At 61.4% G+C, this 56,727-nt stretch carries 53 protein-coding genes and 4 pseudogenes (1 of these 57 only partly in view); 34 read left to right on the plus strand and 23 right to left on the minus strand.

All coding sequences use genetic code 11. The annotated features are described in order from the left end of the window. The 5 genes and pseudogenes from EOC83_RS33405 to EOC83_RS30200 form a co-directional block, all read left to right on the plus strand. Window positions 1-149, plus strand: a pseudogene (locus EOC83_RS33405) (cytochrome oxidase); the annotation flags it as partial. Next, entirely contained in the window at window positions 146-2,434 is a 2,289-nt protein-coding gene (locus EOC83_RS30185) for a cation-translocating P-type ATPase (protein ID WP_063170486.1), read from the plus strand. The pseudogene EOC83_RS33405 and the gene EOC83_RS30185, both read left to right, overlap by 4 nt. Next, the gene (gene ccoS / locus EOC83_RS30190) at window positions 2,431-2,586 is read left to right on the plus strand and encodes a cbb3-type cytochrome oxidase assembly protein CcoS (RefSeq protein WP_013524995.1); all 156 of its coding nucleotides are present in this window, start codon (window positions 2,431-2,433) and stop codon (window positions 2,584-2,586) included. The genes EOC83_RS30185 and ccoS overlap by 4 nt, the downstream gene beginning before the upstream one ends. A gap of 183 nt (window positions 2,587-2,769) precedes the next feature. Next, window positions 2,770-3,876: a copper-containing nitrite reductase gene (gene nirK, locus EOC83_RS30195; RefSeq protein ID WP_013524994.1), complete on the plus strand. Its 1,107-nt coding sequence runs from the start codon at window positions 2,770-2,772 to the stop codon at window positions 3,874-3,876. A 52-nt stretch (window positions 3,877-3,928) separates the two neighbouring features. Beyond that, window positions 3,929-4,798, plus strand: a complete 870-nt coding sequence (locus EOC83_RS30200) for an SUMF1/EgtB/PvdO family nonheme iron enzyme (RefSeq protein WP_013524993.1) — start codon at window positions 3,929-3,931, stop codon at window positions 4,796-4,798. Between the two features lie 35 nt (window positions 4,799-4,833). Here EOC83_RS30200 and EOC83_RS30205 read toward each other — a convergent pair whose 3' ends face one another. The 3 genes and pseudogenes from EOC83_RS30205 to EOC83_RS30215 form a co-directional block, all read right to left on the minus strand. After that, on the minus strand, window positions 4,834-5,352 hold the full coding sequence (locus EOC83_RS30205; protein ID WP_063170487.1) for a cytochrome b: 519 nt from the start codon (window positions 5,350-5,352) through the stop codon (window positions 4,834-4,836). A gap of 251 nt (window positions 5,353-5,603) precedes the next feature. After that, window positions 5,604-6,778 (minus strand): annotated as a pseudogene (locus EOC83_RS30210) (NnrS family protein). 102 nt (window positions 6,779-6,880) lie between these two features. After that, window positions 6,881-7,318, minus strand: a complete 438-nt coding sequence (locus EOC83_RS30215) for a pseudoazurin (protein WP_063170488.1) — start codon at window positions 7,316-7,318, stop codon at window positions 6,881-6,883. A gap of 150 nt (window positions 7,319-7,468) precedes the next feature. Here EOC83_RS30215 and EOC83_RS30220 point away from each other — a divergent pair, with 150 nt between their 5' ends. Further along, window positions 7,469-8,170, plus strand: a complete 702-nt coding sequence (locus tag EOC83_RS30220) for a Crp/Fnr family transcriptional regulator (RefSeq protein WP_024505309.1) — start codon at window positions 7,469-7,471, stop codon at window positions 8,168-8,170. A gap of 2 nt (window positions 8,171-8,172) precedes the next feature. On the opposite strand, the gene EOC83_RS30225 is transcribed toward EOC83_RS30220, so the two are convergent. After that, window positions 8,173-8,388 (minus strand): DUF1858 domain-containing protein, encoded by a 216-nt coding sequence (locus tag EOC83_RS30225; RefSeq protein ID WP_013525381.1) that lies wholly within the window; start codon window positions 8,386-8,388, stop codon window positions 8,173-8,175. Window positions 8,389-8,536: 148 nt separating this feature from the next. Between EOC83_RS30225 and EOC83_RS30230 the strand changes: the two genes are divergently transcribed. After that, window positions 8,537-9,235, plus strand: coding sequence for a CBS domain-containing protein (locus EOC83_RS30230; RefSeq protein WP_063170489.1), 699 nt, complete (start codon window positions 8,537-8,539; stop codon window positions 9,233-9,235). 57 nt (window positions 9,236-9,292) lie between these two features. Here EOC83_RS30230 and EOC83_RS30235 read toward each other — a convergent pair whose 3' ends face one another. Then, window positions 9,293-9,562 carry a DUF6455 family protein gene (locus tag EOC83_RS30235; protein ID WP_063170490.1) on the minus strand — a complete coding sequence of 90 codons (270 nt, stop codon included), beginning with the start codon at window positions 9,560-9,562 and terminating at the stop codon, window positions 9,293-9,295. 159 nt (window positions 9,563-9,721) lie between these two features. Next, complete coding sequence (locus EOC83_RS30240) at window positions 9,722-10,534, minus strand: universal stress protein (protein ID WP_024505310.1); 813 nt, start codon at window positions 10,532-10,534, stop codon at window positions 9,722-9,724. A gap of 185 nt (window positions 10,535-10,719) precedes the next feature. On the opposite strand from EOC83_RS30240, the gene EOC83_RS30245 reads away from it, so the two are divergent. Both EOC83_RS30245 and fixJ read left to right on the plus strand, forming a co-directional pair. Beyond that, entirely contained in the window at window positions 10,720-12,276 is a 1,557-nt protein-coding gene (locus EOC83_RS30245) for a PAS domain S-box protein (RefSeq protein WP_013525377.1), read from the plus strand. Beyond that, entirely contained in the window at window positions 12,263-12,877 is a 615-nt protein-coding gene (gene fixJ, locus EOC83_RS30250; protein WP_013525376.1) for a response regulator FixJ, read from the plus strand. Before EOC83_RS30245 ends, fixJ begins: the two co-directional genes overlap by 14 nt. Here the strand turns inward: fixJ and EOC83_RS30255 are convergent. Continuing rightward, a complete protein-coding gene (locus tag EOC83_RS30255) occupies window positions 12,874-13,083 on the minus strand; it encodes a hypothetical protein (RefSeq protein WP_013525375.1) in 210 nt (69 codons plus the stop codon). The genes fixJ and EOC83_RS30255 overlap by 4 nt on opposite strands. Before the next feature lie 185 nt (window positions 13,084-13,268). On the opposite strand from EOC83_RS30255, the gene EOC83_RS30260 reads away from it, so the two are divergent. The 12 genes and pseudogenes from EOC83_RS30260 to EOC83_RS30320 all read left to right on the plus strand — a co-directional run bounded on the left by EOC83_RS30260 (window position 13,269) and on the right by EOC83_RS30320 (window position 24,743). Beyond that, entirely contained in the window at window positions 13,269-13,715 is a 447-nt protein-coding gene (locus EOC83_RS30260; RefSeq protein ID WP_013525374.1) for a pyridoxamine 5'-phosphate oxidase family protein, read from the plus strand. Window positions 13,716-13,853: 138 nt separating this feature from the next. After that, window positions 13,854-14,501, plus strand: coding sequence for a helix-turn-helix domain-containing protein (locus tag EOC83_RS30265; RefSeq protein WP_063170491.1), 648 nt, complete (start codon window positions 13,854-13,856; stop codon window positions 14,499-14,501). 155 nt (window positions 14,502-14,656) lie between these two features. Then, window positions 14,657-14,958, plus strand: a pseudogene (locus EOC83_RS30270) (hypothetical protein); the annotation flags it as partial. Between the two features lie 171 nt (window positions 14,959-15,129). Beyond that, window positions 15,130-15,381, plus strand: a complete 252-nt coding sequence (locus EOC83_RS30275; RefSeq protein ID WP_024505312.1) for a type II toxin-antitoxin system prevent-host-death family antitoxin — start codon at window positions 15,130-15,132, stop codon at window positions 15,379-15,381. Window positions 15,382-15,392: 11 nt separating this feature from the next. Beyond that, window positions 15,393-15,827 (plus strand): type II toxin-antitoxin system VapC family toxin, encoded by a 435-nt coding sequence (locus EOC83_RS30280; protein ID WP_338101684.1) that lies wholly within the window; start codon window positions 15,393-15,395, stop codon window positions 15,825-15,827. Window positions 15,828-16,342: 515 nt separating this feature from the next. Further along, entirely contained in the window at window positions 16,343-17,980 is a 1,638-nt protein-coding gene (locus EOC83_RS30290) for a methyl-accepting chemotaxis protein (protein WP_063170492.1), read from the plus strand. A 23-nt stretch (window positions 17,981-18,003) separates the two neighbouring features. Further along, window positions 18,004-18,471, plus strand: coding sequence for a chemotaxis protein CheW (locus EOC83_RS30295; RefSeq protein WP_063170493.1), 468 nt, complete (start codon window positions 18,004-18,006; stop codon window positions 18,469-18,471). Continuing rightward, a complete protein-coding gene (locus tag EOC83_RS30300) occupies window positions 18,468-19,709 on the plus strand; it encodes a protein-glutamate O-methyltransferase CheR (RefSeq protein WP_063170494.1) in 1,242 nt (413 codons plus the stop codon). Before EOC83_RS30295 ends, EOC83_RS30300 begins: the two co-directional genes overlap by 4 nt. Next, complete coding sequence (locus EOC83_RS30305; RefSeq protein WP_063170495.1) at window positions 19,709-20,413, plus strand: chemotaxis protein CheW; 705 nt, start codon at window positions 19,709-19,711, stop codon at window positions 20,411-20,413. Before EOC83_RS30300 ends, EOC83_RS30305 begins: the two co-directional genes overlap by 1 nt. Next, window positions 20,410-22,683: a hybrid sensor histidine kinase/response regulator gene (locus EOC83_RS30310; RefSeq protein WP_063170496.1), complete on the plus strand. Its 2,274-nt coding sequence runs from the start codon at window positions 20,410-20,412 to the stop codon at window positions 22,681-22,683. The genes EOC83_RS30305 and EOC83_RS30310 overlap by 4 nt, the downstream gene beginning before the upstream one ends. 22 nt (window positions 22,684-22,705) lie before the next feature. Continuing rightward, window positions 22,706-23,725, plus strand: a complete 1,020-nt coding sequence (locus EOC83_RS30315; protein WP_063170497.1) for a chemotaxis response regulator protein-glutamate methylesterase — start codon at window positions 22,706-22,708, stop codon at window positions 23,723-23,725. A 13-nt stretch (window positions 23,726-23,738) separates the two neighbouring features. After that, window positions 23,739-24,743, plus strand: a complete 1,005-nt coding sequence (locus tag EOC83_RS30320) for a PleD family two-component system response regulator (protein WP_063170498.1) — start codon at window positions 23,739-23,741, stop codon at window positions 24,741-24,743. A gap of 285 nt (window positions 24,744-25,028) precedes the next feature. Here EOC83_RS30320 and EOC83_RS30325 read toward each other — a convergent pair whose 3' ends face one another. After that, window positions 25,029-26,060, minus strand: a complete 1,032-nt coding sequence (locus tag EOC83_RS30325) for a helix-turn-helix domain-containing protein (protein WP_063170499.1) — start codon at window positions 26,058-26,060, stop codon at window positions 25,029-25,031. Window positions 26,061-26,146: 86 nt separating this feature from the next. Here EOC83_RS30325 and EOC83_RS30330 point away from each other — a divergent pair, with 86 nt between their 5' ends. Together EOC83_RS30330 and EOC83_RS33410 are read left to right on the plus strand one after the other, a co-directional pair. Continuing rightward, the gene (locus EOC83_RS30330; protein ID WP_063170500.1) at window positions 26,147-27,553 is read left to right on the plus strand and encodes an FAD-binding oxidoreductase; all 1,407 of its coding nucleotides are present in this window, start codon (window positions 26,147-26,149) and stop codon (window positions 27,551-27,553) included. Window positions 27,554-27,901: 348 nt separating this feature from the next. Then, on the plus strand, window positions 27,902-28,117 hold the full coding sequence (locus EOC83_RS33410) for a hypothetical protein (protein WP_342030149.1): 216 nt from the start codon (window positions 27,902-27,904) through the stop codon (window positions 28,115-28,117). A 153-nt stretch (window positions 28,118-28,270) separates the two neighbouring features. Here EOC83_RS33410 and EOC83_RS33075 read toward each other — a convergent pair whose 3' ends face one another. After that, the gene (locus tag EOC83_RS33075) at window positions 28,271-28,528 is read right to left on the minus strand and encodes a hypothetical protein (RefSeq protein ID WP_063170502.1); all 258 of its coding nucleotides are present in this window, start codon (window positions 28,526-28,528) and stop codon (window positions 28,271-28,273) included. Window positions 28,529-28,650: 122 nt separating this feature from the next. Here EOC83_RS33075 and EOC83_RS30345 point away from each other — a divergent pair, with 122 nt between their 5' ends. After that, a complete protein-coding gene (locus EOC83_RS30345) occupies window positions 28,651-30,150 on the plus strand; it encodes a winged helix-turn-helix domain-containing tetratricopeptide repeat protein (protein WP_063170503.1) in 1,500 nt (499 codons plus the stop codon). A gap of 738 nt (window positions 30,151-30,888) precedes the next feature. Here EOC83_RS30345 and EOC83_RS30350 read toward each other — a convergent pair. Continuing rightward, window positions 30,889-31,287, minus strand: a complete 399-nt coding sequence (locus EOC83_RS30350) for a M24 family metallopeptidase (protein WP_063170504.1) — start codon at window positions 31,285-31,287, stop codon at window positions 30,889-30,891. A 186-nt stretch (window positions 31,288-31,473) separates the two neighbouring features. Between EOC83_RS30350 and asnB the strand changes: the two genes are divergently transcribed. From asnB to nadE, 4 genes are read left to right on the plus strand one after another with little or no spacing between them, the layout of a single operon-like run. Then, the gene (gene asnB / locus EOC83_RS30355; protein WP_063170505.1) at window positions 31,474-33,411 is read left to right on the plus strand and encodes an asparagine synthase (glutamine-hydrolyzing); all 1,938 of its coding nucleotides are present in this window, start codon (window positions 31,474-31,476) and stop codon (window positions 33,409-33,411) included. Between the two features lie 23 nt (window positions 33,412-33,434). Beyond that, window positions 33,435-33,701, plus strand: a complete 267-nt coding sequence (locus EOC83_RS30360; RefSeq protein ID WP_013525356.1) for an acyl carrier protein — start codon at window positions 33,435-33,437, stop codon at window positions 33,699-33,701. A gap of 26 nt (window positions 33,702-33,727) precedes the next feature. Beyond that, the gene (locus EOC83_RS30365; protein WP_063170506.1) at window positions 33,728-35,272 is read left to right on the plus strand and encodes a class I adenylate-forming enzyme family protein; all 1,545 of its coding nucleotides are present in this window, start codon (window positions 33,728-33,730) and stop codon (window positions 35,270-35,272) included. Further along, complete coding sequence (gene nadE / locus EOC83_RS30370) at window positions 35,269-36,276, plus strand: NAD(+) synthase (RefSeq protein WP_013525354.1); 1,008 nt, start codon at window positions 35,269-35,271, stop codon at window positions 36,274-36,276. Before EOC83_RS30365 ends, nadE begins: the two co-directional genes overlap by 4 nt. 48 nt (window positions 36,277-36,324) lie before the next feature. Here the strand turns inward: nadE and EOC83_RS30375 are convergent, their stop codons facing one another. After that, window positions 36,325-37,440 (minus strand): hypothetical protein, encoded by a 1,116-nt coding sequence (locus EOC83_RS30375; RefSeq protein WP_013525353.1) that lies wholly within the window; start codon window positions 37,438-37,440, stop codon window positions 36,325-36,327. Continuing rightward, window positions 37,437-38,162 carry a HemK/PrmC family methyltransferase gene (locus EOC83_RS30380; protein WP_013525352.1) on the minus strand — a complete coding sequence of 242 codons (726 nt, stop codon included), beginning with the start codon at window positions 38,160-38,162 and terminating at the stop codon, window positions 37,437-37,439. Before EOC83_RS30380 ends, EOC83_RS30375 begins: the two co-directional genes overlap by 4 nt. Before the next feature lie 393 nt (window positions 38,163-38,555). On the opposite strand from EOC83_RS30380, the pseudogene EOC83_RS30385 reads away from it, so the two are divergent. Next, window positions 38,556-38,860 (plus strand): annotated as a pseudogene (locus tag EOC83_RS30385) (nucleotidyltransferase); the annotation flags it as partial. A 202-nt stretch (window positions 38,861-39,062) separates the two neighbouring features. Further along, window positions 39,063-39,347, plus strand: a complete 285-nt coding sequence (locus tag EOC83_RS30390; protein WP_063170508.1) for an Hpt domain-containing protein — start codon at window positions 39,063-39,065, stop codon at window positions 39,345-39,347. 15 nt (window positions 39,348-39,362) lie between these two features. On the opposite strand, the gene EOC83_RS30395 is transcribed toward EOC83_RS30390, so the two are convergent. The 9 genes from EOC83_RS30395 to EOC83_RS30430 form a co-directional block, all read right to left on the minus strand. After that, a complete protein-coding gene (locus EOC83_RS30395) occupies window positions 39,363-40,787 on the minus strand; it encodes a glycosyltransferase family 2 protein (protein ID WP_082826733.1) in 1,425 nt (474 codons plus the stop codon). Then, window positions 40,787-41,770, minus strand: a complete 984-nt coding sequence (locus EOC83_RS33690) for a HEAT repeat domain-containing protein (protein ID WP_244514452.1) — start codon at window positions 41,768-41,770, stop codon at window positions 40,787-40,789. The genes EOC83_RS30395 and EOC83_RS33690 overlap by 1 nt, the downstream gene beginning before the upstream one ends. A 56-nt stretch (window positions 41,771-41,826) precedes the next feature. Then, complete coding sequence (locus tag EOC83_RS30405; protein ID WP_063170510.1) at window positions 41,827-43,569, minus strand: YaiO family outer membrane beta-barrel protein; 1,743 nt, start codon at window positions 43,567-43,569, stop codon at window positions 41,827-41,829. Continuing rightward, on the minus strand, window positions 43,569-43,961 hold the full coding sequence (locus EOC83_RS30410) for a response regulator (RefSeq protein ID WP_013525347.1): 393 nt from the start codon (window positions 43,959-43,961) through the stop codon (window positions 43,569-43,571). Before EOC83_RS30410 ends, EOC83_RS30405 begins: the two co-directional genes overlap by 1 nt. Before the next feature lie 263 nt (window positions 43,962-44,224). Then, window positions 44,225-44,602 carry a response regulator gene (locus tag EOC83_RS30415; RefSeq protein WP_082826795.1) on the minus strand — a complete coding sequence of 126 codons (378 nt, stop codon included), beginning with the start codon at window positions 44,600-44,602 and terminating at the stop codon, window positions 44,225-44,227. A gap of 5 nt (window positions 44,603-44,607) precedes the next feature. Further along, complete coding sequence (locus EOC83_RS30420) at window positions 44,608-47,043, minus strand: ATP-binding protein (protein WP_063170512.1); 2,436 nt, start codon at window positions 47,041-47,043, stop codon at window positions 44,608-44,610. Window positions 47,044-47,512: 469 nt separating this feature from the next. Then, window positions 47,513-47,650, minus strand: coding sequence for a hypothetical protein (locus EOC83_RS32935; RefSeq protein WP_164752043.1), 138 nt, complete (start codon window positions 47,648-47,650; stop codon window positions 47,513-47,515). A gap of 219 nt (window positions 47,651-47,869) precedes the next feature. Beyond that, window positions 47,870-48,541 (minus strand): hypothetical protein, encoded by a 672-nt coding sequence (locus EOC83_RS30425; protein ID WP_063170513.1) that lies wholly within the window; start codon window positions 48,539-48,541, stop codon window positions 47,870-47,872. Window positions 48,542-48,551: 10 nt separating this feature from the next. Next, complete coding sequence (locus EOC83_RS30430; protein WP_063170514.1) at window positions 48,552-49,904, minus strand: YadA-like family protein; 1,353 nt, start codon at window positions 49,902-49,904, stop codon at window positions 48,552-48,554. 295 nt (window positions 49,905-50,199) lie between these two features. Between EOC83_RS30430 and EOC83_RS30435 the strand changes: the two genes are divergently transcribed. The 4 genes from EOC83_RS30435 (at window position 50,200) to EOC83_RS33425 (ending at window position 53,284) form a co-directional block, all read left to right on the plus strand. Continuing rightward, complete coding sequence (locus EOC83_RS30435; RefSeq protein WP_063170515.1) at window positions 50,200-51,342, plus strand: helix-turn-helix transcriptional regulator; 1,143 nt, start codon at window positions 50,200-50,202, stop codon at window positions 51,340-51,342. A gap of 74 nt (window positions 51,343-51,416) precedes the next feature. Continuing rightward, entirely contained in the window at window positions 51,417-52,526 is a 1,110-nt protein-coding gene (locus EOC83_RS30440) for a helix-turn-helix transcriptional regulator (RefSeq protein ID WP_244507013.1), read from the plus strand. Window positions 52,527-52,657: 131 nt separating this feature from the next. Then, window positions 52,658-52,936, plus strand: coding sequence for a hypothetical protein (locus EOC83_RS33420; RefSeq protein ID WP_244514454.1), 279 nt, complete (start codon window positions 52,658-52,660; stop codon window positions 52,934-52,936). Between the two features lie 6 nt (window positions 52,937-52,942). Next, a complete protein-coding gene (locus EOC83_RS33425; RefSeq protein WP_244514456.1) occupies window positions 52,943-53,284 on the plus strand; it encodes a hypothetical protein in 342 nt (113 codons plus the stop codon). A gap of 249 nt (window positions 53,285-53,533) precedes the next feature. Here EOC83_RS33425 and EOC83_RS30450 read toward each other — a convergent pair whose 3' ends face one another. Continuing rightward, a complete protein-coding gene (locus EOC83_RS30450; protein WP_063170516.1) occupies window positions 53,534-54,580 on the minus strand; it encodes a hypothetical protein in 1,047 nt (348 codons plus the stop codon). Window positions 54,581-54,654: 74 nt separating this feature from the next. Then, window positions 54,655-56,727 carry part of the coding region annotated (locus EOC83_RS30455; protein WP_127326018.1) for an autotransporter domain-containing protein on the minus strand (this coding region is incomplete at its 5' end). The annotated region continues 1,013 nt past the right edge of the window, so 2,073 of the 3,086 annotated nt are shown.

Raw genomic sequence — 56,727 nt, forward strand, 5'->3', positions numbered from 1 at the left:
TCCTCGCGCCCGCCTCGGACCAGGAATTCGCAGCCCAGCACATGCCGAAGGACGGCGTCTGGATTGTGGAAGTCGACGCCGACGCCGGTCTGGAAAAGCCGTATCGCGACGTCCGCAGGATCATGATTTCCAATGGAGCGCTGCAATGAGTTGTTGTGCACCGGGCGCCGAAATGGCGCTTGATCTGGTCAACACCGGATCGGTCCTGCCGTCCAGCCAGGAGATAAGGCTGGCGAGCCGATCGCTCGGCGATGATCTCCGCCAGACCGATCTTTCAGTCCCCACGGTTCATTGCGCGGCCTGCATCGAGGCGATCGAGACGGCATTGGGAATGCTCGATCAAGTGGAGAGCACTCGGGTCAACCTGTCGACGAAGCGGGTCGCGGTCCGCTGGCGTGGAAACCAGGTGCCACCGTTCGTCGCCGCGCTGGGACGGCTAGGCTACGAGGCGCATCTGTTCGACCCCGAGGTCGACAACAAGGACAAAACGCTTTCGGAGCTGATCCGCGCCGTTGCTGTCGCCGGCTTTGCGGCGGGCAACATCATGCTGCTTTCAGTGTCGGTCTGGTCTGGCGCCGAAGGCGCAACGCGGGACCTGTTTCATTGGCTCTCGGCGCTGATCGCGATCCCGGCACTTGCCTTCGCGGGCGGCATCTTCTTCCGCTCGGCCTGGAACGCGCTGCGTCACGGCCGCATGAACATGGACGTGCCGATCGCGGTCGGGGTGTCCCTCGCCTACGCCATGAGCCTCTACGAGACGATCAACCATGGCGACCACGCCTATTTCGATGCGTCGGTGTCGCTGCTGTTCTTCCTGTTGATCGGCCGCACGTTGGATCACGTGATGCGCGAACGTGCCCGGACCGCCGTGAAAGGCCTGTCCCAGTTGGCCGTACGTGGCGCCATGGTGCTGCGCGGCGACGGCGCACGCGACTATCTGCCGGTTGGCGAGATCGAACCCGGCATGCTGCTGTTGATCGCAGCCGGTGAAAGGATACCCGTTGACGGCAAGGTCTCTCGAGGGACGTCGGACCTGGACTGTTCGCTTGTCTCGGGCGAGAGCACGCCCCGAAGCGTAGCGCCAGGCGAAGCCGTACAGGCTGGAGTCCTCAACCTGACCGGCCCGCTGACGATTGAGGCGACAGCCGCCGCGAAAGATTCGTTTCTGGCGGAAATGGTTCGGCTCATGGAAGCCGCTGAGGGCGGTCGCGCGCATTATCGCCGGATCGCCGATCGCGTTTCAGCGCTCTATGCTCCGGTGGTTCATCTCACCGCCTTCGTGACTTTCCTTGGCTGGATGGCGGCGACGGGCGACTGGCACCGGGCGACAACCATCGCCATTGCCGTTCTGATCATCACCTGCCCGTGCGCGCTCGGCCTCGCCGTGCCGATCGTGCAGGTGGTCGCCGCGCGGCGCCTGTTCGAGAACGGCATCATGGTCAAGGACGGTTCGGCCATGGAGCGCCTGGCGACGATTGATACAGCAGTGTTCGACAAGACCGGGACCCTCACGCTCGGCCAGCCCCGGCTGGTCAATGCGGGCTCGATGGATCCGGGCATGCTGGCAGTCGCGGGAGACATGGCCGCGCATTCCCGCCATCCGTTTTCAAGGGCCATAGCCGGCTTTGCCGCTCCTGGCGCGCGGCACAAATTCGATACCGTGACCGAGCATCCAGGGTTTGGCATCGAAGCCACCGACGCCGGAAGCACTTGGCGGCTAGGTCGACGCGGATGGGCTGGATGGAAGGCCCGGACCGGTGGTGAAGGCAAACATGGCTATGGCGGAACGGTGCTGACAAAAGACGGGCTCATTGTCGCGACCTTCAATTTCGAGGATGCGCTGCGCGCCGACGCCGGCTTGGCGATCAAGCGATTGAGCGACGCCGGGGTGTCGGTGCAGATGCTGTCGGGCGATACTGCGGGTGCCTGCGGTGAAGCCGCCGAGATGCTGGGTATCGAGGACTTCGTTCCGTGCCTGTTGCCATCCGGCAAGGTCGAGCGCATCGAGACCCTGGCGAAAGACGGACACAAGGTTCTGATGGTTGGTGACGGCCTCAACGACACGCCTGCACTGAGCGCGGCGCATGTCTCGATCGCACCGGCCACCGCCGCCGACATTGGCCGCAATGCGGCCGACTTCGTATTCCTGCGCGAAAGCCTTCTGGCTGTGCCTCTCGCGCTGGATGTCTCGCGCAAGGCGGGACACCTGATCCGCCAGAACATCGCGATTGCGATCGTCTACAATGCCGTCGCCGTGCCGATCGCCATCCTGGGCCACGTCACGCCTCTTATCGCAGCGATCGCCATGTCCGCTTCATCGCTGCTCGTGATCGGAAATGCGCTGCGTCTGCAGAGTTCCAGGCCAAGTTCGCCGGTGAAAAATGTTCGGCGCGACAGGCGTTCCGATATCACCAAATTGGCCCAATCCTCATGACAACCCTTGCCTACCTCATACCTGTGGCCCTCTTTCTTGGCGCGCTTGGCCTGGGGGGGTTCCTGTGGGCTTTGAAGAGTGGCCAGTACGAAGATCTCGACGGCGCCGCCGAGCGGATCCTTATCGATCGGGAAGACAAGATCGGCAGATAGCGAAGTGCTGGCAAAATAACCGGACCACGACCGTCTCCACCTTGACTATGACGCGCCAGATCGGTGTCCGAGAATCTTAGGTCTCCAAAATGAACTCCACCAATTTGCGCCAGCGCAAAGAAACGCTGCGTCAGGTCAGCTAGGTTCTGCTCATCCGCAACGGTTGAGAGATAGGAGACTGACATGATCACGCGACGTGAAGCTCTGTTCGGGGCAGCGATCGGCGCTGCCGCCGTGGCAGCACTACCTGCATTTTCGGCACCTGTGACAAAGGCGGACATTCGAGGGCTCGCCCGCGAAAAGATCAAGCTCGTGGCACCGCCGTTCGTCCATCCGCACGATCAGGTCGCCAAGGGTGGACCCAAGATCGTCGAGTTCACCATCACGATCGAGGAAAAGCCTCTTGTCATCGACGCCGACGGCACGACGCTCAATGCGATGACCTACAACGGCTCGATCCCCGGCCCGCTGATGGTCGTTCATCAGGACGACTATCTCGAGCTGACGCTCATCAATCCCGACACCAACTCACTCGCCCACAACATCGACTTCCACGCCGCGACGGGCGCTCTGGGTGGTGGCGGTCTCACGCTGATCAATCCCGGCGAACAGGTGACCTTGCGCTTCAAGGCGACGCGGACGGGAACGTTCGTCTACCACTGCGCACCTGGTGGCGCGATGATCCCTTGGCATGTCGTCTCCGGCATGAGCGGCGCAATCATGGTGTTGCCGCGCGATGGGCTCAGGAACGACAAGGGCGAGCCGGCCAGATACGACAAGATCTTCTACATCGGCGAGAACGACTTCTATATTCCGCGCGACGAGAAGGGCAATTTCAAGAGCTACGAATCTGCCGGCGACGGTTACGATGACATCGTCAAGGTCATGCGCGGGCTGATCCCGACGCATGTCTTGTTCAACGGCAAGGTAGGTTCCCTGACCGGCGACAACGCCATGAAGGCGAAAGTCGGCGAGACCGTGTTGATCGTCCATTCACAGGCCAACCGCGATACCCGGCCGCATCTGATAGGCGGTCACGGCGACTATGTCTGGGAACAGGGCAAATTCGCCAACCCGCCGGCCAAGGACCTGGAAACCTGGTTCATCCGTGGCGGCTCGGCGGGCTCGGCGCTGTATACGTTCCTGCAGCCAGGTGTCTACGCCTACGTGAATCACAATCTGATTGAGGCCGTGGAACTCGGAGCGACCGCTCACTTCATGGTCGAAGGCGAGTGGGATGCCGACCTGATGACGCAGGTCGAGGCGCCCAAACCCATAGCCACCAACTGACGGCACTCGAAAATGCCCGGACGGCGCCGCTGTCCGGGCAAGGACAAAAGCCATGTCTCTTTTCATCCTGAAGGTCCTGCCGGTCGCCCTGGCCGCCGCTGCTGTTCCGGTAGGGCTCTCGCTAGAGGCGGTCTTTGGAGATCGACAATCCCACCCCATCGCTATGACGGTTGTCTTGCTTTCCGGTTCGATCATCTATCCGACTCCGGGCGAGTTCCTGAAAGAGGGACGCCCGCAAGGCAACCCCCGCCTCGAGCGGCAACTCGACAGACCTCTCGAAATCATGGCCTACCAGGTCGGCGCGGCCGACTATGCGGACTGCGTGTCGGCTGGCGGCTGTCAGCCAGCTCAGGAGACGCGCGCGATCCCAAGCAAAGCTCCCGTCACCGGAGTAAGCTATCTCGATGCGAATGCCTACGCCCGGTGGTATTCGGAAGTGACCGGCGACCAATGGCGACTGCCATCCGACGAAGAGTGGGCCTTTGCCGCTGCTGAGCGGTTCGCAGGCGAATTCGAGGGTGTCGAAAACGACGCCACCAACCCCGCCAGACGATGGCTCACCAGCTACAAGGCCGAGGTGGACCTCAATCGCAAACCGGACCCGATGCCCAAGAGCCGTGGCTCGTTTGGTTTCAATTCCCTGGGCCTTGCCGACTTTTCTGGCAACGTCTGGGAGTGGACTTCGACCTGCTATGTCCGCACCACGTTGGCTGCGGATGGAAGCGGTGTTGCGAGTTCGGTCGACAATTGCGGTGTCCACGTCCTTGAAGGGCTTCACAGAGCCTACATGTCGAACTTCGTCAGTGACGGAAAAAGCGGAGGCTGTGCCGTCGGTACGCCTCCCGACAATCTGGGATTCAGGCTGGTGCGAGACCGCTCTGGCTGGGCGAGCGATCTGCTCTCTCACCTGAGAATAATCTGACCGTCAGCGCCGTCGGATCTTAGTATCGGCGGCGGCTACAAACGTGACGGACCCGCTTGTCGACCGGGCGACAGCATCCGCTTCAGTGTGCCATCGCGAAGCCAGTACTGGTGGAACAGTGCCGCCACGGCATGGACCGAAATCAGGACGACAAACACTGGCTTGTTGAGGGAATGGATGTCGCCCCATGGGTCGCCAATGTAGAAAGCGAGCAGTCCCACAATGGGCGTTAAAAGCAAGAGCAGATAGAAAAGGCCGTGTGAACCACGTGCGGCGATCCGCATCCAGCCAGGTCCGCTTTCTGCAGGCTCAGGCGCACCGGAAACTACACGCATTAGCAACCGGATCAGCACGAGTGCCAGGGTCGAAATTCCTATCCAGTAATGGGCAGAGCCCAATGCCTGATCGCCTGACGAGACGGCGGCTCCATCTTCGGCAGCATCGACCACGGTTGTCATGCTCTCGCCAAAGAACAGTTGGAATAACACCAGCGCAGCTATGATCCAATGAAGCGCAATCTGGGAAGTTGAGTAGCCAATTCTGGTTTCCGTCATTTGATTTTCCTGACGTTTAACAGCTGCGTGATCGCGATACTGAATAGCCAGGGAACATCGACATAATTTGGCTCGAATCCTCCCGGAATTGTGGCTGCAACCTTACGCATTTGTAAGGCGATGGGGACGTCGAACAGCCGTCCGCGGCCCTCGCCTCGTGGAGGCACCGGCCACGTCCCTCGTCCGGATTATAGTTTTAGCCTCACAGTGTCTGAGCTTGTGGGGCAGCGTCACATCATCCCCTCAGATCGCTACTTGGCCTTCGGCGTCGTCAAGGCCACGCCGTAGGCTAGGAGAAAGCCAGCAAAGGCCAGAACCCATGCAACGCCGGCGACATTGACGATCGCGTCCTTAGGGAGAAAAACCGCAAGGATTCGTGACAAGGCAGCGATCAGGATCGCCGCGAAGACAACAATGGTTTGCAGTCCGGCCCGTAGTTGCCGGCCGGTATGGCCAAGCGTGGCGCGGGCCATCACTGCGACCGTCATTGACCCGACGGCGCCGACGCCGAACGCATGCAGCCCGGCAGCGACCGGTACGATTGCGGGCAAAAGGATCGACGCCGAAACCAACGCAAAACCGACGGGCACGAAAGCATATGCAAGGTGGAGATGAGCACGAGCGGATCCCGCAATGTCCGTTCGCCAGCCCAGCGCGACAGACGCCACACCTGGCAGATTGCAGCGACGGCCATAAGCATTCCTGAGACGCGGTTGTGGGGGGCGAACGTCCACGCTCCCAGCGCGATAGCTGAGATGGCTATCGATGCGATGTCAAAACGGCCGAACGGTGCAGGCAGCTTGCCAGGATTTTCCCGGGCGAGCCAGTTGCGTGTGAAGCTCGGAATGATACGCCCACCGATCAGCGAGATGAGTACGATCCCCGCAGCCATACCGAGCCTGCGGCTGATGTCGGATGTGCCTTGAAGGTGCGCCTCGAAATGGAACATGCCGTTGGCGCACGCCATCACGACAAGCGGCAGCAGCACCTTGAGGTTGCGCCAGTTGCGTCCGGCGATGATTTCGCGGGCGGCGGCGGCAGCCACCACAAACAGAAATGAGCCATCGATCACCGCGGCTGCTTGCCAGCCGATGTCGGTCGAGAAGTAGACAGCGGCGCGCCCGGCAAGCCACAGGACGACCAGCGCCAGCAGTGGCAAGCCTTGTACGGGCAGCCGGCCAGTTCAATTGGGGATGGCGGTCAGCAGGAACCCGGTAACGATCGCCGGCAGATAGCCGAACAGCATCTCGTGAATGTGCCAGTCGACGGCAACGAACGCACTGTGGGCATCGAGTTCGCCGGCATATATCGGCAGCCAAAGCAGAATGGAGAGCGCGGCATACAGCGACCCGAGGAAGAAGAAGGGCCTGAATCCGTAGGAAAGAAATGCGGGTCCTGTGTAGGCCCGCAGGCGTGGAATCCCCATGATTTGCGTCTCCAAATGAACAGGGCCGGATGAACCGCCGCCCTCGGTCCGTCCGGCCCTCGCCTGCCCTCATGCGGCAGGCATGGCTGTATCGATTGCCGATCAGTTGACCGGAACCTGGGTGAACAGGTCGGCGAACACCGTCTTTGCCTTCCCGGGATGCTTGACCGCCTTGGCGGCATCGAGATTGACCGGCTTTCCGACAACGATCAGGGCGACCATGCCCATGCCGTAGTGAGGCGCGCATTTGACGCCGTAAACGCCCTCCTTTGTCAGCGTAACGGTGATTTCCTCGCTGGGCTTTCCCTTGAAGGGCTCGGCGCCGTCTGGAAGCATGCCTTTGATTGACTCGGCATCATGGCTCTTGTCGGTCGGCACGAACTTGACGGTGTCGCCAGGGGCTGCCTTGACGAAGGCCGGCTGGAAAACCATGGCGCCCTTTTCGCCCTTGTTGAGCATCTGCACCATATGCTCTTCGGCGCTTGCGCCGCCGGCGAGCGCCAGGGTAGAGACTGCGGCGGCGAGGATGGAGAGTTTCATCGATTTGTCCTTTGTTTCGTCTTCGCGGCATTGCGCCGTTCCATGCCATTTAGTCTGACGCGGCTGGGAACAATTTGCGCTGGCGCAAACTCAGGATAAGAAAGGTCTTCCGCACGACTGATGCGGAACCGTAGGGCCGTGAGGAATCGCTTGGCTGCGCTGGACCGATCGCTGATTTCGCGACTGCCGCTCTTCCAGGGTCTGACGCCCGACGAGCAGAGCGAGATCCTGCGGGATGCGCGGTCGTCTCGCTATGCCAAGGAGACTGCGATCTTCGAGCAGGAAGCCGAGGCTCATTCCTTCTTCGTGCTGATCGCCGGGCATATCCGTGTCGTTCGCACCACACCGGACGGACAACAGGTCATCGCCAGATACATCAGCGAAGGCGAGATTTTTGGCGTCGCCGCGGCACTTGGCCGAACGACCTACCCAGCCAGCGCAATTGCGGCGGTGGACTGCGTGGTGCTCGCCTGGCCAAACGCTCTGTGGCCGGACCTGGCGGGATGCTTCCCAGTGTTTGGGGCGGCCACATACAGGACGGTTGGAACCAGGCTGCAGGAGACGCAGACGCGGGTCGTGGAGATGTCCACCGAGCAGGTGGAGCAGCGGGTTGCGCATGCGCTTCTGCGACTGGCAAACCAGACCGGCCGAAAGACCGACAGCGGCATCGAAATCGATTTCCCGATTTCCAGGCAGGACATTGCCGAGATGACGGGAACGACGCTGCACACCGTCAGCCGCTTGCTCAGCAAGTGGGAAGACAATGGGATAATCGTCAGCGGACGCCAGAAGGTCACCGTGAAGGATGCGCATCGCCTTGTAGTTCTGGCCGAGAACCGGGACAAGCGCTGATCTCATTCTCTGCGGCGGACAGTCGCTTCCAGGTCGGCGATGAAACGGCTTTCATCGACGTGGTGTTCAAGGCACGCTTCAGCCACGGTATGGAATGTGCCGATCGGGCAGCCGACGCACAGCATCTTGTATCTCAGCACCACAGCCACCGTTGCCGGCCATTTCCTCATGATTTCGTCAACGACCATGTCGGGGTCAATCGAACTGGGTTGCTTCACGATGAAGTCTCCGCGATTTGCGAAGCCTCTTCATAAATCGCGTTCGGACCGCTCTCGTTGCGCTTTCGCAATCTGAAAATGATTCAGATCAAGACACGGCGCGCGCGACCTCGATAAGCAATGGGATAAAGTATCTGAGGAGGTTGGCATGCAAGCCAAAACCATAATGACCACAGCGGTCGTTGCAATTGATCCGTCTGCGTCGATCGCCGATGCAGCCGGATTGATGCTCTCCAGCAAGATCAGCGGGCTTCCCGTCATTCGCCGTGACGGCGCGCTGGTGGGCATTATCAGCGAGGGTGATCTCCTGCGCCGTGAAGAGCTGGGCACTCAGCGCAAGCGCCCACGCTGGCTGGAGTTTCTTGTCAGCCCGGGACGAGTTGCCGAAGAATATGTCCTCGCCAACGGACGGCGGATCGAAGAGGTGATGACCGACAGCGTCGTCACGGCATCCCCCAATGCATCGCTTGCCGAGGTCGTCGAGTTGATGACGCATCACCGCATCAAACGCGTCCCGATCGTCGACGGCGATAAAGTTGTCGGAATGATTGCCCGTTCCGATCTTCTTCGTGCGTTACTTGACATGCAGCCAGCCTCAACCCCGATGGCCATTGACAACGAACAGATACGCCAGAGCATCGTCGCGGAGCTTGCAGCGCAGAAATGGGCTCGAAATGAGCTGATCAATGTCACTGTCGACAAAGGGATCGTAAAACTGAACGGCGCCATCTTCGACGAGCGCGAGCGCCGGGCAGCAATCGTCGCGGCCGAAAATGCAGCCGGCGTTAAAGGCGTTGAGGACAATCTGTTTTGCGCCGAGCCGTTGTCCGTCATCCTGGTCTCGTAGCCAAGGGCTAGCACCACCATTTCCCGGGGCGAAATGTGTGCTTGGCCGCCCGACGTTCTAACGCTGTCCGGCCACATGTTGTAGCCGTGCGATCAGGTCGCGGTTGCGGCAATAGTCTGGCGGAGCATCGGCTTGCTCGTTTTGGTCGAGCCAAGTCGAGCATTCGTCCTGATGGCCGCAGGATCGGCAGCGGTTGACCGCACGATCGGTGACGGCTGCATGGTCCGCCACCACTTTCAACTGCCTGTCGACACCCAGCTTGCGTATCATGCGACCCATCAACGCGACCCTGGCGTCGACTGAAATCAGGTAGTAGAGAAAGCTCATCTTGGTCACTCCTGCCTTATGAGACTCATAGCCATGCAGGCAGCCGACGACTTGATCTCGATCAACCGACGGAGCCGTCGCCGGGCCAAGGCGGCGAAAGGGGTAGAGTGAAGTTCCTGGCCCCCCCGCCGCGTACTCGGCTGCTGGGGCGTCCACCCATCAATACGACATGAAGCGGTTGATGCCGCTTTCCTCAATCAGCGAGCGGGTTATCCCGCCGAACGCCCATTCCCGCAGACGGCTGTGCCCATAGGCACCCGAGACGATCAGGTCCGCATGGATCGACCGCGCAAAAGTCAGCAACCTGTCGCCGTCTGGGTCGCCGGCGATCAGCTCAGTTCCTGCCATGATGCCGTGATGTTCGAGAAAGACCGCGACGTCGGCAAGGCTGTCGCGGATACTCTTGTCGCGGTCGGTATCCATTGTGGCAATAACGACTTCGTTGGCCGTGGCCAGAAGGGGCAACGCATCTGCTATCGCCCGCCGCGCTTCCCTGGTGTCCTTCCAGGCAACAAGAACGGTTTTTGCCATGACAGGCTCGACATTGCTCGCGGCAACCAGGACTGGCCGCCCAATACCAAGTACCAGACTGCCGACGTCCACTGCACGGAAGACATTTCCCCCCTTCTCGCTGCCGGTGACAATAAGATCGGCGGATCGAGCCGAAATGCTCAGGAAACGGGTTGGGCTGCAAACAGCTTGGCCCCATTCGCTAAAGATCGATGCAGGAAGCAGCCTCTCGAACTCGGCGCGTAATTCGGCAAGCCGCTTTTCGATTTCGGTGTGCTGGATCTGCATGACCTCGCCTTCGTAGACCATACCGTCGCCGGTCGCGACCAAGGGCGGAACATCCGCAGCCGCCAGACCGATGAGACGGGCGCCAAACCGTTCCGCGAGCTCGATCCCCAGCTTTACAATAGGTGCGGGAGGCGCATCGATGGCGAGGTTGACGATGATCGACTTGTAAGACATTGCGGGCGCCTTTCGCTGAACGATGGAATGCGGGATGAATTGCATTCGACAGCGTCCAATGCCTTGATGCGCATCAAAGGCCGGCAACTGCATCTGCGTTCGAAAACCTCGGCTCGATCCGTTTTGCGTGTGCGGCGAGAAGTGATAGTTAGCCCCGGTAGCACCGTCGAACCCAGGAACTTCAGGTGATCAAAGACGAAGCACTCAGTTTGTCACCCGGCGGGACGACACTGAAATCATTGTTGTCTCAAATGTTCGATCAGGCACCAGGCTTTATAGCGCTGCTGCGCGAGCCAGGTCACATTTTCGAGCTGACCAATGCCGCCTACCAGCGATTGACTGGCCACAGGCAAGTGATTGGAAAGTCAGTGCGGGACGCCTTTCCCGAGCTCGAAGGGAATGGGTTTTTCGAACATCTGGACCATGTGTACATGACCGGCGAGCCCTACATTGGCCACGGGGTGAAGGTCGGCCTTCGCAACATAGCCGACGGCCCGGTCGAAGAGCGCATCCTTGATTTTGTTTATCAGCCAGTCAAGGCTGACGATGGCCGGATCACCGCGATCTTCATTGAAGGTACTGATGTCAGCGAACTCTCCTTTGCAAATGCAGCACTTCGGCTGCGTGAGGACCATTTGCGGTCGATCCTGGCAACAGTGCCGGACGCGATGGTCGTCATCGACGAGCAGGGTGGGATTCAATCCTTCAGCACCGCTGCCGAAACGCTGTTCGGCTACCAGTCAGGCGAAGTCATCGGTCAAAACGTGAAAATGCTGATGCCCTCGCCCTACCGCGACGAGCATGACGCCTATCTGCTTCGCTACCTGACGACGGGAGAGCGCCGGATCATCGGGCTCGGCCGCACCGTGACCGGGGCACGCAAGGATGGCACGACTTTCCCGATGGAGCTTTCCGTTGGCGAGATGCATCCGGGGACCGGACGTTTCTTTACCGGCTTCTGCCGCGACTTGACCGAACGCCACCGGGCAGAAGCAAGAATCCAGGAGCAGCAGCAGGAACTGCTGCACATGGCGCGGTTCACCGCACTCGGCGAGATGGCCTCAACGCTTGCTCATGAGATCAACCAGCCGCTCACCGCCATCACGAACTACCTCAAAGGCAGTCGTCGGCTGCTTGAGAAGAGCCGGGACGAGAATGCGCCCATGCTTCGGGATGCCGTGGAAAAGGCAGCTGAGCAGGCCTTGCGGGCGGGCGACGTCATCCGTCACCTGAGGGATTTTGTAGCGAGGGGCGAAAGCGAGCGCCAGGTCGAACGACTGCCAATGCTGATCGAGGAAGCCGCCTCCCTAGCCTTGGTTGGTGCAAGAGAGATAAATCTCCTCGTCAGCTACAAGCTTGATCCAGTCGCCGAACTGGTCTTAACCGACCGCATCCAGATTCAGCAGGTTTTGCTCAACCTGATGCGCAATGCGGTTGAGGCTATGCAGGACTCGCCGCGCCGCGAATTGAAAGTCACAACAATTGCCCGGGATGATGGGATGGCCGAGGTAAGCGTGATCGATACTGGCCCGGGTCTCGCGCCGGAAGTCTCGGCTCAACTCTTCCAGCCGTTTGTAACCACCAAGAAGCAAGGCATGGGTGTCGGTCTCTCCATTTGCCGCACCATCGTGGAATCGCACGGTGGTCACATATGGGCCGAGGCGATGCCGACTGGCGGGACCGCCTTCCGATTCACCTTGCGCATTGTGGAGAAGGAAGAGGTCACAAATGGCCGGCAGTGATCTGGTGCACGTGGTTGACGACGACATGGACGTGCGCAAGTCGCTCGGTTTTCTTCTGGCGACTGCAGATTTTGCAGTACGCCTGCACGAATCGGCCACGGCTTTTCTCTCGACGGCAAAGGGCGACCTCGACGGCTGCATCGTCACCGACGTGCGCATGCCGGGCATAGACGGCATCGAATTCCTGCGCCAACTGAGATCCGGCGGGCATACAATTCCAGTTATTGTCATGACGGGCCATGCCGATGTGGCGCTCGCCGTTCAGGCAATGAAGGAAGGCGCTTCCGATTTCATTGAAAAGCCGTTTGATGACGAGATGCTGATCGACGCGATCCGCTCCACGTTGGCCAACCGCAACCAGGCGAATGCAACGCATCCGCAATCCTCCGAAATCCACGGCCGCCTGGCCACACTTTCGGAGCGGGAGCGGCAGGTTCTGGACGGGCTCGTGTCGGGTCTGCCGAACAAGACGATCGCCTATGATCTGGGTATCAGTCCGCGCACTGTCGAGATTCATCGTGCCAATGTGATGAGCAAGATGGCCGCGGGCAGCCTGTCGCATCTCGTGCGCATGGCGTTGATCGTGGAATCCAAACACTAGCAAGCGTCCCCGAGAGACTTGCCGCCGTCTGTCGGCATTGCCTTCGGCTGCCAGTAGCGCCAATGGGTCGGGCGGATATCGACGCGCACGCCAGTCCCGGCGTGCTTCCAACCCTGCCGGCCTTTTATACAGGGAAATACGAGCGCATGTTCGCCCTCCTCGTCGAAGACGGCGAGTTCGAGTTCGCGACCAAACGGAGCGCTCATGATCGGCTTCCACATCTCCCCATGATCTGGGGAAGCGGCAAGCAGCGCCTTGATTTAAATCATTTACGAAATTGCCGCCTATGCCGCTGCGGACGAGCGGCAAGCTGCCTTGATTGCGATCAATGACAGCTCCGGCGGCTGGGCCAACAGTCTGTTGGACGACCAATAGACTCAGGAGATCACACATGCTGATCCGCACATTATCCGCCCTGGAATGCACGAAATTGCTGACCGCCAACCGTGTCGGTCATCTGGCATGCGCGAAGGGTGGGCAGCCCTACGTGGTGCCGGTGCACTATGCGCACGCCGACAATCATCTCTACGCGTTTTCCATGCCCGGCAAGAAGATCGACTGGATGCGTGCCAATCCCCTGGTGTCCGTCCAGGTGGGTGAACGCGGCCAGGGCCGAGGCTGGAGAAGCGTCGTCGTCGATGGCCGTTATGAGGAACTGCCGGACCGGATTGGCCACAAGCTCGAGCGTGACCATGCATGGGCGATGTTGAGCAAGCACGCCGCTTGGTGGGAGCCCGGCGCCCTCAAGCCACTTATGCCTGCGGTGTCGGACAGTGCACCCCACGTTTTCTTCCGTATCTTGATCCAGCAGGTGTCGGGCCGCGAAGCAAGTGAATAGCTTTCTTCACTGCGGCGACCAGCGCTGGACCGATTCAGGAGGAGCGGCTCTAGGTAGTTTCCCGTAGGGACATAACCGAATTTCGCGACCCGCGGATTCGCGCGATTGCTGTGTCACGGATAAAACGGGAAAACAGCCATGCACGCCTACACCTCCTTCAGAATTTCGCTGCCGTCACGGTCTGCCCAGCCCAACCTGCCGGAGGCTTTTGAGCCCGCACTGCTGCAACCACTCAGCTTCTATCCCGCAGGCGCGGAAATCTACGCCCAGGGCGAGAAGGCCGGAGGCTTCTACCAGGTGGAGTTCGGCGCCGTCCGCGTCTACCGCCTGCTTGCTGACGGCCGCCGGCAGATCAGTGCCTTTCATCTCGCCGGAGAGACATTCGGCTTCGAAGCCGACACGACGCACCATTTCTTTGCTGAAGCGGTCAATTCCACCGGTGTCCGCGTCTTCCGCCTCACAGCTGGAGCGGATATGTCCCATCAGTTGTTGCCTCTGGCGCTGAAGGGGTTGACCAGAGCGCAGGAACACCTGCTGGTCCTCGGTCGCCAGAGCGCCATCGAACGCGTCGCCGCGTTCCTGGTCGACCTGTCGGAGCGCCAGGGCGGATTGCGGCAGGTCGAACTTCCGATGTCGCGCATGGATATCGGCGATTATCTTGGCCTCACCATCGAGACGGTATCGCGGATCTTCACCCGGCTGAAGGACAAGGGCGTCATCCGCCTGCTCAGCCTGCGCAGCATCGAAATCGTCAGGCATGATGCGCTTCATGCGATGAGCGAATGAGCTGCGCTCCGACTCCTGGATGGTACAAGCACTTCAGACCATTTGACAGCGGGGCAACAAGAGCAAGATAGCAGCGCGGAGGACATCTGTTATGCCGCTGGAAGATTGAGGAAACAGCGGCAAGTCTATCGGCGTTCAGGCTTCGGGAGGAAGGCATGGACCGGCACATGGCCACATTGCGTGCAGACCGTGTTCAAGCATCGATCACGTCGGATGCCGCTGAAAAATCGGCGCTGGTCGATTCGTGGCGGCGCTCGGCCTCGTTGCACAGGCTGGTTCCTGCAGGCCGGAAATCACCCCGGCGGCTAACCGACATCGAATTGAGCGTCGCCGGGCAGAAGGTCGAGCCGCTGCTCGCTGCCGCCCAGTCCAGTCTTGACAGGCTCTATCTGCCGTCGGCGGTGTCGGCTGCTGCGTGTTGCTGGCTAATCGCGATTGTGTCGGGGTCGATCGCCGTACTTTCCAGATCAACGGGGAAGACGCGGTTTTCCGGATTAGACCTGATGTGAGATGTCAGCCTGCCAACTGGCGGCAGATCGAGCGCCGTAGGCGCACCGATCCGTCCTGACTGCTTGCCAAAACTCGCTCCATAATTTATATGACCACTTTAGTCACGGGAGCAATCATGATGAAAGAGATTCAGCTCAAAGACGTCAAGGCTACGTTCTCACATGTGGTCGACGAAGCGGTTGCGGGCACACCGACGGTCGTCACCCGTCACGGCAAAAGAGAGGCTGTCGTAATCAGCTATTCGGAGTACGAACGCCTTTCCCGTGTGCCGTCGCTGGGTTGGCTGCTCACAAACTCGCCCCTGGAGGAAGCTGACCTGCCAGCGCGAAGCCGAAAGCCCGCACGGGCTCTGCGCGATCCGGCGTTCTGACATTGTACCTTTTGGACACGAATGTCGTCAGTTTGCTTGCCCCTTCAAAACGCAGGACGCCCTCCGATGAGAAACTAGCGGCCTGGATAGTCGAGCGATCGTCCGACCTTTGGCTCTCCGTAATCACCTTGGCCGAGATCGAGGACGGCATCGCGAACGCCAAGCGAACCGGTGCCACCAAGAAGGCGGGCGCGCTCGCTGAATGGTGGGGAGAAATCCGTCACTACTACAGTAGCCGCATCCTCCCTCTTGACCTCGAAACGGCAACAATAACTGGGCAACTCATGACAGTCGCTCGGGCCGCTGGCATCTCACCAGGTTTCGAGGACATCGCTATTGCTGCAACAGGCATGCAACACGATCTGATCGTGCTCACGGACAACGAGAAGGATTTCAGGCCGCTCGGCATTCGGCATCAGAATCCGTTCATCGGGCTTCCAGAATAGGCGGACGGCGACCGATGGGCGCCTCCAGCATGACCATGCGATGACGTAGGCGGGGTTATGCGACGCTGGGCGAGTCTGATGGCGGTGCACCGGACTTCCTGGATCGACCAGCGGCCAGCGTATATTTGTGCCCCTTCAAGGTTCATAGGCCTTTGCCTATGGGCTGTCCAGGTTGTTTGCTTCAAAGGCCCAACGCTGACAGGGCCTTGGACGTGAGGTGAGAGCTTCATCGTCATTGAATACCTTTCTCATCGACGTCCAACGAGACGGTAACAATCAGTCATCCACCCACCTTGACGCGGGCGTGCCGCCCAGCGGATGTCGGGCTGATGTGCGCCGACGGAACACGTGTCCTCGACCGTCACTTCTGGCGAGCGGCATCGCCATCATTAGTGATGGAACGGAAAAGAAACCATTCAGCGTCAGACTACCGCTTTTCGACGCACCTTTTTCGAACACGTCGGAACGAGCGCTTGTCGCGCAGCCCACGATGCCCCCATTGGTGAATCGGATCCATGAAGAGTCTGACAATACGCCACCGCATCCTCGTCAGTTTCGCTGCCGTTCTGGTGGTCATGTCCGTGATCGCCGTCATCGCGTACGCCTGGTTTCTTCAGGCGGGGCAGGAGGCGACTGAGGTCGAGAAGGGCATCCTTCCAGACCTCTATCACAGCACCGCGATCATGATGGGCCAGATGACGGCCCATAGTCTGCTTCAGGAATATGCCCTTCAGGACAACCCATCGGATAGAAGCACGCTTGAAAGCGCGATCACGACCAATCGCGACCAAGTGCAGCGGTCGATGGGCGACTATGAAGCAACAATCGTCTCCGACATCGACAAGCAGAATTATGCAGTCGTCAAAGAACTCGCCAACCAATTTCGTCTGGCTGAAACTGCTTTGCTGGACACAAGCCGGGCTGCCTTGTCGAAAGGTGAAACTCCCAATGAAAGCCTGGCCATCAAGAACACCGTAGAGCCGATCTTTGTAAAGTTGCAGTCCGCTCTGCAGGCCATGGTTGAGGATCACAGAGGCGAGGCAAACAGCGCGACGCAGCGGATCAGCTCGATCGTTAGAACGGCCGAAGTCGGTTTGAGCGTTGGCTTGTTGATAGCCCTCGGACTAGCCCTTCTTTTGGGTTACCAGCTGTTTCGCGCCATTACAGGTCCGCTCACTCGTTTGGTCAACGCGGTTCAATTGATGCGGCAAGGCGACTTCAGCGAACGCCTCGATCTGAGGCGCCGAGACGAATTCAGCGTGCTTGCCGACGGCTTCAACGCAATGGCGGACGATCTCACAACCCTCATTGGTCAGGTTCAAAGGTCCAGCATACAGGTCGGCACATCGATAACTGAGATCGCCGCCACCTCCAAGCAACAGCAGGCAACTGCGACTGAAATCGCAGCGACCACAACAGAAATCCGCGCGACAGCCAAGGAGATCTCCGCCACGTCAAACGAGCTCGTCCGCACGATGAACGAGGTCTCGACAGTTGCCGAGCAAACTGCTGCCGTCGCCGGCGGAGGGCAAGCGGGGCTAACCCGTATGGAAGAAACCATGCAGCAGGTCATGGAAGCGGCCGGCGCGATCAATTCCAAACTCGCGATCCTGAGCGAGAAAGCCGGCAGCATCAATCAGGTGGTGACGACCATCACCAAAGTGGCCGATCAGACGAACCTTTTGTCGCTCAACGCTTCCATCGAGGCAGAGAAGGCCGGCCAATATGGCCGGGGCTTTGCAGTGGTGGCGACGGAAATCCGAAGGCTCGCGGACCAGACGGCTGTCTCCACATACGATATCGAGCAGATGGTCAAGGACATCCAGTCGGCAGTCGCGGCCGGGGTGATGGGCATGGACAAGTTTTCCGAACAGGTCCGCCGGGGTATGCAGGAAATCCAGCAGGTCGGCGGGCAACTCTTCGAGATCATTCAGCAGGTTCAGGGGCTGGTGCCACGTTTCGAAGTCGCCAATGAAGGCATGCAAGCGCAGGCGACCGGCGCGGGGCAGATCAGCGACACGCTAACGCAGCTGAGTGAGGCAGCTCAGCAAACAGTCGAATCCCTTCAGCAATCGACGCTCGCGATCGACGAGCTCAATCAAGTCTCAGGCGGCATGCGAAGTAGCATTTCGAGGTTCAAGCTGAGAGCGTAGCGAGCCGGCAGTAGGGGGTGACAATGCTATTTCTCGCCTTCAGCATGGGTCCGGATCGCTACTTGATCGATGTCCACCAAATTGAAGAGGTGCTGCCTCGTCTCGATGTGAAGGTCCTGCCGGGTGCGCCAACCGGTGTGGTGGGTCTGGTCAGCTACAACGGAATACCCATCCCGCTGATCGATGTTACTCTTCTTGCGCTTGGCCGGCCGTCGGAGCGCCTATTGAGCACCCGGATCGTTGTGACGCGCTATCACGCGCATGATGGCGAGCAGCGCCTGCTGGGACTGATCGCGGAACGGGTGACGGATACGCTTGAGCGAGACCCTGCCGACTTCGCGCCGTTCGGACTTGAACCAGGAACCCCGCCCTATCTTGGGCCGGTGGCTTCCGATGGTTCGGAGATCATTCAGTGGGTCAAAGTGGCATCGCTGCTTTCGGAAGAGATACGTACCGCATTGCTCCGCCAGGCCGCGACGGGTGATCAATGACCGGCGCAATTGAAAAGCTCCTGACGGAAACCATCGGACTGGACAGTGCCAGCGTTGGTCCGACAGTGGTCCGTCAGGCGGTCAGAGATCGGATGGCAGCATGCCGGATAACCAACGCTCAGACCTATAAGGAACACTTGACCGGTTCCTCGCAGGAGTTGCAGGAGTTGATCAATGCGGTGGTGATCCCGGAGACCTGGTTCTTTCGCGACCGAGAAGCGTTCACCATGCTGGCGCGGCATGCGCGCGTGCACAAGCGTGCTCAGCCGATTAAAGTCCTGAGCCTGCCATGTTCAACCGGCGAAGAGGCCTATTCGGTCGCCATGGCCATGTTCGATGCCAGCTTTGAGGCGCACGAGTTCAAGATCGATGGTGTGGACGTCAGCAGCCGCAATATCGCGACGGCTGAACGCGCGATCTATGGGCGCAATTCGTTTCGCGGCAGCCATCTCGAATTCAAGGATCGCTATTTCGAAGCGGCCGAGAGCGGGTTGCGTCCTACAGCTGCGGTGCTGAAACAGGTTCGGTTCAGGGTAGGAAACCTGTTCGGCTCTCGCGCGTCTTTCGGGCAAGAAGTCTATGACATCGTGCTTTTCCGCAATCTGCTGATCTATTTCAATCGAGAGCTGCAGGATCGCGCGTTGATCTGCCTGAAGGACCTACTGGCCAAAGACGGACTCCTCCTGGTCGGTCCGGCGGAAGCAGCTCTTCCAAGGTTGCATGGCTTTATTTCCGCTGAATGGCCATTGGCCTTTGCCTTCCTGAAATCGGAGCCCGTCAAGACCACGGCGCCGACAGTTTCGGCCGCCATCCCGGTGCCGACGCCAACCCCGAAGGTCAACAAGAGCAAGCCTCTTCTTCGGCCCCGACCGACAATTGGCAATGAAGCCCGTGGACAGGCGCCGGCCAAGCCGCTTGCAAAGGCCTCGGAAAGCCTCATCGCGGTTGAACGGATCGCCAATGCAGGACGGGTAAAGGAGGCACAGGAGGTCGCCCTGGCGCATCTCAAGGAATTTGGTCCTTCCGCGCAAATCTTCTACTTGCTGGGCCTCGTCCAGGATGCGGATGGCGCAGCACCCCAAGCCGCGCAAAGCTATCGCAAGGCGCTCTATCTCGCGCCAAATCATCGAGAAGCTCTCATCCATCTGGCTTTGCTGCTTCGCAAGCAAGGCGACCATAACGGCGCCGAGGCCCTGGCTGGCCGGCTAGGCCGGGTCCAGAAAAGGAGCGGCAGCTGATGGCGGCTTCGACAGGGATCGCTCAGCCGTTGGAGCAGATTGAAATCGACGACTGCTGGCGGCAAATAGGCGTACGGGGTGACAAGTCATGTCCGCTGCTGGAGCAGCATCTCCACTGCCGGAATTGCCCGACCTATAAGAAGATTGCACGACACCTCCTCGACCGTGCGGCTCCCTCGGTATATCGCGACGAATGGCCTGGTAACGCTGGTCGAGCAGGGATCGATCCGGCCGACGGCGAGGCGCTGCAGACGGCTGTTCTCTTCCGTTTGGGGGAAGAATGGCTGGCCCTTCCGGTCGGTATTTTTCATGAAGTGGCTGAATCTCGTCGCGTTCATTCACTTCCACATCGCAGAAACCGTGCACTGCTCGGTATTGCGAATGTCCGTGGTGAATTGCTCGTTTGCCTGTCCCTGGCTGAATTGCTCGGGATAGACGAGCGCAAGGAGGGGGAGCAAAGCACGCGAACCAAGGTATTTCGCCGCCTGGTTGTTGTGGGCGAGCGCGACAAGCGGGTTGCCTTTACGGTTGATGAGATCCACGGCTTACATCGCTATCGGGCACGCGACACTCTCGCTGTGCCACCCACGATCGACAAGGCGCTGTCTGCGGCTACTAATGCCGTTCTGCCCTGGCAGGGACGGGCCGTTGGTTGTCTCGACCCAGAACAACTGCTCACGATGCTGGCTCGGAGCATGGCATGACAGATGAGGACTTCAGCCAGGTTTCGATGCTCAGCCTCTTCCAGGCCGAACTGGAGACGCAGTCACAGGCACTAACGTCTGGGCTTCTGGCACTGGAACGCAATCCTGTCGCCGCCGATGCCCTGGAAGCATGCATGCGTGCCGCACATTCCCTGAAGGGAGCTGCCCGAATCATCGACCTGATGCCCGCGGTCAAAGTTGCAAATGCGATGGAAGATTGCCTGGTCGCCGCGCAACGTGGGCATCTGAGAGTGGGACGGGAGCATATAGATGCGCTCCTGCAAGGCTGTGACCTTTTGAAATTGATCGCATCAGGATCATCGAGCGAGCGCGCCAACTCAGAAATCGAAAGCTTTCTCGCGAAGTTTGAGGAATTGTCCCCCCCCGAGGCGAAGCCCGGGGCCCAAGATTTTGCAGTTGATTTCGCCACTCCTGATCATGCCCAGGATCAGCTGGCGACGACCTCTTCAGCGAATCTCCTCGTTGGGACGCCACCGCAAACCCACGGCAGCATTGGCTCTGATAGAATGGTTCGGGTGACGGCAGACAGCCTGAACCGATTGCTCGGGTTGGCTGGCGAGTCGCTGATGGAAGCTCGGCGGCTCAGGCCATTCGCTGACGGGCTACTGCGACTGAAGCGACTTCAATCGGACCTCGCAAGTGCGTTCGACAACCTTCACGCAGTGCTGCCGCCGGGTTCAAATGATGCGGCCGCAGTGGAGGCGCTGGCTGAAGCCCAGCGAAAGCTTCGGTTGAGCCAAGCGTTCCTGGCGGAGCGTCTCGATGAATTGGATTCAGTGGATCGCAAAGCGACCGATCTTGCCAACAGATTGTACGACGAAACGTTGGCGAGCCGGATGCGGCCTTTCGAGGACGGCGTGAGACACTACGCAAGAACGGTCCGCGACCTCGGTCGTACCCTTGGCAAGCGGGCGCGACTGGAGATCGTAGGCGGCTCGACCGGCATCGACCGCGATATCCTCGAGCAGCTCGATGCCCCCTTGGGGCATCTTTTGCGCAACGCTGTAGACCATGGGCTTGAACCGCCTGAGGAGCGCCTCGCGATGGGGAAACCCGAAGAGGGGCTGATCAGGCTCGAAGCGAGGCACAATGCCGGGCTGCTGCAGATAGCCGTGGTGGACGACGGCAGGGGGATCGAGATCTCGAAGCTGCGCGAGGCTGTCATCGCCCGACAGCTTGCGACCAGGGAAAGTGCTGACACACTCAGCGAAACCGAATTGCTCGCATTCCTGTTTCTGCCAGGCTTTTCGATGAAAGCGGGCCTTACCGACGTGTCCGGCCGTGGTGTGGGACTCGATGCGGTGCAGGCGATGACGAAGGAGGTCCGCGGAATCACGAGCGTTTCCTCGGAATTTGGTCGTGGAACCCGGTTTCAACTGCAGCTGCCGCTGACGTTGTCAGTCCTGCGCACACTACTCGTCGAAGTCGATGGGGAGCCCTATGCGTTTCCACTCGCCGCCATCTCCAAGACAATGAGATTGCAGCGGATGCAGATCAACCTGCTGCAGGGCCGACCGCATTTTCGCTTGAACGATCGACAGATCGGGCTGGTGACCGCGCGCGAAGTGCTGGATCGAGGAGAGTCCGGATCGGAACCGGACGAACTCTCGGTTGTCGTCGTGGATGCAGGTCGGGGCGATGCATACGGCCTGATCGTTGACCGTTTTCTCGGGGAACGCGAGCTGGTGATCAGACCTCTCGATCCACGGTTTGCCAAGATCAAGGACATCAGCGCAGCGGCCCTGATGGAAGACGGTTCGCCAGTTCTGATCTTCGACGTCGATGATCTGATCCGATCGGTGGAAAAACTTGCATCGTCTAGCGGATTTAGGGCTGTTGGGCGCGCTGCGGGCGGTCCCGAACCGAGCAGACGCAAGCGCGTGCTCGTGATTGACGATTCACTCACGGTCCGCGAACTCCAGCGCAAGATGTTGGGCAATCACGGTTATGATGTCGAAGTGGCGGTCGACGGGATGGACGGATGGAATGCCGTCCGGTCTGGTCCTTTTGATCTTGTCGTCACTGACATAGATATGCCGCGCATGGATGGCATCGAGTTGGTGAGCTTGATCAGAAAGGACGCCCATCTCAAGAACACACCCATAATGATCGTTTCATACAAGGATCGGGAAGAAGATCGCTCGCGCGGGCTTGACGCCGGTGCGGACTATTATCTGACCAAGAGTACCTTTCAGGACGAGGCGCTGATCCATGCGGTCGTGGACATGATTGGCGAGGCGACTGAATGAGATCGAAATTGGAAGCCAACGAATGAGAATCGGCGTAGTCAACGACATGCCGATGGCGGTTGAGCTTCTGCGCCGGCTGGTCTTGTCGACCGGCGAACATCAGGTCGCATGGGTCGCGACCAATGGGCGTGAGGCGGTCGAGGTCTGCAGACGTGATCTGCCGGATCTGATACTCATGGATCTAGCGATGCCAGAGATGGACGGCGTGGAAGCGACGCGCAGAATCATGGCGGAAACCCCGTGCTCAATCCTGCTGGTGACCGCCAGTATCGAAGCCAACCTCGTCGGTGTCTACGAAGCAATGGGTCATGGCGCGCTTGACGCGGTCGATATTCCGTCAGTAGGCATCGAAGGTAACGCGTCCTCGCAATCCGCACGGCTTCTAACGAACAAGATTGCGACGATCGGCAAGCTGATCGGTGATGCGCCGGCCAAGACAAAAAGGCGGATGTCACGTGACGCTGAGCCGACACCTCGACGCTTAATTGCAATCGGCGCCTCCGCGGGCGGGCCGGCCGCCGTTGCCGCCGTCCTGAGTGCGTTTCCCGTTGATTTTGACGGCGCGATCGTGCTCGTCCAGCATCTCGATGCTCAGTTCGTGCCGGGGCTTACTGATTGGCTGGGACAGCATACGCCTCTCCCGATCCGTCCGGCGCGGGAAAAGGATAGTCCTCAAGCGGGCACTGTTCTCGTAGCCAGTTCTGCGGATCATCTGGTTTTCAAGTCAGCTCAACAACTTGGCTATACGCCCAGCCCCAAGGACAATTTTTATCGGCCGTCCGTTGATGTGTTCTTCGGAAGTGCGGCGCAATGGTGGCCTGGCTCTGTGATTGGTGTCCTGCTCACAGGCATGGGCAGGGATGGCGCGCGCGGGCTAAGACAGCTCCGCGACAAAGGGCATCTCACGATCGCCCAGGATCGAGCAACCAGTGCAGTCTATGGCATGCCGAAGGCCGCCGCCGAAATCGGCGCGGCTGTTGATATTCTTCCTTTGAGTGCGATCGGCTCACGTATAATCGAAGCCTGCGAGCGCTCCACGTGAAAGGGCTCGTCCGATGACGCAAGAACCAGAGCTGGTCCCGCCACTCACAGACAACTATTCATCCATGGTTCTGCTCATCGATGATCAGATCATGGTTTGCGAGGCGGTCAGGCGCGCTCTAGCCAACGAACCCGATATTTCCCTACACTTCTGCACCGACCCGTTGAGAGCAATGACAGTCGCGGATGAGGTAAAGCCAACCGTTATCCTGCAGGATCTCGTCATGCCCGGCGTCGATGGGCTGCATCTGGTGCGAGAATACAGGAAGCATGCGTCGACACGCGCGGTCCCAGTCATTGTGCTGTCGAGCAAGGAAGATCCAGCCACCAAGGGCGAAGCCTTTGCTGCGGGAGCGAACGACTATCTCGTCAAACTGCCGGATCGTATCGAGCTGATTGCACGTATTCGATATCACACTCGGGCTTATCTGGATCACGTCCAGCGAGACGCGGCATACCGAGCGCTAAGGGAAAGCCAGCGACAGCTGATCAGTGCAAATCTCGAGCTTGAACGTCTGACGCGGATCGATGGCCTGACGGGCCTCGGCAACAGGCGCTATTTTGATGAATATCTGGCGGCCGAATGGAAGCGCGCTTTTCGCGCACAGTCCCCATTGTCGCTGTTGATGATCGATGCCGACAACTTCAAACGATACAACGATACCTATGGCCATATGGCCGGCGATGAGGTGCTCAAGCAAATCGCCCGCGTAATCCAGAGCGGTTCCGGACGCTCCACCGACCTAGCTGCGCGGTACGGAGGCGAAGAGTTCGTGGTCGTGCTGGTCGACACTTTACTGGAACAATCCAGTGCGATCGCAGAGCGGCTCGTCCAGGGCGTGCGGGAGTTGAACATACCCCACGGCCCGGATCGTGTGACCATCAGCGTCGGCGTTGCAACAGCGGTGCCCACCGCGGACGAGACGCCAAATGATTTCGTCAATGCTGCCGATTTGGCCCTATTTCGTGCCAAATCGGAAGGACGAAATCGTGTCGCGGTTCATATGTCCCGCAGCTAGACAAGCTCAACGTACTTCTCAGGCTAAGATGGAACTTTCTGAGCGTACGTTGAACGCGCCTGGGCTCGCCCGGCCTTCAAGAAGCTCTATGCCGACCAGCTCGCTTACTTTGCGGCTGGAGCTCGAACCCATCGTTAATGACCGCTGGGCGTCCGGTTCTGGGTGGGAACGTGCCGGTTCGCCTGATCGCTCGAATTTCTGCTTTTGGGATTCCGCTGGGGCCAGCTCAACGGCTGACTTGAGTCGCAAAGCGGAATATCGGCATCGCGCCGCGATGGTTGAGATTCAATCGCGGCTCAATGCTCGCCGGAGAGCACCGAAGCGAATGCGATATTGCGCCGGCGTCACCCCGACCTTGCGGCGGAAGAGACGCCCGAAAAAACTCGCATCCTCATAGCCGACTTCACTCGCCACCGCTTCGACCGGGAGATCGCCGGTCTCCAGCATCTGCTTGGCTTGCTCGAGCCTGAGCGCGTGGATGTAGTCGATTGCCTTCATTTCCGTGGCCTTGGCGAAGCGGCGCACGAAGGAGCGCTCGGACAGGCCTGACAACTTGGTCATGGCGGCGACGGGCGAGGGCGTCCGGTAGTTGCCTTCGGCCCATTTCTGGCAGCGGTTGATCACCGCGTCGTCGGTCTGGCGAAAGCGCATCAGCGCGGCGAAGGGCTGCTGGCCCATGTCGTGCCACTGCAGCATGTAGACCTTGGCGACCTGCATCGCCTCCTTGAGGCTGACGAAGCGCGCGATCAGATATAGGGCGAGATCCTCCCAGCTCGAGCCGCCCCCGGCCATGACGATGCGGTGGGCCTCGCCGGTCAGCACGAGTGACTGGCCCGGCTTCACCTTAACGCCGGGATAGTTGTTCGTGAGCGTCTCGACATAGCCCCAGTGAATGGTGGCATCGCGATTGTCGAGTAGCCCGGCCTCGCCGAGCAGCACCGCGCCCGAACAAGCGCTGGCCAGCATGGCGCCGTCGTCATGCGCTCGCTTCAGCCATGCGGCTTCGGCGTCATACTGCCCGGCGACGCTTTCTCCCGGATTGACGAAGAAATCTGGAATACAGACGATGTCGGGTGGCGGGCAATCGGCAAGGCTGTGATCTGGGCGCACCCAGATGCCGTTTGCAGCGCGAAACGGGCTGCCGTCCCCAGCAACCACATAGGGCCGCATGCGCGGCGTGCCCGCCGCACCGCTGGTTATGAACAGGAAATCCCTGCCGGGCGAGGAAAACAGGTCGAACATGCCGTAGATCGTGGAGGCGGTAGCCTCCGGAACGGCAAGGATCGCCACATTCAATGGGCCGATCTGTTCAACCATGGCAGAAATGACCGCCTTTCAGCATTTTCGACTTTAGCGGCCGTGCCCGCGCCGCGCTAGCGTGTGTGAAACGAGGAGACCGCCACATGGCCGCCACCGCTACCCTTGCAGCATCGAGCATCGAAAGCTTCCGTTCCATCATGCGCGGCGAGGTGCTGGAGCCGTCGAGCCCATCCTATGACACGACGCGGATCGTCTGGAACGGCATGATCGACCGACGTCCCGCTCTCATCGCGCGCTGCCGGAGTTTTGCCGATGTCGAGGCGTCGGTGAATTTCGCGCGCGAAGAGCGGCTGGCGATCGCGATCCGCTCGGGAGGCCACAATGTTGCAGGCTACGCCGTCTGCGACGGCGGCCTGATGATCGACATGTCGCTGATGAATGGCGTGCGGGTCGCGCCCGGCCTCGATCGTGTCTTCGTTGAGGGCGGCGCTATTTGGGCCGATGTCGATGCGGCCACCACCCCGCTTGATCGCGCCACGCCGGGCGGCCTGATTTCGGGGACGGGCGTTGCCGGCCTGACTCTTTCCGGCGGCATCGGCTGGCTGCGCGGCAGCCACGGCCTCAGCGTCGACAATCTGCTGGCGGCCGATCTGGTGACCGCCGATGGCCGCCTCATCCATGCCGACGCGACCCAGAACCCGGATCTCTTCTGGGCGCTGCGCGGCGGCGGTGGCAATTTCGGCGTGGTGACGAGCTTCGAGTTCAAGCTGCATCCGATCGAGCCGGAGCTGATGTTATGCGGTCCGGCCTATCCCGAAGAGCGCGCCAACGAGATCATTCCACTCTGGCGCGACTTCATGCAGACCGCACCCGATCGCCTGAGCGGCCTAGCGGAATTCTCCACGCTGCCGAACGATCCCTCGATTCCCGAGCGTGCAAGGGGCCGGCGCGTCCTGGCGCTTGCGCATGTCTATGACGGACTGGCCGACGAGGGCGAGCGGGTCGTGGCGCCCTTACGCAGTTTTGGAGCACCGCTTGTCGATTTCAGCGGGCGCATGCCGTATCGCACCATCCAGTCGCTCTATGACGGCCTGTTCCCGAAAGGCCGCGACCGTTGCTACTGGAAATCCACCTACCTCTCGCGCCTCGACGACGAGGTTATCGGGGAGATCACCGCGCGGATGGCGAAGCGGCCCTCCGAAATGACCTTCGCCTCGATCTGGAAGTTCGGCGGTTTCGTCCAGCGCGTTGCAGCCGATGCCACTGCCTTCGGTGACCGGTCCATGCCCTTCATGCTCAGCCTCGACGCCATCTGGCCAGGCGCTGATGAGGACGACGCGAACATCAGCTGGGTTCGCAGCTTCTGGCAGGACGTGCAGCGCTACTCGACCGGGCGCCTCTATCTGAACTTCCCCGGCCATGGCGAAGGAGCGGACCTCGTACGCGACGCCTTGGGAGCCGAAGCCTATGGGAGGCTCGCCAAGATCAAGCACAGATACGATCCGGACAATCTGTTCCGCCTCAACCAGAACATCCTGCCAATGCACTAACGCACAATTCAAGTCGGCGTACGGTAGCGACTCTCGCCTGGGCATTTGCCAAGTCACGAACGGCTTACGATCATTCGCCGAAATCCGAGCTCCCCGCACGCGCTGGATGATGATCAGTCTTCGCAGCGCGAAACCGTGCTAGTTTTGGACTGCGGCTTCGTGCTTGAGGGGAACCGGCTTGAATAGCTCGCCGCCTACAACGTTCGTACTCAACGGCGTGACCGCCGACGTGAGTAGGGAGACCTTGCGCGACCAATTCAACAGGACAATCGCAGTTCGCCACCAGACCTTCGCGTACCTCGCCACCTTCTGGAGAACGCTGATCGCGTCATCACCAAGGACGAGTTGATGAAGGCGGTCTGGAACGGGCTAGCCGTCACCGATGACAGCCTGGTCCAATGCATTCACGAGATCCGTGCGGCGCTCACGACAGTCGCCAGGCCGTCGTGCAGACAGTGCCGAGGCGCGGTTACAGGTTGGTCCTTCCCTCAAATGCCGGACAAGAATGATTACAATTCTGGCGGCAGAATTGGCCGCCGAGGTCCGGCCGGCAGGCCAGGATGAGCGGAGCATTGCTGCACCTACCCCGGCCTACAGGCAGGTCCTTGATCGGCTACTGATAGAACATGCCGGTCGTCTCTTTGCGGCGTCGATGAGACAGTACTTGCGGAGTTTGCTGGCCCTGTGCAGACAATCGTTCACAGCTATGGATGCAAATCACACCTTCCAGAACGGCTTTTGAAGTTCCGCCTCGACGGCAGCCAGGGTGAGACCGACGTCGTCGATCCGCTGAGGCCCATCTTCCGCCAGTCGCTTCAGTTCCTCGCGATAGTACTTGCGCTCGCGCCAGACCGCGACCAGGCCGCGCAGGGCGAAGAGTCTCGCCCAGACCGATACCGGTTCAGTCGTCCACGTCGGCTGTTCGCTCCAGAGAGACTGGTAGAGTCTTGAGGTAAGAGAAAGCTGCGTGCTCATTTGGCTCGTCCTTTCTTGGTGCTGCTAAAATCGATAACGCTACTTTGGCGGATGAGCGGACCTGCGTACTAAAGCGCGGCCGAAACTGTTCCGAAAAATTCCGAAACGTTTAATATGGCGGGATGCAACGGGTTCACCTCACCTTTGGTCCGTTCGTGCTCGACCCTGAGAAGGGGACGCTCCTGCGACATGAAATACCGATCTCCATCGGGCATCGCGGCATCACGCTGCTCGCCACGCTTGCGGCCCGGCCCGGCGACATCCTGACCAAGGCCGAGCTGATGGAAGCTGCCTGGCCGGGCCTGGCGGTCGAGGAAAGCAATCTCACCGTCCAGATTGCGACGCTGAGGAAGGCGCTCGGCCCCACCGACCAAGGTGGCGACTGGATCGCCACCGTGCCTCGCGTCGGCTACCGCTTCACCGCGCCTGTCGAGCGCGTGGAAGGTTCAGTGCAGCGACCAATCGCGCCGTCCGGCAAACCCACCATTGCCGTGCTGCCCTTCGCCAATTTGAGCGGCGATCAGGACCAGCATTATCTGAGCGACGGCATCACCGAAGATATCATCACTGAACTGGCGCGTTACCGGTCGCTCGTGGTGATCGCGCGTAATTCATCTTTTCAGTTTCGTGGGCCAGCGCCGGAGGGCGCGGAAGTCCACCGGCAACTCGGCGCGCGCTACCTCGTCGAGGGCAGCGTGCGACGGCTCGGGAGCCGTATCCGGATCACGGCGCAGCTGATCGACGGCGCCAGCGGCTTCCATTTGTGGGCTCAACGCTACGACAGGGCGCTTGAGGACATCTTTTCGGTTCAGGAGGAGGTGGCGGCCCTCGTGGCTTCAACCGTCCAAGGCGCCGCCGAGGCAGATGCGACTAGCCGCTCGCGGCGAACGCCGCCGGCCGATTGGGCCGCCTACGACTACTACTTGCAGGGTCGCGCGCACTACCATCAGTATGAAATGGACAAGGGCGAATCCATGTTTACCCGGAGCGCCGAACTCGATCCGACTTTTGCTCAAGGGCATGCCTATCTAGCGCAGTGCCTGGTTGCGCGATTCTGGTACGACCGCGATCCTCGTACGCTGCAAAGTGCCTTGCGGTCTGCGCGCACAGCGCTCCTGCTCGACCGGAATGACGGCATCTGCAACCAGAGCATGGGTCTCGTGCTTGTACATATGCGCCAGCATGGGGATGCCGGACTGCATTTCCAGCAGGCCCGTACGCTCAATCCGCACGACGTCAACATTGCCGGAGACTATGCAAGCTGGCTCAACTACGGCGGCCAGCCTCAGCAGTCCTTGGCGGTCCTCGAAAGGGCCATACTGCTCGACCCGTTGCCCCCGGTCTGGTTCTGGGAGGTGAAGGGAAGCGCGCTCTTCCTGCTCGGCCGATACGCCGACGCCATCGACGCTTATCGGAAGGCCGGCGACCAGTTCTTCATCCATGCCTTTCTCGCGGCGGCCTACGCCCATCTAGGCGAGATGGAAAACGCGCATGTCGCAGTCGAAGCCACACTGAGGCTGCAACCGGACCTCTCGCTTGGCTACCTTGCCCACCTTCCCTTCGCAGACCCATCTTCCTTCGAACACTTCCTCTCCGGCTTCAGAAAGGCCGGCTTTTTATAGGATCCAGCCGGTCCGACAACTCATCGCCGCAGTTGCGTGCATGTGAGCAGTAAGAAGGACGACGGCAATGATAGTCGACAGGACAACCTCCCATACTGTTGGAACCTGACATACGGGGTCATTGCTGGATCAGGCCCGTCGTCCAGCAACGCAGTCATGTTACCTTTGGCAGACCGTCCGCTTTCGGGCGAAGGTAAAGTTTGCCGAACTCCGAGATCAGGCGCATTGCTGCCGCCAGCCGGCAACCGCTGCGAGGGTGAGGAAGGACAATGGGATTGTGCCTGGCGCCAGGTCGCTCGCATCGAGAAGAAAGACCCGCCATGTGGAAGCTGCCGGACCCGATCACCACGGTCGGGCGTCACGGCATCCTGTTCGGGACCGCCATACTCCCATGAGTGTCAGCGACGGCTGGTTTCGACCTTCGGCAACAATATCTGGTTCGTCCTCGTGCATGTAAAACTGGAAAGAAACGCGCAGTCGCGACGTTCTCTACATTGCGGTACTTGACATGGACTCGATATCGCTCGCGCAGTATCCTCTCGGCTTGACGCGTGTCCACGGTGCCCGGAATGTCAGGCGCACGCGTGAGTTCACCAAGTGGGTTCTCTCGCTACCCGGCAGTGAGGCAGCCTCGCCTGGTCCGCTCGGATTGCTACCAATACCAGCTGTGTTTTGGGCATGCGTTTGAGGGCAAGTCTTCAGAGCCTCGCCGGACAGGTGGAAATGAGCTCGGTGCGATCAGGATAGACAATTGTGCTCGAACTTGACATAGCCGACGTCTTCGCGGCCCGCCATGCACTCGACGGCGATGGCCATCCCGGCTCCAACCTTGAAGCTGTTATCTGGCACTAACCATGGTCCGCCCCAGCCCAGTCCGAAGGAATGGCCATAGATTGGGTAGCCGCAAAAAATTCCGCGGCCGTCAAGAACATCGAGGACTGCCTTGTACAGATCGCTTGCCGTTACGCCAAGGCGGCATGCGGCCACGCCTGCCTCAATTCCGGCAATGGCACCGTCGTAGATTTCATTCTGCCGCGCGGACCACTTTCCCCGACAACGACAGACCTTGAGAAGTCCCAGACCTAGCCCTCGACAGAAGGCGATGAGGGCCTGCCCCTCAGACCCCGTGAACATCATGCGAACACGACGCCAAAAGCTTCATTGCCCTCATCTCGCGGCAGATCCAATGCTCACGCAAGGAATCAGCCGTCGGCGGCCGCTCAAAATTTACCATTCTCATGAATAGTCCCAAATATTTAACACCTACCGATATCTTGGCGGCTATAGTCCGGGCCGCGCTGGTGGACTTGGAAATATCTCGGCATGTGCGGTTTTAGCGGCTATTTCGGCACTGTCCGGGATGGGAGGGCGCTCCTTGAAAGGATGACGGCTGCCATTGCGCATCGCGGCCCCGATGAGCAGGGGTTCTTCACCACAAAGGCGGCCGGCCTCGGCCATGCGCGGCTGTCCATCGTCGGTCTCGGGGACGGCCAGCAGCCGATGTCCGATGCGACGGGCGATCTGACGATCGCCTTCAACGGCGAGATCTTCAACTATGTGGAATTGCGCGAGCAGCTTCGCGCGAAAGGCCGCCATTTCCGGACAACCAGCGACACCGAAGTGATCCTGCATCTCTATGACGAGATGGGGGAGGATTGCGTCTCCGCGCTCAATGGCGATTTCGCCTTTGCGCTCTGGGACGGCCGCCGCCGCCGCATGGTTCTGACGCGCGACCGCATGGGGGTCCGGCCGCTCTTCTATACAAGGCAGGGCGAACGGCTTTACTTCGCCTCGGAGGTCAAGGCGCTCCTCCAGGCCCCGGGCGTCGCGGCCGAGATTGATCCGGTCGCACTCGACCAGATCTTCACGCTCTGGGCCCCGATCGCGCCGCGCACGCCCTTCCGCAACATCTACGAGATCGAACCCGCAAGCCTGATGATCGTGCAAGAGGGCAGCGTCTCGACCCGGCCCTACTGGAGTCTGGAGTATCCCGACCGGGACGCGCCGCCCCGGCACCGGGACGAGCGTGCCGCGGCCGAGGAACTGCGCGCCCTCCTGACGGAGGCGACCCGCATCCGCATGCGCGCCGATGTGCCAGTCGGCGCCTATCTCTCGGGCGGCCTCGATTCCTCCATCACATCGGCGCTGGCGGCGGGCATGGCGCCGGGTGGTTTCAGGACCTTCTCGGTCACCTTCGATAGCGCCGAACATGACGAGAGCCCCTTCCAGCTCGAGATGGCCCGCGCGCTCGGCACGCATCACAGCGCCGTCGCCTGCGGGGAAGGCGATATCGCCGCCGTCTTCCCCGACGTAATCCGTTTCACGGAGCGGCCGATCCTGCGCACTGCCCCTGCCCCGCTCTACAAGCTCTCGAGCCTCGTGCGAGAGGCCGGTTTGAAAGTGGTGCTGACGGGCGAAGGCGCCGACGAAGTCTTTGCCGGCTACGATATTTTCAAGGAGGCCAGGGTTCGGCGCTTTTGCGGGAGACAGTCCGGCTCCCGCATCCGGCCGCATCTGTTCCGCAAGCTCTACCCCTATCTTCCGGGCCTGAGGCAGCAATCGGCCGAGTACCTGTTCTCCTTCTTCGGGGCTAGCGGCGCGACGCTTGACGATCCGCTGTTCTCCCATCGGCCGAGGTTCGACGGCACGGCGGCGACGAAGCTGTTCTACTCGGGCGATCTGCGTGCCACATTGTCCGGATATGACGCCGCCGAGGAGCTCGCCGCGCGGCTGCCCGAGGCGTTCGCCCGCTGGCATCCCTTGCACCAGGCGCAATATCTGGAAGCCCGCTTCCTTCTCCCTGGCTACATCCTGTCCAGCCAGGGCGACCGCATGGCGATGGCCCACGGCATCGAGGGCCGCTTTCCCTTCCTCGACCATCATCTGGTCGAGTTTGCCGCCGGCCTTCCTCCCGAGATGAAGCTGAAGGGGCTCGTGGAGAAGCATATTCTGCGGGAGGCGACCAAAGACCTGCTGCCGGCCGCCATCGGCCGGCGGACCAAGCAGCCCTATCGCGCACCGGATAGCCAGTCCTTCGTTGGGCCGGGCACGAGGGACTATGTCCAGTCGGCCCTGGGCGACGCCGCAGTCAGCGCCGGCGGGCTCTTCAATCCGAAGGCAGTGGCAAAACTACATGAGAAATGCAGCCGCCAGCCGGCCTCCGGCTTTCGCGACAACGCGGCCTTTGTCGGCATCCTGTCGACGCAGCTGTGGCTGACGACTTTCACCGGCACAGGCATTTGCAACGCAAAGGCCGCCTGACACCACCAAGGAAAGCGAACGACATGACCGATACGATCCAAGACGCAGTGAAGGCCTTTGTCATCGAGAACTTCCTGTTCGGCGACACCACCCACGCCCTCGCCGATACGGACTCGCTGATCGAGAACGGCATCATCGATTCGACCGGCGTTCTGGAACTGGTGGCCTTTATCGAGGACCATTGCGGAATCACAGTTGCGGACGCCGATATCGTGCCGGCCAACCTCGATTCACTGGCGCGCATCACGGCCTTCATCACAGCGAAGACCGCATCGCTCGTCGCGGCGTGACGGCTGGCAGCGGAAGGCCCGAGCTCATGCGGGTCGAGCAATTCCTCATCACGAACGCGGACGCGCATGGCGCGAAGACGGCGCTTGTCACCGACCGGGAGCGGTTGCGCTATGACGAGCTCGACGATCTGTCGAACCGGCTTGCGACCGCTCTCGCCGAGAATGGCGTGCAGCGCGGCGACCGCGTTCTCGTCTTCATGGACAATTGCTGGGAAGCCGCCGTCTCGATCTTCGCGGTTCTCAAGGCGGGCGCGACCTTCAGCCCGATCAACGCCTCCACCAAGGCCGACAAGCTCGCTTATGTCATCGACGATTGCGAGGCTGCGGCGATCCTGACTCAGGCCAAGCTGATGCCTGTCGTGATCCAGGCGCGTGCGCTGTCGGACCGGCCGTTCTTCGTCGCGTCGACGCAAGCGCCATCCAGCCATACGCCGGATGGCGCTGCCTCCTTCGAGGATTGTCTCAAGGTCGCGCCCGTGCCCATTCGCCATGGCGGGATCGATATCGACCTCGCCATGCTGATCTACACCTCGGGCTCCACCGGCCGCCCCAAGGGCGTGATGATGACGCATCGCAATATCGATGCCGCGGCCGAATCCATCACGACCTATCTGCGCAACACCCGTGACGACATCATCCTCAATGTCCTGCCCCTGGCTTTCGACTACGGCCTCTATCAACTGCTGATGGCGACGAAGCTCGGCGCGACCCTCGTCCTCGAAAAATCATTCGCCTTTCCGCAGGCCATTTTCGAGCGCATCCGCGCCGAGAAGGTCACCGGTTTCCCGCTGGTGCCGACGATGGCGGCGCTGATCCTGCAGATGCGCGATTTGGCGCCGGGTTTCCTGCCGAGCCTTCGCTATATCTCGAACACCGCCGCCGCCCTGCCGCCGGTGCATATCGCCCGGCTGCGCGAGCTGTTCCCCGGCGTACGGCTCTTTTCCATGTACGGTCTGACGGAATGCAAGCGCTGCACCTACCTGCCCCCGGAGGAGCTGGACCGCCGGCCGGGCTCCGTCGGCATCGCTATTCCCAACACGGAAGCCATCGTGGTCGACGATGTGGGCAACCGCGTGCCACCGGGCGTGGCGGGCGAGTTGGTCATCCGCGGCCCGCATGTCATGCAGGGCTATTGGCGCAACGACGTGGCCACGGAGCAGATGCTGCGTCCCGGGCCGCATCCCTGGGAAAAGCGGCTCCACACCGGTGACCTGTTCCGGACGGACGAGGACGGCTTCCTTTATTTCGTTGGCCGCAAGGACGACATCATCAAGACGCGCGGCGAAAAGGTCGCCCCGAAGGAAGTCGAAACTGTGCTGCACGCCCATCCAGGCATCGTGGAAGCCGTGGTGACCGGCGTGCCGGATCCGGTGCTCGGCCACGCCATTGCCGCTCTCGTCGTTCTCTCGGACGAGACCCTGAGCGAGCGGGACATCATTCGCTACTGCGCCGTTCATCTCGAGGATTTCATGGTGCCGAAGCTCATCGAGTTCCGCCGCGAGTTGCCGAAGACCGATACCGGAAAGGTCAGCCGAAGGCTGGCGGCCGAAACGTTGGGGACTGCACAATGAATCTCTCCCTCGCCCCGAGCCGTCCCGCCTTCTCGGCCGACGCGCTGACGCTCGACAACGCAGCGGAAACCGATCGCATCGTCGCCGGGTTGCGCGAGCAGCTACGCGGCATGCGCAAGCGCGGGCTCGTGCTCGGCCTCTCTGGCGGCATCGATTCCAGCGTCTCGGTCGCGCTCGCCGCCCGCGCCGTCGGCGCGAAGAACGTCTTCTGCCTGTTCATGCCGGAAAGCGACTCCGATCCCGACAGCCTCCGCCTCGGCCGGCTGGCCGCCGAAACCTTTGGCGTCGAAGCGATCGTGGAGGATATCGGCCCGACGCTGCACGCGATGGGTTGTTATCAGCGGCGGGATACCTTCATCCGCGAGCTGGTGCCGGAATACGGGCCGGGCTGGGCCTCAAAGATCGTCATCGCCAATTCGCTCGCCGGGGAGGGCTACAACATCTCCTCGCTGGTGGTGCAGGACCCCGAAGGCCGGCAGACGAAGCTGCGCATGTCGGCGGCGGTCTATCTCGGCATCGTCGCCGCCACCAACATGAAGCAGCGCACGCGCAAACAGATCGAGTACTATCACGCCGACCGGCTGAATTTCGCCGTGCTCGGCACGCCGAACCGGCTCGAATACGACCAAGGCTTCTTCGTGAAGAATGGCGACGGCGCGGCTGACGTCAAACCGATCGCCCATCTCTACAAGAGCCAAGTCTATGCGCTTGCCGCCCATCTCGGCATTCCCGAGGAAATCTGCCGCAGGGCGCCGACGACCGACACCTATTCCCTCGAGCAGACGCAGGAAGAGTTCTACTTCTCCCTGCCCTATGACCGCATGGATATTTGCCTCTTCGGCCTGAATAACGGCCTTTCAGCCGCGGACGTCGGCGCCGCCGCGAAGCTGACTGCGGTCGAGGTCGAACGCGTCTGGGCCGATATCGCCGCCAAGCGCCGGGCGACGCGCCATCTGCACCTTGGCCCGCAGCTCGTCCGCCCCGTCGAGGAAATCGCCAGCTGAGATCGGCGCGACCATCGGGATTACGTCGCCGCGCGGGCAAATGACGGCCTATTCGAACTGCTCCCCGGCCAAGCGATTCCAGCGCTCGCCGGCCAGCCCGTTGAAGAAGCCTTGCGAGCTCAGAAACGCGTTCACCAGCTCCTCGTCGCGCGAATGCACCACGGTCGAGGCCGGTTGAGTGAAGGCGACCCGCCGGCCCAGCATCGCTGCGAGCAGAGCGGGTTGCGTCCGGCCGCGCAGGCCGGCGGCGCCGCGCCGCGCCGCATCGCCAATCAAGCAGTCGACGACGGAACCAGCTTGCCCCGGCAGGGCCAGAACCTGCAGCACGCGCGCCATCCTGCCCGGGCGGGTGTGATAGAGGAAGGCGCCGACCAGCGCCCCGCTGGGGGAGGAGACGGACGCGAACACGGCATCACCATAGTCCGGCTTCTGGGAAGCCTCCGCGAGGATATGCGCAAGCTGCTCGGCGCTCCAGTCGGGGCGGAGCGGGAACTGCCGCGTCAACGGGTCCAAAAGAGCCGCAAAACCGGCTTGATCGATTTCGGCTACCTTGAGGCCGCCCTTGCCATTCCAGAGTTCCGGGACCCCGGACCAGCGCATCTCGTTCTCCTGCATCCGTCCGCGAAGATAGCGATCGAGTCCGCGCGCGAGCGGGTCAAGCAAGCGCACGGCGCCGGCTCGCCGCGAGGCTAGATCGAGCAGGAAGGCCGAAGGCCGGATGACCCGGATCCAGTCCAGGCTGTATTGCGGCAGGGCGACCCCGCGCAGTTTCGTCCACATCTGCGTCGAGAGGGCATTTGCGGTTTCGCTGAAGGAGATGTCCTGCGGCCCGGCCAGGAATGTCCTGAGCAGCCTTGCGCCGGCCATCGGGTCGTTCGCCCGCGGTTCGACCATGAGCGAACCACAGATGGCGGCGCGCAGCTTGCACTGGCCATGCCTCATCGGCAGCACATTTACGCCGACAAAGCCTGAAATGTCGCCTTCGCTCGCAATATGGACGAGAGACGCGATCTCCGGATCGCAGACCGGGCCTTCGAGATAGTGCCAGCGCAGATAAGTCTCGAGCGCCGGAGGCGGCGGCTTGCCACCGTCCCGGAAGGTTCTTTGAAAGAGCCCGGCGACGGCCGGAATATCCGCAGCCTGCAGGGGACGAATCTGGCTCATGCCAAACTCGCGGAGGATGAGATCGCGGGCGAACCGTTCCCAAGCTTGCGGAGGAGTGCGACACGCGGCATTCCGACCTCATCCTTGGCGAATGTCACGGGTTCATAGGCCTTGGCTCTGGCTATCAGGGCAGCCACCTGGCGGTCCTGCCCCTGCCCGAACTCGAACAGCAGCCAGCCATCAGGCTTGAGGAAATCGGTTGCGTCCCGGATCAGCCGCTGTTGGATCGAGATGCCGTAAGGCCCCCCGTCGAAGGCCTCGCGCGGCTCGCCCTCAAGCAGATGCGCGCTCTCGCCTTCGAGGCGCGCGGTCGAGATATAGGGCGGATTGCAGACAATCATGTCCGCTGCGCCGATAAGCCCATCGCCCTCCAGCGCACCGAACAGATCCCCTTTCCGGATGGTGACCCGGTCCTGAAGGGCCAAGCGTTCGGCATTGCTCCGGGCGAGCGCGACCGTGCTGTCAGTCACGTCCACCCCCCAGACGCGGGCCGACGGAACTTCCGCGGCGATCGCCAGAGCAAGGTTGCCGGAGCCGCAGCACATGTCGATCACCATCGGGCCGGGCGCGCGATCGCCAAGAATCGCAAGCGCCCTCTGTCCGAGCAACTCCGTTTCCTGACGCGGCACGAGAACGCCCGGAGCCAGTTCGAGCATCACGCTCATGAAACGATGCAGGCGGGGCGTAGAACGGCCGGCTAGGGCTGCTGCTCTGTGCGGCACGGCGGTTCCTTACGTCATCCGACAGTATTGCATACACAGGACCTATCGCGCTCCGGTAAACGGCTGCTAAAGATATCGCCGCCGATACTGCGCAGCGCACCAACTCGGCCATATAGATGCGGCGTTGGTGCGCGGATATGAAATCGAACGCATTTCGGTCTTTGAAGTTGCCGATTGTAGCTGCCGGACTTGATGTCGGACAGACTCCGGGCGTGCGCACGCCAGCATGCGGTTGAGTACCGCTGCAACCGACGGCAACCTCGGTCTGCTGAGCGGCGAACGAATGAGCCAGCAAGCTCCACATACTTCAATTGCGTCTGCCCGGGGAGGCAGTCTGTGGATTCGAGGCGTAGTCTCGGCTAAGCATACCCGATGGACGACAGATCCTCGTTTATGAAATCCAGCATCGACCATCTCCCGCCGCCAAAGCAGCGCGAGCTGACAAGAACGGTGGAGGTGCTGCTTGAGGAGTTCGACGACGCGCTGAAGGCTGGTGATGGTGAACAATCGCAAGCTGACCGATTTCGCCGGCTATTGGCAGTCTGCGGCCGACCGCCTGATGCGTGAATGAAGACACCCGTCAGCGTCACCGTCCACTCCCGCCGGGAGGTGAACACTGCACTCAGGGAAGGTCAGTACTTCTTTGTCGACATCCGCCGTGAGGGAATCGTCTCTACGAGCTCGACGGGGAGCCGGTCACTATTCCAGTTCCTACAGGCCCCGTGGAGGCCTTTCGGATGGGAGGGGACTATTTTGCGGGCCGCCTGCCCCAAGCAAGAACGTTCGCTGAGAGTGCGGAGTTCTTCGCCGGCAAGGGCAGACAAGAGAGAGCCTTCGTTTCACTCCACCGAATTCTATGCTTGAATGTCTCTGAAACCTGGTCGCAGAGCGCCTCCCACTTTGAACGATCCCTTCGCCCCCCTACGGCAACGTTTCCTGGCCAGGTGCGCCGCTCAACTGGCGGAGTTGAAGGCGGCGCGGCACACAGTCCTTTTGAAGGGTTCCAACGCCTCACTGATTGCGACCGCGCACTCGCTCGCCGGAGCCGCGGGAACGTTCGGGTTTGCGGAGATCAGCGTACAGGCATCGGCGCTGGAAACACTGCTGATCGAGCAGCCGGATGACGGGGCCGTGCATGCCGCACTCGACGGGCTTATCGAACAGCTCGAGCATACGTTGAAGTGACTTAACCGAAAGGGCTCACTTCTTAGGTCCAGTCAGGCCGGTCCTGGTCATCTCGCCCCAGCTCTGGTCGGCGCGTAGATACTGCCACCAGCCCTTCACGCGCCATAAATTGTTGAGCTGGCGGTAGCCGAAGTTCTCGATCACTGCCACGGCCGTGAGCACGGCGAGGTCCCGCGCGCGCGGAAAACGCTGAAGCTCGGCTTCTTCGAGGACCAGCGAACACACGCTCACGCAAACGCCGTAGGTGAAAACCAGCGATGTGAACGCCAAGAGATACTCGGTCGAAAGAATGCCGAGCAGCCAAAAGGTCGGAATGAGCACATAGCCTAGGACTTCCGAAATCGGCCCCAGCACATCAACAACCAGTATGTGACCAAAGCCGAGGAAGCCAACACGCCCATAACGGGGGTTGAAGAGCATGAAGCGGTAACGGAAGAAGCATTCGAGCGCACCGCGCTGCCAGCGCGTGCGTTGTCTGGCAAGAACGCGGAGTGACTCGGGCGCTTCGGTCCAGCACACCGGCTCAGGAATGAACTGGATGCGGTATTTGCGTTTGGTGTCCATCATGTGACGATGCAGCTTGATCACAAGATCGAGGTCCTCACCCATCGACCCACCGGTGAAGCCGCCAACCGCTACCACTTCGGCGCGGCGGAACATGCCGAAGGCGCCGGACACCAGCATCAGCGTGTTGATGCGGCTCCAGGCAAGCCGCGCCATGAGAAAGGCCCGCAGATATTCGACCACCTGAAACAGGGGCAGCAGCCGGTTCGGCAGCCGGACCTCACGCACCCTGCCACCTTCGATCCTGGACCCGTTGGCGATCCGGATCGTGCCGCCCACAGCGATGGTGCGCTCTGGATCGTCGATGAAGGGCTGCGCGGCACGCATTAGCGCATCGGGCTCGAGGATGGAATCGCCGTCGATCACGCAAAACAGCGGCGCGCGGCAGACGTTGACGCCGGCATTCTGGGCATCGGCCTTGCCGCCATTTTCCTTATCAACCACAAACAGCCGTTCGGTCATCGGCGAGGAATAGAGACCGCGGATCGGCTTGTGCGTCAGGGCCTCCTCATAGGGCCGATGGAATTTCACAAGCTTGAAGCCTTCGATAAGGCGCTGCAGAGTCTGGTCCTTCGAGCCGTCGTTTATGACGATCACCTCGAAATTCGGATATTCAAGCGCCAGCATCGAGTGCACGCTCTCGACTACGTTCACTTCCTCATTGTAGGCGGGTACCAGGAGCGCGATTGGCGGCGCGACGTCCCCATAACGGCGCCACAGCAGCGCCGAACGCGCGACTGGCGGGCGCTTGGACAGCGCGTAGGCGGCAATAATAAGCTGCAGCAGGTATACCGCCGTCTGCGCCAGCCCTGCCCCAATGATGAACCAGGACAGGATGGAGGCACCCAGGACGATCTCTTGGCTCCAGTCGAACATCAGGCGGCCGGCCCCTCGGCAAGGATCAGCGAGGCGGTGCGCTGGCGGCGCGAGACCTCGCTGGTGGCGATCTCGCGCAGCACCTGCTCTCCCTTCTGGCCGAACGAGCGGAGCGCGTTGGCGGCGGCATAGCGCACAGTCCATGCCTCGTCGTCCATAAGCTGCGCGAGGGGCGCGGCGAGTTCAGACAAGCCGAGGCGGCCCGCCGCATTGGCAGCGTCTGCACGCACATTCCAGCCGCCAATTTCCATCGCCTTGGTCAGGATGGCCGTCGCATTGGGATGTCCGGTCAGCCCGAGTGCCCGCAATGCGGCTGCGGCAACCTCCGATGACGGATCGCCGGCCGCGCGGGCAAAGAAGTCGCCAAACCGGAACCCGCCGTTGCGGGCAAGTGCATCGATTGCGGCCGCTCTAATGAAAGGCACCGCGCCCTGAAGTCTGGCGTAATCCTCAAGTTCGCCGAGCCGCTTCGGCGGAAAGCGCCTGAAAAGCTCGATCAGGCGTCGCGAGCGCTGTCCCGCCACGCCGATCTTGCGCAGCGTTATGACGAGCGGCGGCAAGGCGCCGAGATCGCAGAGCGCGATCGCGACGGCGATCCTGACCTCGCGTGATCCGTCGCGGTCGAGTGCCGAAAGCAGGCTTGCCACTGCGTTTTCCGAACGCAGCGCCGCCAGCATCTCGGTCGCGTGGATGCGTTCGGCGGCGTTGCCTTTTTCCAGTTGGGTACTGACAAGCGCCGGCAGGCCACATTCGTTGAAGGCTGAGAGGAGCTCGTCGTGCTCCTCGCCGCGCAACAGCGAAATAAACTCGAAACCGGCATCGACCGCCACCCTCGCCGGCACCGCAAGCAGCGCCGTCTTCAATGCCTCGCGATCGCGATTTTCGGTGAAGGCGATCAGCGCCGTCAGAAGAAGGCGCCGCTGATCGGCGCCCGTCGTCCCCCGGCGCTCCTGCAATACCCGACGCACGATCAGTAGAAGCATGATCGCCAGGGAAAGGGCACTGAGCAGGATGGATAAGTGCCAGATGTACAACATGATCAGAACCGCGTGGTTAGGCCGAGCCCGAATATGGTTCGGTCGAATGTCGGGCGCTGCTCATGGGCGAGGCTGCCGCGCAGCGTCAGCGGATCGGTGGCGTCCCAGGAGATGCCGCCAAAGACGGTACGCGTCGGCACCAGCGTGCCGTCGGAGATCTCGGGGGCATCTGCATAACCACCAAAAACGTTGACGGCCGGGGTGACTGCAAGATCGGCCCGCAGCACATAGCCATCGGCGCGTGTGCCGATATCGTCGGCTGGGTGAACCCAACGGGCCGAAAGCCCCAGCCGGCCGTCCAGGACATAGGCCTGCACCCAGGGCGAGATTGTGGTGACCTCGGCGGTGACGAAATTGTCATAGCGAGCATCGATGTTGAGCGAGAACGGACCGAGCGCTTTCGCGGGCGCCATGATCTGCCACGAAGCGCCGGCGCCGATCGAATATCGGGCCAGGAAATCGGCATCCGGCGTCGCCGCTGCCAGCACATAGGCCGAAACCGTCGGCGAAAAGGCCTGGTCGATGCGGCCGTCGATCTGAACATCGGTGCGACCGTAGCGGGTCGCCATCCGGGTGTGGCTTGAAATGGTTGTCTGCGAGGTGAGTTGATAGGCAAGGCCAACCGAACTGTCGGTCCAGTCGCCAAGCCCCTCGGTGAGATCGCTGACTTCGCTGCCCAGATCGAGTCGCCATTTGCGCGGCGGCGGCGCAGCCAGCCTTTGCACGATATCGGCAGAGCCCGGCTCGATGGCGAGCGCTTGGCGGTAGGCTTCCCGCGCGGCGAAGTCGTCGCCACGCGCCCGGCGCAGGTCGCCGATCCCCACCAGCGCCTCGGCATTGTGCGAATCTACCGCCAGCACCCGCTGAAAAGACTGCTCGGCCCGCGTGTAATCCTGCTCGAGCAGGGAAATTCGCGCGTCGAGAGCCATCGCCTCGACATTGTCAGGCGCGGTGCCAAGCACATCATCGATCATCGCGCGAGCGCGCGGCACGTCGCCCTGCCAGATCGCCAGGCGCACCTTGCCGAGGCGGGCACCGAGAAGGCGGGGCCTAATGGCCAGCGCCTGGTCGAAGAACTGCCCGGCATGGTCGAATTTCTGCTGGGAGCCAGCCACCAAACCGATGGCGACCAGGATATCAGTGTTTTTCGGCGCCAGCCGGAGGGCGCGGCGATACGCATTCTCCGCCTCCGGCAATTGGCCCGCAGCCCGCGATCGTCGGCCCTCCTCCATCAGGCCGGCGACGGGATCCGGCCGCGGCGGGCGCGGTATCTTCCTCGCGGTCGCAGGCTTCGCCTTGCTGCTGCCGGCCCGCTGGGCTTTGCGGATGTTGGCAACAAGGGTACTTGCATCGGCATTGCCGGGCTCCGCACGCGACACCTCTTCGGCGAGCGGCAGGGCGGCGTCCGGATTGCCCGAGCGGAACTCGACCTCGGCCATGCCGAAGCTGGCGTCCCGATAGGTTGGGGCAAGGGACAGTGCCTTGGAAAAGGCTTCGCGCGCCGCCGGCAGATTGTTGCGTCCAAGCTCGGCGAAACCGAGTTGCACCAGGGCGTCGGCATTGTCGGGCCTGAGCGCCAGGGCTCGCCGGAAAAGATCCGCCGCCTCCTCGAAATGCTGCGCTTGCCTGGCCTTGACGCCGAACTCGTAAAGTTCATCCACCGTCTGCGCCAACGCCGCGCCCTGGGGCGCAGCGATCGTCAGGACCAGCCATGCGGCAAGGGCTGCGCGCCGGCCGCGCCGCATCAGCGCTTCCCGCTCTTTCGCGCGAGCAGACGCGCAAGCCGGGCCAGCAGCTCCTCGGGAATGAATGGTTTCACAAGATAGTCGTCCGCTCCCTTCTCCAGGGCCGAGACGATATCCCTTTCGCCCTTGCGGGCGGTCAGCATGACGACCGGAGTTTCGGACAAAGCCGGATCGTTTTTGATGCGGGCAAGCACCTCCAGGCCGTCGGCCTTGGGCATCATCGCGTCGAGCACGATGATGTCCGGCGCCTCATGCTCCGCCTTCAAGAGCGCTTCCGCCCCGTCTACTGCCTTGATGACCTCATATCCCTTTGCCCTGAGCCTGAATTCCATCAGCTCGATCAACAAGGGATCGTCGTCGCAAATCAGAACTCTTGCCTTCGATCCGTTCACCAGCCTTGCTCCGGTTCCGTCGCCCCCCGGAGTGATCAACCCATGAACCGACATCCGCCAATGCGGTTCATGCAGACAGAAATATTCTTCTCAGCTCTCTCATCGACGTCCGCCGATGCCACCGCGATTATAGACAACCTGATTCGCTGCGCCTGCACCCTCGGCACAATCAGTAGATGAATAAGGCGACATGGTATAGGAGCCCTGAACGGCATCGCACAGTCTGCTGCCAGAACGCGCTCGGTGGCCAGTCAATCGTCGACTCAGGCGCGCGACAGAAGCAATCTTTTGACTTCACCGGCAAGCGCAAGCGGGTCGAACGGTTTGGCGATCACCCCTACCGCGCCCATTGCCAGATAGCGTTCGACCTCATGCGTCTGGGTGCGCGCGGTGATGAACACCACGGGTATCGAGGCCGTCGCGCCAGCCTCGGCCAGACGCCTCAGCGTCTCCGGCCCATCCATGTCCGGCATCATCACGTCGAGCAGAATGAGGTCGGGTTGCCATTCGGCGGCATCGGCCAGTGCCTGCATGCCCGAAGAACAGGACCGCACCTCGAATTCCGGCTCGAGCTCCAGCGACATCTGGGCGATTTCGCGGATATCGTCCTCGTCATCCACATAGAGGATCCTTGCGCGCATCAGCATCACTCCTTGGCGTTCGCGGCAAGCCGGGTTCGGGACGTAACCAACATGCTCCTGACCAGCTTTGCCACATCGATCTCCGACGCCTTGGTCTTGGTCATGATCGCCTGAACGCGATCGCCGAGTTTCTGGTCGAGCTCCGCCGCCGAAAACACGATGACGCCGGTCTCCAGCGGCAGATCGACGAGGAGATCCAGGCCAGATCCGTCGGGGAGTGCAATGTCCAGGATGATCAGATCGAAGCGATGCTTCGCGACCGCCTGCCGAGCTTCCTGCAGCGTCTTTGCGGATGTGATCGAGACGCCCGAGCCCAGCCCCTCCGACATAACCGCGAGCACGCCCTCGTCGTCTTCGACATGCAGGACCTGTGGCCTCGGCTCGACCCTGCGGCCGACGATCTTGGCGAGAGCGGCGTGAAGCCGTTTCGAGTCCACCGGCTTCTCCAGCCAATCGATGATGCCGACGGCGCTGCCGTTCAGCGAGCGCCTGGCCTCGTCGGCGACGGCGGAGATGACGATGACCGCAATGTCGGAATTCACCGGTGATGCCCTTAAGTCGTGAAAGAGCTTGATGCCGGATTCCCCCGCCAGCTTGATGTCGAGCGTCAGCGCTACGTAGTCGCGGGAGCTCAGGAGCGCCTTGGCGGTGTCGATATCGGGCGCGACGTCGCTGGAAAAGCCTTCCGCATCAAGAAGTGCCGCGATCACCGCAGCGATGTCGGGCTCGTCCTCGCAGATGAGGACACGCAGGCGGCCATCGCGCTTGCGCGCCCGGCGCTCGACCAAAACCGGCTTGTCGGCCTGCCTGTGCGCCTCGGGAAGGTCGACGTGAAACGAGGTTCCCTGGCCTTCCTCGGTTTCGAAGGAAACGGCGCCCCCGAGCTTTTCGGTGATGGACTTGACGATGCTCAAGCCCAGGCCGGTGCCGCCAATTTTACGGGTGCTGGAGGCGTCCGCCTGCTCGAACTTTCCAAATATACGGCTGCGGAAAGCCTCCGGGATGCCGGCGCCCTGGTCCACCACGGAAATGCGCAGCATGTCGCGGTCACGACGCTGGAATTTCACAGTGACGGTCCCATCGGTTTGCGAGAACTTGATCCCATTCGACAGGAGGTTCGCCATCACCTGGTGCAGGCGATCCGGATCGATGTTGGCCTCGGCGCGCGGGGCATCGTCGACCAGAACGATCCTGATCCGACTGTCGGCCATGTAGTTGGAGCTGGCGGCAATGGCCTGCTCCAGGACCTGGCGGACAGGCATCTGCTTGATCTTGAAGGTGATCACGCCCGATTCGATCTTCTCCATGTCCAGAATGTCGTTGATGAGAAGAACCAGCCTTTCGCTATTGGTGTGGGCGATGTTGACGAGATTGGCGGCCTTGGGCGGCAGTTCGCCGGCCACGCCGGCCGCGATCAGGCCGAGCGAACCCCGGATAGAGGTCAACGGTGTGCGCAACTCATGGCTGACCGTGGAAATGAAATCGTTCTTGAGCTGGGCGGTGCGTTTCTGCTCGGTGATGTCGCGATTGTAGGTGATGACACCGACGATCTTGCCGGACTCGTCGCGGAACGGTGCCTTGAGGGTGTAGAGCCAGCCTTGCCGGCCATCCGGCAAAAGCGCCGGCTGATCGATCCGCAACGTCTGCCCGGCCTCCAGCGCGCCCATCTCATCCTGCCGGAACCGTTCCGCGACTTCTTTCGGATAGAAATCGAAATCCGTCTTGCCGATCAGATCGTCGACTGAAGCGGCGCCAACCATTTCGGCGGTGGCCGGATTGGCGGCGATGAAGCGGCCGTCGACATCCTTTATGTTCAGGCAATCGGGCAGTTCGCGAACCATGGCCCGGTAGGTCATGTTGGACATCAAGAGCTCCCGCCGGCGCTGCTGCCGATCGAGCAGGACGCCGATGATGATTGTGCTGAGGAAGCGGAACACGAGCGACGGGAACGTGCTCTGCTGCACCAGGCCGGCGACGGCTTGCGCGGGGATGACCAGAAGCGTGATCAGCCCGGCGAGAGCGACCGTTACGCCCAGACCGAATATGTCGTACATGGTGCGCGAACGGGCCGCGACGATGTGATGCCACGCGATACCGACGATTGCGGTGATGAGGATACCCATGACCCCGGCGCTGGCGCCCTGCCCGCCGAGATGGACGCGATAGGCAATGGAGCCGACCGTGGCGATCAGCATTGCCGGCCATCCGCCGAAGAACGCGGCCGCAGCAATGAAGGCGGCGCGCAGATCGACGACGAAGCCGGAGACGGACAACGCCGTCGCCATCGAAATGATCGCGCCCACGCACATGACCACGCCAAGAAGCAGCGACTGCATCCGCTTCGAAAGGCGCCCGGTGAAGTCCGCCACAAGGTCCCAGGCGACCACGAGGATGGAGACCAGTGCAAGATTGGCGAGGAGTGACTGCCAGATCTCGATCATGACTTCGGCTCCTTTTTTCCGATAGATAGCGCCAAAACCTATCCGAGGTCTAAAGAAGCTACAGCCCGGTCGGCGGTGCGGTCGACCCCGCGATCAGGGCAGTTCGGTAGGGCCACCTTGATTGCTGCTGCATCTATGGCCGACATGAGGCGCAAAGCCGACGGTCCGGTTAGGGCAGTGAAGTCCGCGTTCCGCCAATTTTTGGCAGACAGTCGCCATCCATCGTTTTCACGTGAACAGCCTTGTTCGCCAAAACCCGTCCCCTGCCCCACCAGCCCTTGACGAAAATCGGCACGCCTGTGAGACACAGGGGTGGGGACATTTGCCCCGTGGGTACATCTATTGTCGAAACACGGGATCGCGCGGCAATTTTAGTGGCAAAGCCATACTTCTTATCGGCAGCATAAAGATCGGCGGACTTCTAGCTCACCAACTCGCACAGTCCGGGGCAATTACAGCAGGTGGTCCCCTAGTCCTTGCCGACACTGACGATTTGCGCACGGCAAATCTGGGAAGGCATCTGCTGGGTGTGCCCCACCTCCAGTACAATAAGGCGGAAGCCACCGCCGATCGAGCCGTTATTGGTTATGACGACCGTTGCGAGCATCGTCCCGCCGTTGCCGCCATTGGGCGAGCCGCCAATGCCGCCCTGGCTTGCCGAGTCATTGCCACCCGAAGCTTGCCTGCGCCGCCGGACCCGCCGCCAAACGAAAGATGGATGTTGCTGGCCACGCCGCCCTTGGCCTCGTTGCCGGAAAGGTCGACATTGCTGATGGTAACGGTTGCGCCTTCATTGATGAACAGCGCTCCGCCTGCATCCACGTTCCTACGGCTTGACCGCTTTGGTTCCCTTCTTCGCTTGCACGGCGATCGAGGGCCCATCCGGCGGCGGGCCTGTAACGGCCCTCTTCGGCGGCTCGGCGGCGGGTGTGTCGGGCGCCTGCGGCCCGCCGGACGTGAGGTTGACCGACACACCGTAGATTTTCCACTGCCGGTTCACCGGTTCGAACAGCAGCTCGAAATTGACCTGCAGCGGTACCGATGGGAAAAACCCCGCTATGTGCAGCATACCGTTCGGCTCGATCTGCGGCAGCAAGGTCAGTTGCGGATCGAGTACCGCGACGGCGCTGAAATCGAGCGCCTGCTTGCGCTGACTGGCAAAGATGTCACCGAGTTGAGCGGCACTGTTGGCCTGAAAATTCGGTGAGCCGAGATCGCGCAGCACGGTGTAGTTGCCGGTCTTGTTGGCCTGGTCGAGCGCCAGCAGCGTTGTCCTGGTGAGGATCAGCACGCCGTTGCGGTCGATGCTGGCGGGATGGGCTGCCTTTTGCATCACCCGCTTGTCTCTGCTTTGCGCATGCGCGGGGTGCACAGGCACCGAGACGACCATCAGCGCGACGGCCAACGCAGCGAAAAAACCGCGGGCGCCCGAGGTCCGCCAACCGGGCGCCCGCCACTGAAAAGACACGATCTGCTGAAGCCCCAAAACCCCGTTCATGCCGGCCGCGTCAGTTCAGTGTCCATGAGGCTCCGACGCTGACGCCGACATCGCCACGGCTGGTTGTCGCCGACACGGCGGCGTTGAGGCGAAAATCCTCACTGGTGTTGTAGCCAAGTCCCAGCGCCAGGCCCGATTGCCCCTTGAAATGACCAAAGCCGCCAGCGATCGACAGTTTCTCAGGCCTGTCATCGTAACGCAGTCCCGCCGTCGCCAGGGCTAGCGCCGTACCGCCACGGGCTTCCGTGCGGCTTTCGCCGATCTGCTTGCCAATATCCTGGAAGCCGGATTCAAGCGCGCCAACGCGGCCGTCGAGCGCAGCAATATTGGTGGCATTGGTCGTTACCCTGGTGTCGAGATCCGCGATCTGCGTGGTGTGCGTGGTGAGCGTGTTGGTGTTGCTGGTGATGCGCGTCTCGTGATCGGCGAGTTCGGTGGTGTTGGCCGCGATCTGCGTCGTGTTGTTGGTGATGCGCGTCTCATGATCGACGAGCTCGGCGGTGTTAGCGGTGATCTGCGTTGTATGACTGTTTACCGTGGTGCTCAGATTGGTGATGTCGGTGCTGTTCTGGGCGACCTGTGCCGGCAGGCCCTCGAGGGTCGCGACATCGAATGTTGAAGCCGCCAGATTGCCGTCGCCGTCCGTTGTCATCAGATAGGTCGTGGCGCCTTGCGCGTCCTTGCTCGCCTGCGAATTGACGCCGGCCAGCGTGTAGGTGTTTCCGCCCGTGCCGATGGCGACCTGGTTATCGCGTGTTGTCGATGCGCCTTGGCCGATCGCGGTGGAAGCCAAGAAATTGGCAGTTGCCCCCGCGCCCAGCGCGGTGGCGTTCAAGGCATTGGCGGTTGAGTTGTGACCCAATGCAGTGGCTTCGTTCTGCCCATCAGCCGCTACGCCCGCCTCGGCGCCCATGCCGATGGCCGTGCCACCGCTGCTCAGAAAGCCGATATCAAGTCCCGCTTTTGAATAGGCGCCCAGGGCAGTGCCCTGCGCCCCTGCCTCCGCATTATAACCCACGGCCGAGCCTTCGAGTTCTCCCACATACGCGTGCGGACCGACGGCTGTGGCGAAGGCAGCAGATGTCTGTGCCTGTCCTATAGGGATACTGGTATCATTGCCGCAGGCGAGGCTGTTGGAATGGCCAGTGTCGTGGCCGCCAGCGCACTCACCTGCCAACGCATGCCCTGGAAATACCGAGATGGCCAAAACCATCGCGCCGGCCAAAGCGGTGACGAGGACCGGACCGCCGCGCGAGCTGTCTTGCTCAGTCGCTTTCGCGTCTCTCGATGCGAGCCGGAACCGCCTCCCATCCGACGGTGCGGCTGTCTCTAGTTGGCGCGGCGCGCCCGCCTGCTTGATCATTCTTGCCACCACGCCCAAAAACCCCCGATCAAATTGCCGATGTGGCGGGAGAGTGCAGACAAGGCGATGAAGCGAACAGTCGTCATATGCCGACTGTTCCTCGCTTTGTGAGGCCGCTACCTCCTTGTTGGGTCGGGTTGTTGCCGCATGGTCACATATTCATTTTTGCTAATTATCGATGAGGGGAACCCGGTGGCGACATCATCGCCTTCAGCGACAATGCAACTTGCGCGAGAGCTTCCGTGTGTTAGGCTTCTTCACGAAACCTGATCGTCCCAAGGATCGGAAAGTTCCCATGGCTGACGTCACCATCGAAGCGGTCTCCGCCGTGGTCGGCCAGATTTATGAGGCGGCCTACGACCAGGAACGCTGGCTCAGTGCGGTAACCGGCCTGCGCGACCTGTTCAAGGCATCGCGAAGCTGTATCGCGCGGCTTGATCAGCGGGCGTTCAACGCGGTGGGGACTGTCGATGATCCGGGACTGTGTACTCCCGAGGCGGCGGCAGCACACATGCGGGATCCCATCAGCACCGTCGTGGCTGCGCTGCCGGTTGGCAACATCTATGACCGTGCACGGATAGCGGAAGACGGCGCCGACTTCCGCCGCCGTGAGCTTTGGCAGGACTGGATGAGGCCGCGCGACATGCATCATGGGCTCGCCTCGAATCTTCTCGCATCCAACGGCTCCTATTGGTTTTTCGATATTCACCGCGGCTCCAGGCAGGACGCGTTCGGTGCCGACGACATCGACCTGTTGCAGAAGATCGTGCCGCATATGTTGCGCGCCGGGCAGATCGGCCGGCGGCTGGAGAACACCTCGGCGTTGGCATCGGCTTTCTCCCACCTGCCCTTCGGCGTGTTCCTGGTCAACGGCCACCAGCGGATCGTTCAGATGAACGAGGCCGCCGAGGCAATGCTGGCGCGGCCTGACAGCCCGCTGAGGCTGAATGGAGGCACGATCGTCGCCTCCAATCCCCGGGATGCGCAGGAGCTTCAACAATTGGTCGCGGATGCCTGCTCGCTGCCGGACGGAGCCATGCCCGGACCCGGCGGAACGCTGATGGTGCCGTCGGATCACAAGCGCTCCGACCTGACGCCGCTGGTGCTGTCGGTTGCGCCCTTCGTCGACGCCCGCGCCTACGGTTTGGCCTCGGAACGGTGCGCGGTGATCATGGTCACCGAGGTCGCCCGGCGCATCCCCGATGGCTTCGAGACGCATGTCCGCAGCCTGTTCGACCTGACGCCGGCCGAAGCCCGGCTCGCAGCGACATTGGCATCCGGGCGGACGCTGAAGGAAGCCGCGGCAAGCTCGAGCATCACCGTGAAGACCTGCCGCACCTATCTCGAACGTATCTTCTCCAAGACCCGCACCCGGCAGCAGAGCGAACTGGTTGCGCTGCTCAAGAGCACCGAACCGCTTAGCGGGCGCGGCGGGTAGCCGGCTCATGCACAGCGAGCGTGCTAAGGATTTCGAGGCCAATGGCTGACGCAAACCTGGAAGCGGTGTCCGCCGTGGTCGGCCAGATCTACGAGGCTGCCTACGATCAGGAACGCTGGCTCGAAGCAGTGACTGGTCTGCGCGATCTCCTTGGCGGCTCGCGCTCCTGCATTGTGCGGCTCGATCCAACGACGAGCAACGCAGTTTCAACAGTTTATGATCCCGAGTTCGTTTCGTCCGAAGTAACCGCTGCGCACATGCGCGATCCCATCAGCGTAGTCGCGGCCGCCCTGCCTGTGGGCAAAGTCTATGACCGCACGCTGGTAACGGAAGGGGGCGCCGGCTTCCGCCGCCGTGAACTCTGGCAAGACTGGTACAGGCCGCGTGACATGTATCACGGGCTTGCCTGTAATCTTCTGGCCGCCAACGGCTCCTATTGGTTTTTTGATATTCATCGCGGTTTGAGGCAGGAAGCGTTCGGTGGCGACGACGTCCAGCTGTTGCAAAAGATCGTGCCGCACATGCTGCGCGCCGGGCAGATCGGCCGGCGGCTGGAGAATACGTCAGCGCTGGCATCGGCTTTTTCGCATCTGCCCTTCGGCGTGTTTCTGATCAACGGCCATCAGCGGATCGTGCAGATGAACGAGGCCGCCGAGGCGATGCTGGCGCGGCCCGACAGTCCGCTGGCGCTGAAGCACGGTGTGGTAGTCGCCTCCAATGCCGGAGATGCGCAGGAGCTTCAACGGCTGGTTGCCGATGCCTGCTCGTTGCGGAACGGCGCCATGCCAGGCACCGGAGGAACGCTGATCGTGCCATCGGATCACAAGCGATCTGATCTGACGCGGCTGGTGTTGTCAGTCGCACCGTTCGTCGATGCCCGCGCCTATGGCCTGGCGTCGGAGCGCTGCGCGGTGATCATGGTGACGGAGGTCGCCCGGCGCACTCCCGATGGCTTCGAGCTACATGTTCGCAGCCTGTTTGACCTGACACCCGCCGAAGCGAGGCTTGCAACGGCATTGGCATCGGGGCGGTCTCTAAAGGAAGCCGCGGCCCTTTCCCACATTACCGTGAAGACCTGCCGCACCTATCTCGAACGGATTTTCTCCAAGACCCGGACCCGGCAGCAGAGCGAACTGGTCGCGCTGCTCAAAAGTACCGAGCCGCTCAGCGGCCGTGGCCGGTAATTCCCGAACAAAAAATCTAACAGTCGGCATTTGCCGATTGTTCGGGGCCGCGTCTTTCGGCCAGATTTTGGCTAGGTTTGCAGTGGCCAGCCATGAAGTAGGGCAGGTCGTTGATGATGCGGGGCCAATCAATGATGGAAACCGGATACGTTGTCGCGGCCGGATTATTTCCGTTTGCCGTTTCCTATACGCTCGTGGCAATGCTGCCGGGTGCCAATTTTGCCGTCGTTGCGCAGGCCGGGCTGACCGCGTCGCGTGCTACGGCGCTTTCCGCTGCCGCCGGTATCGCCCTTGGCGCAAGTTCGCTGGCGGCCGTCGTCGCGACGGGGGTCGGTTCATTGCCGCACGAGGGCATCGCGCATCAGATAGCCGCCAGCCTCTACGGCGCACTGCTGGTCCTCATTGGATGAAACTCGATGCGGCGAGCTTGGTCGATCAAGACGGGACCGGATGAGCCGAAACCGGTCGCAAACGTTCGGCACTTCCGGCTGGGTTTTGTCACTGCGGTGGCAAATCCCGCAACTGCAATATTTTTCGCCTCTTCAACGCTGAACTTAAATCTCCGCGGGGCGACTTACCTAACCGTGGTCGCATTGGTGTTTGCCATTGCGATCGCCTGGTTTGGTCTTCTTGGCCTTTGCATTTCCCAACCTGTAACACAGCGGTTCTACAGACGTTTCCGAAAGCATGCGGATATCGTCCTGGGAGGTGCCCTGGTGGCGCTCGGCTTCGCCGCGCTTGGGTCTTTGAAGGGCTAAAACATGTAGCGGTCTAGACTAGACTAGGACGTGACAGTCCAATCGTCGGCATTCGCGATTTCAGCTCTCGGGCGTTCACCGTTGGGGCGGTACGTCTGACGATCGGTGCTGCAGGTGGACCGGACAGGGTCGCGCTCACTGCAATTTGCTAGGACGGCAAGCGACGACCGGGCCGCACTCGCGCCATCGGCGATTAGCGACGCACTCCCGACGATCTCCAGTCCCCGAAGATCGGCTCGCCTGCGCGGTTTAATAGAACGGCGAATATGGCTCCCGGTCCGCTCGTGTGAAGACGGAGATGGGCTGGTCAATCCGCGCGACAACGCCCGCTCCGAAATTAATCCCAGTTCCGTCGCAGACACCAAATATGTTCGACCGCGTTCCGATCAGCACATTGACCGGTTTCCCGGCTTGGACGGGGTATGTGCTGTTGTGAATGAAAAGGACGCCGGTTGCCTGCAGCGTGTCATGCGCATTGCCGTTGCTGCTCGCTATCTCGACATAGTCGCGCCCTGCGAATGAATTTTGTGTCCAGATGCCGACAACCCCTTCCACCGAGAGCCAACCATTCGCCCAACCGTCCGCGTCGCGCGGAGAGTATTGTGTGAACAGGCGATAGGTAAGTGGGTCCGATAGCCAGAAAAGCGTTACGTAGCCGTCGATATCAGGCACATAGGTGAACCAGACGCCGGTTTCGCTCGCAGCCCACAGGCCATCCGCATCGTATGGGTCCAAATTGTTGGCGCTGACGAAATCCATTGACAGGGGTACCGGATCAGTCACGGCGTGATCGAAGAGTTGGGTGAGCGTCCAGCGCCCATTGTAGTTGAACCACTTGTCGAAGTAGGTTCCTCGAGCCACCGAGCTCAGGTCTATGATCTGTCGCTCCCCCCGTTCGACCGGACCAAAAGGAACGGGGTCGAAGTCCGGCAATTTGAGGCGCGGTATCATGACTGTGCTGGTCGCCGGTCGTGGCGACAACTTGCCCAGATCAAGCATGGATCCTGCTTTGCCAACCGCCGAACGCACGTTCCCCGCGATCAGATCCGTTCGATATTCTCGCCAATAGTGCCCGGACAGGATCTTGTCGAACGCGACCATCTGTTCGATCAGATGGTCGACGTCTTTGGCGGACCGTTTGGGCTTGGGAAGGAAAGCGTTCTGATGGCCAAGCAATTGCTTTCGCGCCTTGGCCTCACCTTCCAGAATGTCCGCGTCGAACGGCAGTTTACACCCCTCTGTTGGCGTAAAGCCGCTTTCATGCTTCGTGTGGAAATCGCCCATCAACTTGACCATGCTGCCTCCATCAGTCTCTGGCTAATCTTGCAACCAAGGTGACGGCGCTTCCTGATGATCGCCACCTCTCGCCGTCAGAATTTCACCGCGAGATCGAGCTTAGCGCCATTGTCGACAGCGCCACCGCCGAACTGTCCGGAATAGGACAGGGCGAGCGTCGCATTTGCCGACATTTTGAGGTCGATGCCGGCCTCGATCACGGCGCTGTCCGTGGCGATCGGCACGCCGGCGATGGTGAAGGCATCGCTGCCGGCAAAGGCGACCGTCGACAGCGGCGTGGTATCGCCGAAAGCGTGCCGCCAGCCGAGCATGCCGCGCGCTGTCGCATTGATGTTGCCGAGCGCAAAACCGGTCGAGCCGCGCAGGCCGAGCGTGGTGAAGGTGGCGTCGGTGGTGGAACCCGCGCTGGTCAACGCTGCCGCGCCGCCCTTTTCGGTAAAGCCGTCGGTGTGCACGCTGACATAGGCGAGATTGACGAAGGGCTCGAACTTGAAGCCCTCGGCATCGGGCCCGCTGCTACCGACCTTGTAGGCAAGTTCGCCGAAGATCTGCGCGGTGCCGGCGTCATAGTCGGCCGAAAGTTGATCGGCAAATCCGTTGAGGGCGACCGAGCGTTTTGTCGACAGGCTGCTCCAGCTGTAGGCCGCACCGGTTCGGAAAGCGATGGCGCCCCAGTTGGTGCCGCCATAGAGACCGAGATGGTAGTTGTCGGCGTCGCCGCTGGAGCTGCGATCATCGGCATCGAAGTTCGCATGGCTGTAACCGCCAAGCAGACCGACACGCCAGCCGCCCACCAGCGTGTCGGCGCCCGCCAGCAGGCCCCCCGTCGAACGATCGAAAGCGGCGGCGTTGCCGTCGCTGTCGGTGTTGCCCCAGGACCCGAAAGCCTGGCCCCAGACTGCAAAGCGATCGGTGTCGGCGGCGACCATTTCCGGTCCGCCTTCGCCATAGGCCATCACCGGCAGGGCAGCAGTGCTGCCATCGCCGAAAGCGGCACGAATGCGCGACGTCGCCGCATCACGGACGAAGCGGCTGTCCTCGACCAGCATGCCCTTAGCCGAGGCATGGATCTCGCCTGACAGCTGGTCGAAGGCAGCGCGTGCCTCGGCATCGGTGGCCAACCCGGCGACGGCGCCGAACACAGCCCCGCTAGTCAGGCTGTCCAGCCCTTCGCCCGTGGCGATCTGGTTCGGCGTCAGCCCGGCATCGGCGAAGTCACGCACCTTGGCCACGTCGAGATAGGCGTTGTTGGCGTCGTAGGTGTCGGTCACCGACAGGAATGCGGTATTGGTGACGCCGGTCACCGAACCGAATTCGCCGGTCAAGCCGCCGTCGGCGGTGAGCACCTTGTATTGCGCGCCGACTTGCAGGTTGCCCACCATATGGACTTCAAGAGTGGAACCGGCAGCCAGCGTCGTCGTGCCAGTCGAGACAAACTTGTCCGATTGATTGAGGCCCCCGATATCGACCGCATAGATCGAGCTTCCATCGAACTGCGCATTGCCGCTCGTGTTGAGCACATCGCCGGCGAAGCCGTTGACCACCGTCGTGCGGCCTTGATTCACGAACATCGCCAGGTTGGTGAAGTTGGTTGTCGCGATACCGCCCACTCCGGCAGCATCGACGATGCTCCCGGGACCATTGGTCATCGTGTCGCCGCCGCCGCCGAAATCGCTGGTGCCGCCCGCCGTGCGCCAAGTGCCGTTGTTGTTGAATGTGTCAGCAGCAGCGCCAAAGGTCACCGTACCGGTGATGAAACCTGCGTTGGCAAGGACGAACGGCCCGCCGGTGGCCACGAGCGCTGAGTCGGTCAGCAGCCCGGAGCTGTTGCGGATCGTACCAACCGACGTATTGGTGATGGTGCCGCTGGAACCCGTCACCGTCACACCGCGCGCTACGCCGCTGGCCGTGCCGGCAACATTGACGTTCACCACGCCGGCGCCGGTTGCCTTGATGCCTTCGGCGGCAGTGCCGGTGACCGCGCTGTTGGCAGTCACCGTGACCGTGCCGGTGCCGCTATTGGTCGCTTCGATGCCGGTCAGGCCCGACACCGCGCCGGTGGTCGTCACACCAACTGTGCCGGCGCCCGCCGCGTTGGTCTGACGCGCGATGATCGCCGTATTGCCCGTTGAGGACACCGCGCCGGC

This window comes from Mesorhizobium sp. Primo-A (genome assembly GCF_003997175.1).
Taxonomy (GTDB): domain Bacteria; phylum Pseudomonadota; class Alphaproteobacteria; order Rhizobiales; family Rhizobiaceae; genus Mesorhizobium; species Mesorhizobium ciceri.

What these genes read in the sequence shown, in the direction of transcription:
- EOC83_RS30415 (WP_082826795.1), bottom strand. Translation starts at nt 44,602, where the DNA reads ATGCGCGCAAGGATCCTCTATGTGGATGACGAGGACGATATCCGCGAA.
- EOC83_RS30230 (WP_063170489.1), top strand. Translation starts at nt 8,537, where the DNA reads ATGCAAGCCAAAACCATAATGACCACAGCGGTCGTTGCAATTGATCCG.
- EOC83_RS30395 (WP_082826733.1), bottom strand. Translation starts at nt 40,787, where the DNA reads ATGTTCGACTGGAGCCAAGAGATCGTCCTGGGTGCCTCCATCCTGTCC.
- EOC83_RS30360 (WP_013525356.1), top strand. Translation starts at nt 33,435, where the DNA reads ATGACCGATACGATCCAAGACGCAGTGAAGGCCTTTGTCATCGAGAAC.
- EOC83_RS30265 (WP_063170491.1), top strand. Translation starts at nt 13,854, where the DNA reads ATGCACGCCTACACCTCCTTCAGAATTTCGCTGCCGTCACGGTCTGCC.
- EOC83_RS30350 (WP_063170504.1), bottom strand. Translation starts at nt 31,287, where the DNA reads ATGATGTTCACGGGGTCTGAGGGGCAGGCCCTCATCGCCTTCTGTCGA.
- EOC83_RS32935 (WP_164752043.1), bottom strand. Translation starts at nt 47,650, where the DNA reads ATGCTCGCAACGGTCGTCATAACCAATAACGGCTCGATCGGCGGTGGC.
- fixJ (WP_013525376.1), top strand. Translation starts at nt 12,263, where the DNA reads ATGGCCGGCAGTGATCTGGTGCACGTGGTTGACGACGACATGGACGTG.
- EOC83_RS30215 (WP_063170488.1), bottom strand. Translation starts at nt 7,318, where the DNA reads ATGAAACTCTCCATCCTCGCCGCCGCAGTCTCTACCCTGGCGCTCGCC.
- EOC83_RS30240 (WP_024505310.1), bottom strand. Translation starts at nt 10,534, where the DNA reads ATGTCTTACAAGTCGATCATCGTCAACCTCGCCATCGATGCGCCTCCC.
- EOC83_RS30295 (WP_063170493.1), top strand. Translation starts at nt 18,004, where the DNA reads ATGCTATTTCTCGCCTTCAGCATGGGTCCGGATCGCTACTTGATCGAT.
- EOC83_RS33410 (WP_342030149.1), top strand. Translation starts at nt 27,902, where the DNA reads ATGAAGGCGGTCTGGAACGGGCTAGCCGTCACCGATGACAGCCTGGTC.
- EOC83_RS30185 (WP_063170486.1), top strand. Translation starts at nt 146, where the DNA reads ATGAGTTGTTGTGCACCGGGCGCCGAAATGGCGCTTGATCTGGTCAAC.
- EOC83_RS30300 (WP_063170494.1), top strand. Translation starts at nt 18,468, where the DNA reads ATGACCGGCGCAATTGAAAAGCTCCTGACGGAAACCATCGGACTGGAC.
- EOC83_RS30405 (WP_063170510.1), bottom strand. Translation starts at nt 43,569, where the DNA reads ATGCGGCGCGGCCGGCGCGCAGCCCTTGCCGCATGGCTGGTCCTGACG.
- EOC83_RS30305 (WP_063170495.1), top strand. Translation starts at nt 19,709, where the DNA reads ATGGCGGCTTCGACAGGGATCGCTCAGCCGTTGGAGCAGATTGAAATC.
- EOC83_RS33425 (WP_244514456.1), top strand. Translation starts at nt 52,943, where the DNA reads ATGCGGCGAGCTTGGTCGATCAAGACGGGACCGGATGAGCCGAAACCG.
- EOC83_RS30435 (WP_063170515.1), top strand. Translation starts at nt 50,200, where the DNA reads ATGGCTGACGTCACCATCGAAGCGGTCTCCGCCGTGGTCGGCCAGATT.
- nirK (WP_013524994.1), top strand. Translation starts at nt 2,770, where the DNA reads ATGATCACGCGACGTGAAGCTCTGTTCGGGGCAGCGATCGGCGCTGCC.
- EOC83_RS30420 (WP_063170512.1), bottom strand. Translation starts at nt 47,043, where the DNA reads ATGATCGAGATCTGGCAGTCACTCCTCGCCAATCTTGCACTGGTCTCC.
- EOC83_RS30450 (WP_063170516.1), bottom strand. Translation starts at nt 54,580, where the DNA reads ATGGTCAAGTTGATGGGCGATTTCCACACGAAGCATGAAAGCGGCTTT.
- EOC83_RS30345 (WP_063170503.1), top strand. Translation starts at nt 28,651, where the DNA reads ATGCAACGGGTTCACCTCACCTTTGGTCCGTTCGTGCTCGACCCTGAG.
- EOC83_RS33420 (WP_244514454.1), top strand. Translation starts at nt 52,658, where the DNA reads ATGATGGAAACCGGATACGTTGTCGCGGCCGGATTATTTCCGTTTGCC.
- EOC83_RS30235 (WP_063170490.1), bottom strand. Translation starts at nt 9,562, where the DNA reads ATGAGCTTTCTCTACTACCTGATTTCAGTCGACGCCAGGGTCGCGTTG.
- EOC83_RS33690 (WP_244514452.1), bottom strand. Translation starts at nt 41,770, where the DNA reads ATGCTTCTACTGATCGTGCGTCGGGTATTGCAGGAGCGCCGGGGGACG.
- asnB (WP_063170505.1), top strand. Translation starts at nt 31,474, where the DNA reads ATGTGCGGTTTTAGCGGCTATTTCGGCACTGTCCGGGATGGGAGGGCG.
- EOC83_RS30315 (WP_063170497.1), top strand. Translation starts at nt 22,706, where the DNA reads ATGAGAATCGGCGTAGTCAACGACATGCCGATGGCGGTTGAGCTTCTG.
- EOC83_RS30275 (WP_024505312.1), top strand. Translation starts at nt 15,130, where the DNA reads ATGAAAGAGATTCAGCTCAAAGACGTCAAGGCTACGTTCTCACATGTG.
- EOC83_RS30205 (WP_063170487.1), bottom strand. Translation starts at nt 5,352, where the DNA reads ATGACGGAAACCAGAATTGGCTACTCAACTTCCCAGATTGCGCTTCAT.
- EOC83_RS30320 (WP_063170498.1), top strand. Translation starts at nt 23,739, where the DNA reads ATGACGCAAGAACCAGAGCTGGTCCCGCCACTCACAGACAACTATTCA.
- EOC83_RS30290 (WP_063170492.1), top strand. Translation starts at nt 16,343, where the DNA reads ATGAAGAGTCTGACAATACGCCACCGCATCCTCGTCAGTTTCGCTGCC.
- nadE (WP_013525354.1), top strand. Translation starts at nt 35,269, where the DNA reads ATGAATCTCTCCCTCGCCCCGAGCCGTCCCGCCTTCTCGGCCGACGCG.
- ccoS (WP_013524995.1), top strand. Translation starts at nt 2,431, where the DNA reads ATGACAACCCTTGCCTACCTCATACCTGTGGCCCTCTTTCTTGGCGCG.
- EOC83_RS30365 (WP_063170506.1), top strand. Translation starts at nt 33,728, where the DNA reads ATGCGGGTCGAGCAATTCCTCATCACGAACGCGGACGCGCATGGCGCG.
- EOC83_RS30310 (WP_063170496.1), top strand. Translation starts at nt 20,410, where the DNA reads ATGACAGATGAGGACTTCAGCCAGGTTTCGATGCTCAGCCTCTTCCAG.
- EOC83_RS30255 (WP_013525375.1), bottom strand. Translation starts at nt 13,083, where the DNA reads ATGAGCGCTCCGTTTGGTCGCGAACTCGAACTCGCCGTCTTCGACGAG.
- EOC83_RS33075 (WP_063170502.1), bottom strand. Translation starts at nt 28,528, where the DNA reads ATGAGCACGCAGCTTTCTCTTACCTCAAGACTCTACCAGTCTCTCTGG.
- EOC83_RS30425 (WP_063170513.1), bottom strand. Translation starts at nt 48,541, where the DNA reads ATGAACGGGGTTTTGGGGCTTCAGCAGATCGTGTCTTTTCAGTGGCGG.
- EOC83_RS30260 (WP_013525374.1), top strand. Translation starts at nt 13,269, where the DNA reads ATGCTGATCCGCACATTATCCGCCCTGGAATGCACGAAATTGCTGACC.
- EOC83_RS30430 (WP_063170514.1), bottom strand. Translation starts at nt 49,904, where the DNA reads ATGATCAAGCAGGCGGGCGCGCCGCGCCAACTAGAGACAGCCGCACCG.
- EOC83_RS30375 (WP_013525353.1), bottom strand. Translation starts at nt 37,440, where the DNA reads ATGAGCCAGATTCGTCCCCTGCAGGCTGCGGATATTCCGGCCGTCGCC.
- EOC83_RS30330 (WP_063170500.1), top strand. Translation starts at nt 26,147, where the DNA reads ATGGCCGCCACCGCTACCCTTGCAGCATCGAGCATCGAAAGCTTCCGT.
- EOC83_RS30200 (WP_013524993.1), top strand. Translation starts at nt 3,929, where the DNA reads ATGTCTCTTTTCATCCTGAAGGTCCTGCCGGTCGCCCTGGCCGCCGCT.
- EOC83_RS30325 (WP_063170499.1), bottom strand. Translation starts at nt 26,060, where the DNA reads ATGGTTGAACAGATCGGCCCATTGAATGTGGCGATCCTTGCCGTTCCG.